Source organism: Roseateles chitinivorans, assembly GCF_050632145.1.
GTDB lineage: Bacteria > Pseudomonadota > Gammaproteobacteria > Burkholderiales > Burkholderiaceae_C > Roseateles > Roseateles chitinivorans_B.
In genome coordinates, this window is sequence record NZ_CP192577.1 from 3,776,806 (window position 1) to 3,832,388 (window position 55,583).

General features: G+C 68.2%; 52 protein-coding genes, 1 tRNA gene and 3 pseudogenes (2 of these 56 only partly in view). 20 read left to right on the forward strand and 36 right to left on the reverse strand.

Annotated features, from left to right (window positions below; translation table 11 throughout):
• From ACQ86G_RS17340 to ACQ86G_RS17370, 7 genes are all read left to right on the forward strand, one after another.
• On the forward strand, positions 1–1,886 hold the 3' portion of the coding sequence (locus ACQ86G_RS17340; protein ID WP_431256490.1) for a TonB-dependent receptor. Its footprint begins 292 nt before the window's first position; 1,886 of the gene's 2,178 nt are visible here — the last part of the coding sequence; its start codon lies beyond the left edge, outside the window; its stop codon occupies positions 1,884–1,886.
• Between the two features lie 47 nt (positions 1,887–1,933).
• The gene (locus ACQ86G_RS17345; protein WP_431256491.1) at positions 1,934–2,698 is read left to right on the forward strand and encodes a DUF4198 domain-containing protein; all 765 of its coding nucleotides are present in this window, start codon (positions 1,934–1,936) and stop codon (positions 2,696–2,698) included.
• A 19-nt stretch (positions 2,699–2,717) separates the two neighbouring features.
• Positions 2,718–3,065, forward strand: coding sequence for a DUF3649 domain-containing protein (locus tag ACQ86G_RS17350; protein ID WP_431256492.1), 348 nt, complete (start codon positions 2,718–2,720; stop codon positions 3,063–3,065).
• Entirely contained in the window at positions 3,062–4,822 is a 1,761-nt protein-coding gene (locus ACQ86G_RS17355; RefSeq protein ID WP_431256493.1) for a PepSY-associated TM helix domain-containing protein, read from the forward strand. Before ACQ86G_RS17350 ends, ACQ86G_RS17355 begins: the two co-directional genes overlap by 4 nt.
• On the forward strand, positions 4,819–5,112 hold the full coding sequence (locus ACQ86G_RS17360; RefSeq protein WP_431256494.1) for a DUF3325 family protein: 294 nt from the start codon (positions 4,819–4,821) through the stop codon (positions 5,110–5,112). The genes ACQ86G_RS17355 and ACQ86G_RS17360 overlap by 4 nt, the downstream gene beginning before the upstream one ends.
• A 220-nt stretch (positions 5,113–5,332) precedes the next feature.
• Entirely contained in the window at positions 5,333–5,710 is a 378-nt protein-coding gene (locus tag ACQ86G_RS17365) for a response regulator (protein ID WP_431256495.1), read from the forward strand.
• An 88-nt stretch (positions 5,711–5,798) separates the two neighbouring features.
• Complete coding sequence (locus ACQ86G_RS17370) at positions 5,799–6,560, forward strand: class I SAM-dependent methyltransferase (protein WP_431256496.1); 762 nt, start codon at positions 5,799–5,801, stop codon at positions 6,558–6,560.
• Here ACQ86G_RS17370 and ACQ86G_RS17375 read toward each other — a convergent pair.
• The 12 genes from ACQ86G_RS17375 to ACQ86G_RS17430 all read right to left on the reverse strand — a co-directional run bounded on the left by ACQ86G_RS17375 (position 6,499) and on the right by ACQ86G_RS17430 (position 16,053).
• A complete protein-coding gene (locus ACQ86G_RS17375) occupies positions 6,499–6,987 on the reverse strand; it encodes a copper chaperone PCu(A)C (RefSeq protein WP_431256497.1) in 489 nt (162 codons plus the stop codon). The genes ACQ86G_RS17370 and ACQ86G_RS17375 overlap by 62 nt on opposite strands.
• Positions 6,988–7,048: 61 nt before the next feature.
• Positions 7,049–7,687, reverse strand: coding sequence for an SCO family protein (locus ACQ86G_RS17380; protein WP_431256498.1), 639 nt, complete (start codon positions 7,685–7,687; stop codon positions 7,049–7,051).
• A 149-nt stretch (positions 7,688–7,836) separates the two neighbouring features.
• A complete protein-coding gene (locus ACQ86G_RS17385; protein WP_431256499.1) occupies positions 7,837–8,190 on the reverse strand; it encodes a DUF2946 domain-containing protein in 354 nt (117 codons plus the stop codon).
• Positions 8,191–8,255: 65 nt separating this feature from the next.
• Positions 8,256–8,963 (reverse strand): hypothetical protein, encoded by a 708-nt coding sequence (locus tag ACQ86G_RS17390; protein ID WP_431256500.1) that lies wholly within the window; start codon positions 8,961–8,963, stop codon positions 8,256–8,258.
• An 8-nt stretch (positions 8,964–8,971) separates the two neighbouring features.
• Positions 8,972–9,643 (reverse strand): hypothetical protein, encoded by a 672-nt coding sequence (locus ACQ86G_RS17395; RefSeq protein ID WP_431256501.1) that lies wholly within the window; start codon positions 9,641–9,643, stop codon positions 8,972–8,974.
• A 210-nt stretch (positions 9,644–9,853) separates the two neighbouring features.
• On the reverse strand, positions 9,854–10,297 hold the full coding sequence (gene cynS, locus ACQ86G_RS17400; protein WP_431256502.1) for a cyanase: 444 nt from the start codon (positions 10,295–10,297) through the stop codon (positions 9,854–9,856).
• The gene (locus tag ACQ86G_RS17405) at positions 10,294–11,118 is read right to left on the reverse strand and encodes an ABC transporter ATP-binding protein (protein WP_431256503.1); all 825 of its coding nucleotides are present in this window, start codon (positions 11,116–11,118) and stop codon (positions 10,294–10,296) included. Before ACQ86G_RS17405 ends, cynS begins: the two co-directional genes overlap by 4 nt.
• A gap of 4 nt (positions 11,119–11,122) precedes the next feature.
• Positions 11,123–12,037 carry a nitrate ABC transporter permease gene (ntrB, locus tag ACQ86G_RS17410; RefSeq protein ID WP_431256504.1) on the reverse strand — a complete coding sequence of 305 codons (915 nt, stop codon included), beginning with the start codon at positions 12,035–12,037 and terminating at the stop codon, positions 11,123–11,125.
• A 13-nt stretch (positions 12,038–12,050) separates the two neighbouring features.
• Positions 12,051–13,463 (reverse strand): CmpA/NrtA family ABC transporter substrate-binding protein, encoded by a 1,413-nt coding sequence (locus tag ACQ86G_RS17415; RefSeq protein ID WP_431256505.1) that lies wholly within the window; start codon positions 13,461–13,463, stop codon positions 12,051–12,053.
• A 110-nt stretch (positions 13,464–13,573) separates the two neighbouring features.
• Positions 13,574–14,239: a response regulator gene (locus ACQ86G_RS17420; protein ID WP_431256506.1), complete on the reverse strand. Its 666-nt coding sequence runs from the start codon at positions 14,237–14,239 to the stop codon at positions 13,574–13,576.
• Positions 14,236–15,444, reverse strand: coding sequence for a PAS domain S-box protein (locus tag ACQ86G_RS17425; RefSeq protein ID WP_431256507.1), 1,209 nt, complete (start codon positions 15,442–15,444; stop codon positions 14,236–14,238). Before ACQ86G_RS17425 ends, ACQ86G_RS17420 begins: the two co-directional genes overlap by 4 nt.
• Positions 15,445–15,501: 57 nt before the next feature.
• The gene (locus ACQ86G_RS17430) at positions 15,502–16,053 is read right to left on the reverse strand and encodes a carboxymuconolactone decarboxylase family protein (RefSeq protein ID WP_431256508.1); all 552 of its coding nucleotides are present in this window, start codon (positions 16,051–16,053) and stop codon (positions 15,502–15,504) included.
• A gap of 145 nt (positions 16,054–16,198) precedes the next feature.
• On the opposite strand from ACQ86G_RS17430, the gene ACQ86G_RS17435 reads away from it, so the two are divergent.
• Entirely contained in the window at positions 16,199–17,176 is a 978-nt protein-coding gene (locus ACQ86G_RS17435) for an AraC family transcriptional regulator (protein ID WP_431256509.1), read from the forward strand.
• An 87-nt stretch (positions 17,177–17,263) separates the two neighbouring features.
• Here ACQ86G_RS17435 and ACQ86G_RS17440 read toward each other — a convergent pair whose 3' ends face one another.
• Together ACQ86G_RS17440 and ACQ86G_RS17445 are read right to left on the reverse strand one after the other, a co-directional pair.
• Complete coding sequence (locus tag ACQ86G_RS17440; protein ID WP_431256510.1) at positions 17,264–17,956, reverse strand: glutathione S-transferase; 693 nt, start codon at positions 17,954–17,956, stop codon at positions 17,264–17,266.
• A gap of 31 nt (positions 17,957–17,987) precedes the next feature.
• A complete protein-coding gene (locus tag ACQ86G_RS17445) occupies positions 17,988–18,470 on the reverse strand; it encodes a GreA/GreB family elongation factor (protein ID WP_431256511.1) in 483 nt (160 codons plus the stop codon).
• Positions 18,471–18,850: 380 nt separating this feature from the next.
• Here ACQ86G_RS17445 and ACQ86G_RS17450 point away from each other — a divergent pair, with 380 nt between their 5' ends.
• From ACQ86G_RS17450 to ACQ86G_RS17465, 4 genes are all read left to right on the forward strand, one after another.
• Entirely contained in the window at positions 18,851–20,230 is a 1,380-nt protein-coding gene (locus ACQ86G_RS17450) for a TAXI family TRAP transporter solute-binding subunit (protein WP_431256512.1), read from the forward strand.
• 32 nt (positions 20,231–20,262) lie between these two features.
• Positions 20,263–20,703: a hypothetical protein gene (locus ACQ86G_RS17455; protein WP_431256513.1), complete on the forward strand. Its 441-nt coding sequence runs from the start codon at positions 20,263–20,265 to the stop codon at positions 20,701–20,703.
• A gap of 2 nt (positions 20,704–20,705) precedes the next feature.
• Positions 20,706–21,629: a hypothetical protein gene (locus ACQ86G_RS17460; RefSeq protein WP_431256514.1), complete on the forward strand. Its 924-nt coding sequence runs from the start codon at positions 20,706–20,708 to the stop codon at positions 21,627–21,629.
• Between the two features lie 105 nt (positions 21,630–21,734).
• Entirely contained in the window at positions 21,735–22,295 is a 561-nt protein-coding gene (locus ACQ86G_RS17465; protein WP_431256515.1) for a hypothetical protein, read from the forward strand.
• A 115-nt stretch (positions 22,296–22,410) separates the two neighbouring features.
• Here the strand turns inward: ACQ86G_RS17465 and ACQ86G_RS17470 are convergent, their stop codons facing one another.
• Entirely contained in the window at positions 22,411–23,082 is a 672-nt protein-coding gene (locus tag ACQ86G_RS17470) for a hypothetical protein (protein WP_431256516.1), read from the reverse strand.
• Between the two features lie 223 nt (positions 23,083–23,305).
• A complete protein-coding gene (locus tag ACQ86G_RS17475) occupies positions 23,306–23,728 on the reverse strand; it encodes a hypothetical protein (protein WP_431256517.1) in 423 nt (140 codons plus the stop codon).
• 119 nt (positions 23,729–23,847) lie between these two features.
• On the opposite strand from ACQ86G_RS17475, the gene ACQ86G_RS17480 reads away from it, so the two are divergent.
• The gene (locus tag ACQ86G_RS17480; RefSeq protein ID WP_431256518.1) at positions 23,848–24,021 is read left to right on the forward strand and encodes a hypothetical protein; all 174 of its coding nucleotides are present in this window, start codon (positions 23,848–23,850) and stop codon (positions 24,019–24,021) included.
• A gap of 59 nt (positions 24,022–24,080) precedes the next feature.
• Here the strand turns inward: ACQ86G_RS17480 and ACQ86G_RS17485 are convergent, their stop codons facing one another.
• Positions 24,081–24,443 carry a hypothetical protein gene (locus ACQ86G_RS17485; protein WP_431256519.1) on the reverse strand — a complete coding sequence of 121 codons (363 nt, stop codon included), beginning with the start codon at positions 24,441–24,443 and terminating at the stop codon, positions 24,081–24,083.
• Between the two features lie 36 nt (positions 24,444–24,479).
• Positions 24,480–25,891 (reverse strand): annotated as a pseudogene (locus tag ACQ86G_RS17490) (PLP-dependent aminotransferase family protein).
• Between the two features lie 178 nt (positions 25,892–26,069).
• On the opposite strand from ACQ86G_RS17490, the gene ACQ86G_RS17495 reads away from it, so the two are divergent.
• Positions 26,070–26,306 (forward strand): hypothetical protein, encoded by a 237-nt coding sequence (locus ACQ86G_RS17495; RefSeq protein ID WP_431256520.1) that lies wholly within the window; start codon positions 26,070–26,072, stop codon positions 26,304–26,306.
• Positions 26,307–26,376: 70 nt separating this feature from the next.
• On the opposite strand, the gene ACQ86G_RS17500 is transcribed toward ACQ86G_RS17495, so the two are convergent.
• The gene (locus ACQ86G_RS17500; RefSeq protein ID WP_431256521.1) at positions 26,377–26,886 is read right to left on the reverse strand and encodes an RrF2 family transcriptional regulator; all 510 of its coding nucleotides are present in this window, start codon (positions 26,884–26,886) and stop codon (positions 26,377–26,379) included.
• Positions 26,887–26,952: 66 nt separating this feature from the next.
• On the opposite strand from ACQ86G_RS17500, the gene ACQ86G_RS17505 reads away from it, so the two are divergent.
• A complete protein-coding gene (locus ACQ86G_RS17505) occupies positions 26,953–27,930 on the forward strand; it encodes an alpha/beta fold hydrolase (RefSeq protein ID WP_431261436.1) in 978 nt (325 codons plus the stop codon).
• Between the two features lie 114 nt (positions 27,931–28,044).
• Here the strand turns inward: ACQ86G_RS17505 and ACQ86G_RS17510 are convergent, their stop codons facing one another.
• The 7 genes and pseudogenes from ACQ86G_RS17510 to ACQ86G_RS17540 form a co-directional block, all read right to left on the reverse strand.
• Positions 28,045–28,509, reverse strand: a complete 465-nt coding sequence (locus ACQ86G_RS17510; protein ID WP_431256522.1) for a hypothetical protein — start codon at positions 28,507–28,509, stop codon at positions 28,045–28,047.
• Between the two features lie 170 nt (positions 28,510–28,679).
• Positions 28,680–30,899, reverse strand: coding sequence for a hybrid sensor histidine kinase/response regulator (locus ACQ86G_RS17515; RefSeq protein WP_431256523.1), 2,220 nt, complete (start codon positions 30,897–30,899; stop codon positions 28,680–28,682).
• Between the two features lie 186 nt (positions 30,900–31,085).
• Positions 31,086–31,376 carry a CHRD domain-containing protein gene (locus ACQ86G_RS17520; RefSeq protein WP_431256524.1) on the reverse strand — a complete coding sequence of 97 codons (291 nt, stop codon included), beginning with the start codon at positions 31,374–31,376 and terminating at the stop codon, positions 31,086–31,088.
• On the reverse strand, positions 31,373–31,705 hold the full coding sequence (locus ACQ86G_RS17525; RefSeq protein ID WP_431256525.1) for a CHRD domain-containing protein: 333 nt from the start codon (positions 31,703–31,705) through the stop codon (positions 31,373–31,375). The genes ACQ86G_RS17520 and ACQ86G_RS17525 overlap by 4 nt, the downstream gene beginning before the upstream one ends.
• A 245-nt stretch (positions 31,706–31,950) precedes the next feature.
• Positions 31,951–33,057: a Glu/Leu/Phe/Val family dehydrogenase gene (locus ACQ86G_RS17530; RefSeq protein ID WP_431256526.1), complete on the reverse strand. Its 1,107-nt coding sequence runs from the start codon at positions 33,055–33,057 to the stop codon at positions 31,951–31,953.
• A gap of 128 nt (positions 33,058–33,185) precedes the next feature.
• Positions 33,186–33,930: pseudogene (locus tag ACQ86G_RS17535) on the reverse strand (2OG-Fe dioxygenase family protein).
• A 106-nt stretch (positions 33,931–34,036) separates the two neighbouring features.
• Positions 34,037–35,074 carry a CDP-6-deoxy-delta-3,4-glucoseen reductase gene (locus tag ACQ86G_RS17540; protein ID WP_431256527.1) on the reverse strand — a complete coding sequence of 346 codons (1,038 nt, stop codon included), beginning with the start codon at positions 35,072–35,074 and terminating at the stop codon, positions 34,037–34,039.
• A gap of 56 nt (positions 35,075–35,130) precedes the next feature.
• Between ACQ86G_RS17540 and ACQ86G_RS17545 the strand changes: the two genes are divergently transcribed.
• Positions 35,131–36,054 carry an SDR family oxidoreductase gene (locus ACQ86G_RS17545; protein ID WP_431256528.1) on the forward strand — a complete coding sequence of 308 codons (924 nt, stop codon included), beginning with the start codon at positions 35,131–35,133 and terminating at the stop codon, positions 36,052–36,054.
• A 55-nt stretch (positions 36,055–36,109) separates the two neighbouring features.
• Here ACQ86G_RS17545 and ACQ86G_RS17550 read toward each other — a convergent pair whose 3' ends face one another.
• The 8 genes and pseudogenes from ACQ86G_RS17550 to ACQ86G_RS17585 form a co-directional block, all read right to left on the reverse strand.
• Positions 36,110–36,697 carry a rhomboid family intramembrane serine protease gene (locus tag ACQ86G_RS17550; RefSeq protein ID WP_431256529.1) on the reverse strand — a complete coding sequence of 196 codons (588 nt, stop codon included), beginning with the start codon at positions 36,695–36,697 and terminating at the stop codon, positions 36,110–36,112.
• Between the two features lie 148 nt (positions 36,698–36,845).
• The gene (locus ACQ86G_RS17555) at positions 36,846–40,814 is read right to left on the reverse strand and encodes a C2 family cysteine protease (protein WP_431256530.1); all 3,969 of its coding nucleotides are present in this window, start codon (positions 40,812–40,814) and stop codon (positions 36,846–36,848) included.
• Between the two features lie 105 nt (positions 40,815–40,919).
• Positions 40,920–42,263, reverse strand: coding sequence for an HlyD family type I secretion periplasmic adaptor subunit (locus tag ACQ86G_RS17560; RefSeq protein ID WP_431256531.1), 1,344 nt, complete (start codon positions 42,261–42,263; stop codon positions 40,920–40,922).
• The gene (locus ACQ86G_RS17565; protein ID WP_431256532.1) at positions 42,260–44,428 is read right to left on the reverse strand and encodes a type I secretion system permease/ATPase; all 2,169 of its coding nucleotides are present in this window, start codon (positions 44,426–44,428) and stop codon (positions 42,260–42,262) included. The genes ACQ86G_RS17560 and ACQ86G_RS17565 overlap by 4 nt, the downstream gene beginning before the upstream one ends.
• A gap of 99 nt (positions 44,429–44,527) precedes the next feature.
• Positions 44,528–45,937, reverse strand: coding sequence for a hypothetical protein (locus ACQ86G_RS17570; protein WP_431256533.1), 1,410 nt, complete (start codon positions 45,935–45,937; stop codon positions 44,528–44,530).
• Between the two features lie 1,024 nt (positions 45,938–46,961).
• Positions 46,962–48,968: pseudogene (locus ACQ86G_RS17575) on the reverse strand (C2 family cysteine protease); the annotation flags it as partial.
• A gap of 87 nt (positions 48,969–49,055) precedes the next feature.
• Positions 49,056–50,450, reverse strand: coding sequence for a TolC family protein (locus ACQ86G_RS17580; protein WP_431256534.1), 1,395 nt, complete (start codon positions 50,448–50,450; stop codon positions 49,056–49,058).
• 531 nt (positions 50,451–50,981) lie between these two features.
• A tRNA-Leu gene (locus tag ACQ86G_RS17585) sits at positions 50,982–51,066 on the reverse strand.
• A 143-nt stretch (positions 51,067–51,209) separates the two neighbouring features.
• Here ACQ86G_RS17585 and cysM point away from each other — a divergent pair.
• From cysM to ACQ86G_RS17600, 3 genes are all read left to right on the forward strand, one after another.
• Complete coding sequence (cysM, locus tag ACQ86G_RS17590; protein ID WP_431256535.1) at positions 51,210–52,139, forward strand: cysteine synthase CysM; 930 nt, start codon at positions 51,210–51,212, stop codon at positions 52,137–52,139.
• Between the two features lie 66 nt (positions 52,140–52,205).
• Positions 52,206–52,733, forward strand: coding sequence for an NUDIX domain-containing protein (locus ACQ86G_RS17595; RefSeq protein WP_431256536.1), 528 nt, complete (start codon positions 52,206–52,208; stop codon positions 52,731–52,733).
• Positions 52,734–52,798: 65 nt separating this feature from the next.
• Positions 52,799–53,026 carry a sulfurtransferase TusA family protein gene (locus ACQ86G_RS17600; RefSeq protein ID WP_088406471.1) on the forward strand — a complete coding sequence of 76 codons (228 nt, stop codon included), beginning with the start codon at positions 52,799–52,801 and terminating at the stop codon, positions 53,024–53,026.
• Positions 53,027–53,127: 101 nt separating this feature from the next.
• Here the strand turns inward: ACQ86G_RS17600 and galU are convergent, their stop codons facing one another.
• Positions 53,128–53,997 (reverse strand): UTP--glucose-1-phosphate uridylyltransferase GalU, encoded by an 870-nt coding sequence (gene galU / locus ACQ86G_RS17605; protein ID WP_067274262.1) that lies wholly within the window; start codon positions 53,995–53,997, stop codon positions 53,128–53,130.
• Positions 53,998–54,081: 84 nt separating this feature from the next.
• Between galU and ACQ86G_RS17610 the strand changes: the two genes are divergently transcribed.
• A complete protein-coding gene (locus ACQ86G_RS17610; protein ID WP_431256537.1) occupies positions 54,082–55,056 on the forward strand; it encodes an NAD(P)-dependent oxidoreductase in 975 nt (324 codons plus the stop codon).
• Here ACQ86G_RS17610 and ACQ86G_RS17615 read toward each other — a convergent pair.
• Positions 54,998–55,583 carry the final stretch of a valine--tRNA ligase gene (locus tag ACQ86G_RS17615; RefSeq protein ID WP_431256538.1) on the reverse strand. The gene runs 2,273 nt beyond the window's last position, so 586 of the gene's 2,859 nt are visible here — the last part of the coding sequence; the start codon falls outside the window, past its right edge — the gene reads right to left on this strand; its stop codon occupies positions 54,998–55,000. The two genes, ACQ86G_RS17610 and ACQ86G_RS17615, sit on opposite strands and share 59 nt — an antisense overlap.

The window sequence follows — 55,583 nt, forward strand, 5'->3', positions numbered from 1 at the left end:
CGCGCACGCTGGCCGACGTGCTTCAGAACGACGCCTCGGTGCGCGTGATGACGGCCGCGCAGGGCTTTGGCGAGGATTTCCAGATCCGCGGCTTCGCCGTGCCCAGCGGCGACGTCGGCTTCAACGGCCTGTACGGCCTGTCCTCCGGCAACCGCATGCCGGCGGAGATCATGGAACGCGTCGAGGTCCTGAAGGGCCCGGCCGCGATGGTCAACGGCATGCCGCCCGGCGGCAGCGTGGGCGGCAGCATCAACGTGATCCCCAAGCGCGCCGGCGACCAGAACCTGACCCGCCTCACGACCAGCTTCGCCAGCGGCGAGCAGCTCGGCTTGGCGATCGACGTCGGCCGCCGCTTTGGCGAGAAGAAGGAGTGGGGTATCCGTGTCAACGGCAGCTACCGCGACGGCGAGGCCAGCATCGACGACGGCAACGCACGCCAGCGCTTCGCCTCGGCCGCACTGGACTTCCGCGGCACGCAGCTGCGCTGGACGACGGACGTGTTCAAGCAGCACGAGAACATCCGCGGTTTCCGGTCGCAGACCGCCTTCCGCAGCGGCATCACGCAGTTGCCCAAGGTGCCCGATCCGCGCAGAAACATCTACGGCAACGCGCAACTGGCGCTGGACGACGAGATGCTCGCCACCCGCCTGGAGTACGACGTCAACGACCGGGTGACTGTCTGGGCCGGCGCCGGCTGGCGCGACAGCTGGTCGATGCAGGACTTCCCGACGGCACCTGCGGCTTTCCGACCGAACACGCAGGGCGAGTTCCGCGTGTTCGGCGCCTGGTACGACGCCTACTTCAACACGACCAGCGTGGACGCGGGCGCCCGCGCGCGCTTCGAGACCGCCGGCATCGGCCACACGATCTCGATCGGCGCAAGCCGCCTGGCCCAGGAGACGGGCAGCTTCTACAAGGCCAACGACGCCGCGACGGCGGTGCCGTCCAGCCTCTACAACCCGGTGCAGATGCCGGCGGTGACCAGTGCGCGCCTGGCCCCGACCAAGACTTCCGAAACGACGCTGTCGGGCATCGCCATCGCCGACACCCTGTCGTTCATGAACGAGCGGCTGCTCGTGACGGTGGGACTGCGCGACCAGACGGCCAAGGTGGTGACCTTCCCCGTCTCGGCGACCAACGGCTACGACAAAAATGCGCTGGGGCGCCTGGGCGGCGTGGTGTTCAAGGCGACCGAGGACCTCACGTTCTATGCGAACTACGCCGAAGGGCTGACGCGCGGCGCCATCGCGCCCACCAACGGCACCGTGTCGAATCCCGGTGAGGTCTTCGCGCCGTACCAGTCCGAACAGGTCGAGGCGGGTGTGAAGATGGACTGGGGCCGCTTCGTCACCTCCGCCAACGTCTACGAGATCAAGAAACCGAACTCCATCAACGTGCCGACGCCCGGCAATGCACTGCCCCGTTTCGCCTTCGACGGCGAGCAGCGCAATCGCGGCGTGGAGGTGTCCGCGCAGGGCGAGATCGTCCGCAGCGTCCGCTGGCTGGCCAGCGCGTCCTTCACCGATGCGAAGCAGGCCCGAACCAACGGTGGCCTGACCGACGGCAAGGACGCCACCGGCGTGGCGGACAAGACGGCCAGCGTCGGCGCCGACTGGGACGTGCCTTATGTGCCGGGCCTGGGGGTCAATGGCCGCGTGATCTACACGTCCTCGGGCTGGCTGGACAACGCCAACACGCTGGCCGTTCCCGCCTGGACGCGCGCCGACATCGGCGCCCGCTACACCACGAAGATCGCCGGCGTGCCGACGGTCCTGCGCGCCAACATCGACAACGTCTTCGACCGCCACTACTGGCTGCTCAGCGGCACGTACGCGACGGTGGCCACGGGCCGCACGGTGGTGCTGTCCGCGTCCTTCGACTTCTGACCCTTCGCTGTCATCCCGTTCATTCTTCGAGTCCTTCAGGAGACCCCATGAACAAGCGCTTCCGTCCGTCCCTGCCATTGTCCTCACGCCTCGCCGTCCTGCCATTGCTGCTGGCCGCCGCCGGCGCCGCGCAGGCGCACCAGATCTGGATCGAGCAGCCCGCCGGCGCCGACGAGCGCGCGGTCGTGCGCTTCGGCGAATTCGGCGAGAACCTGCGCGAGGCCTCGCCGGGCCTGCTGGACAAGTTCGGCCAGGTGCGCGCGATCCGCCTGGACGGCAAGGGCGAGCAGCCGGTCGATGCCGTCAAGGGCAAGGACGGTTACGCGCTGCCGTTCCGCGCCGAGGCCGGCGAGTCGCTGCTCGCCGAGGACGCCGCCTACCCGCTCTACAGCTTCAAGCAGGGCGACAAGCAGGTGACGAACTGGTACCGCCCGGCCGCGCGCCTGGTGACGGGGACCGCCGCGCTGCCGCCCAAGCTCACGCTGGACGTGGTGCCGGCGGGTCAGCCGGGCCAGTTCAAGGTCTTCTTCCGCGGCCAGCCGCTGGCCAAGGCCAAGGTCTCGCTGGTGACGCAGTCGGGCTGGGCCAAGGAAGCCCATGCCGACGAGCAGGGCCTGGTGCGCTTCGACCTGCCGTGGAAGGGCCAGTACGTGGCCGAGGTCGCGCACACCGACAAGACCGCCGGCGAACGCCAGGGCCCCAAGGGTGCCGAGAAGTACGACGGCGTCAACTACGTGACCTCGCTGACCGTGCTGAAGGCCGACGGCGTCGAGCCGATCGCCGCCGGCCCCGCCGCCGCGCCGAACAAGTGACCCCGGGAGCCGCGCCGCGATGAACGCCGTCAGCGCCCCGTCGGGCCGCACCTCGAGGGCCGCCGCCGCGGCGTCCCGCGTCCTGGGCGTGCTGCCCCTGATCTCGCGCATCGTCGCGGCGATCGGCGGCGGCTACGCGTTGGCGGCGCTGTTCAGCGTCGCGGTGCTCGCGCTGCCGGCGAGCACCATCCAGGCCGTCATCGGCGGCATGCTCGGCAGCTTCGCCGTCTACACCGGCGCGGTGATCTGGGTCTTCGCGGTGCGCAGCGCCACGCGGGCCTGGGCCGGACTGATCGTCGCCGCGCTGCTTCTCCTGCCTCTGGCCTGGTCCGTCTGGACCGCCGCCGCACCCGCCGCCTCGCCATGACCGCAGAAGTCCCTGCTGACGCTCGCGTCGACGTCAACGTCAACGACGACGTCGCCTCCACCGCCACCGGCAGGACCGCGCCCCAGCCGCGCGGCATCCGGCAGACGATGTCGGACCTGCACATCTGGACCGGCCTGCTGCTGGGCTGGTTCCTGTTCGCGATGTTCCTCACCGGGACGGTCTCCTACTTCAAGGAGGAGCTGTCGCAGTGGATGCGGCCCGAGATCGCGCACCAGGCCGTGATGCCCGAGCCGGCCGTCGTGGCCGGCCGCATCGCCAAGGAACTCGAGACGCTCGCGCCGGGCACCTCGCAGTGGAGCCTGCGCCTGACCGACGACCGCCACAGCGTGGCCAACGCCTTCTGGCGCGTGCCGTCGAAGGAAGGCGGCCGGCGCGCGTTCAAGGACGCCAACTTCGATCCGCAGACCGGCGAGAAGGTCAGCGCGCGCGAGACGCTGGGCGGCGAGTTCTTCTACCGCTTCCACTTCCAGTTCCACTACATGCCGGTGGTCTGGGGCCGCTGGCTCGCGGGCCTGGCGGCGATGTTCATGCTGGTGGCGATCGTCAGCGGCGTGATCACGCACAAGAAGATCTTCACCGACTTCTTCACCTTCCGCTGGGGCAAGGGCCAGCGCTCGTGGCTGGACGCGCACAACGCGCTGTCGGTGTTCGGGCTGCCCTTCCACCTGATGATCACGTACACCGGCCTGGTGACGCTGATGACGCTGTACATGCCCTGGGGCGAGCAGGCCGGCATCAACTCGCCGGCGATGAAGAAGCAGCTGACCTCGGAGATGAACGCCTTCCTGCAGCCGGCCAAGCCCTCGGGCGAGGCGGCGCCGCTGGCGTCGATCGAGGCGATGGTGCGCGAGGCCGAACGCCGCTGGGGGCCGGGCGGCGTGGCGCGCGTCACCGCGGTGAATCCGGGCGACGCCGTGGCGCGCGTGGCGATCACGCGCGGCGAAGGCGGCCGGGTCTCGATGAGCCCGCAGTACCTGCTGTTCGACGGCGTCTCCGGGCAACTGGTCGAGGAGAAGAACGGCGTCGGCGCGGCCGCCGAGACGCGCGGCGTCATGTACGGGCTGCACCTGGGGCGCTTCGGCGACGGCGCGACCCGCTGGCTGTACTTCCTCGTGAGTCTCGCGGGCACGGCGATGGTCGGCAGCGGACTGGTGATGTGGACGGTCAAGCGCCGCCAGAAGCTGCCCGATCCGGATCGGCCGTACGTCGGCTTCCGCGTGGTGGAGCGGCTCAACATCGCCGCCATCGCGGGCCTGCCGCTGGCGATGAGCGGCATGCTGTGGGCGAACCGGCTGCTGCCGATGGGCCTGGAGAAGCGCGCGGAATGGGAAGTCCACGTGGTCTTCATCGTGTGGGCGGTGACGCTGCTGCACGCGCTGGTCCGGCCGCCGAAGCGGGCGTGGATCGAGCTGCTGTGGCTGGGCGCCGCGTCGCTGGCGCTGCTCCCGGTGGGCAACGCGCTGACGACGGACCGGCCGCTGTGGCACAGCCTCGCGAAGGGCGACTGGATCTTCGCGGGCGTGGAGCTGATGTTCTGGGCGTTCGCGGCGCTGCTGGCCTCCCTGGCGATCCGCACGGCGCGCCATGTGCCCAAGGGCAGGCCGGGCCGGTCGGCGAAGCGTGCGGCGCCGTCCGCGTCCGACCGGTCGCCGGCCAAGGTCTCGCGCATGCCGCCGCCGCCGCCGTCGGGTGAAGCGGGCATGGCGCTGCGTTCGGGCGGGGAGGGCGCGCGATGATGCATTTCCTGAGCCTGTCGATCTGCCTGGCCGCCTTCGCCGCACTGGCGATGGCGACGGACCGCGCGCAATCGGACGTGCTCGGCCGCGAGCTGCCCGCGGCGACGACGCGGGCGCTGCGCACGGCCGGATGGGCGCTGCTGCTGGCGAGCCTGGCGCTCGTCGTGAGCGTGCAGGGCTGGGGCCTGGGCCTGGTGAGCTACAGCGGCCACACCAGCTTCGCGGCGGGCGCCGTGTTCGTCGCCCTGATCGTGCATCAACGGCGCAAGGACCAGCGGCGCGGGCGCTGAGCGGTCCGCTGGCACCTGGGCGTGCAAATGGGCGCACAGGTGGGCGCACACGTGGGCGCGCAGGTGCGATGGCTCTTCCGGGGTGTGGGGGAATCCCATCCGCCTGTAGTCCTTCGCCTGACCCGGTGTCGGCCAGCGTCCCCACCCCGGCTGGGGGCCGGCCAGCCTCGAAAAACTGTCACCCGTGACTCATCATTGAGTCATTCCAGGGAGACAAAAAATGAAGGTTGCACTGATCGAGGACAACGCGCTGCTGCGACGCCTGATGGTCTCGCGCCTGCAGTCCGAGGCGTCCATCACCGTGGTGGGGCAGGCCTCCAGCGAGAACGCCGCCATGAGTACGATCGCGCTGAGCGCGCCGGACGTGGTGCTGGTCGACCTGAGCATCGACGGCGGTTCCGGCCTGGGCGTGATCGAGCGCCTGCGCGCCGCCCGCTTCCGCGGCCGCATCCTGGTGCTGAGCTCGGAGGACCGCTCGGCCTACGAGGCCCGCGTGCTGTCCTGCGGCGCGGACGGCTTCTACGACAAGGCCTGCGACTTCGAACGCCTCGTCGGCGAGCTCTGCACGCTGTCCAACAGCGCGTGGATGGCGGATTGATTCCTGAGGGCGCCATCTCCCAGGCGCCTCATCGATGCCCTTGCGCATCGGGACGGTAGAGTGCAGGTCCTGCATCTGGGCCTTGCACATGTCCCAAGAGTTCCACGACCTCGTCTTCAGTGGCACCGGCCCCGGTGCACAGACCCAGGATGGCTGCTCGGTCGAGCTCTACCGCCGCGCCCGCTACGCCGGCGAGATCGAGCACCTGCGGCCGCGACTGCCGCCGGGCACCACGGTGCTGGAGCTGGGTTGCGGCACGGGATTGCTGACGCACCGGCTGCTCGACTTCGGATGCGAGGTCACCGGCGTCGACAACTCCACCGACATGCTCGCGCACGTCTCCGAACGGGTCCGCAAGGTCCACGCCGACATCGAGCAGCTGGCGCTCGCGGAGCGCTTCGACGTGGTCCTGTTGCCGAGCGGCCTCATCAATCATGCGGATGCCGCGGTGCGGCGCGCCTTCGTCGCCGCGGCGGCCCGTCATGTCGCGCCGGACGGCGTGCTCATCCTCAAGTGCCAGGACGCGCAGTGGCTGCGCAGCGCAGCGATCGGCCACCTGGTCAGGAGCGACGGGACGTCGATCGACCTGGTCCAGGTCGACCGGACGCCTGATGCGCAGGAGCCGCGCGTGCGGATGACGCTGAAGTACGCGATGGGGGACGACGTCTGGACGCATTCATTCGTCGTCGTGCCCATGGACGAGCCGGCCATCGTGCAACTGCTGGACGAGGCCGGCTTCGCCGCGCCGCAAGCGCTCGACGCGAAGCGCGAGTGGTTCCTGGCCGGTCTCAGTGCGCGTGGTCGCCGTGACCTCCGCCCTTGTCCTCCTTCGCCGGCATCGCCGCATTGAGCGCGCGCACCGGCGCCTTCACCTCGACGGTCTGGCGGGCACCGCCGCGATCCTCGAACGTCAGCGTCAGCGGCACCTGGTCGCCGGCCTTCACCTGGGCGGGCAGGTCCAGGAACATCAGGTGATAGCCGCCGGGCTTGAGCTCCACCGTCTTGCCCGCGGGCAGCTCGATCGCCGGAATCTGGCGCATGCGCATCACGTTGTCCTGCATCGCCATCTCATGGACCTCGGCCTTGGGCGTCAGCGGCGTGGTCACGCCGACCAGGCGCGTGTCCTTGGCCGCCGTCAGCTTCATGAATGCGCCGGTCGCCTTCTGCTGCGGGACGGTGGCGCGCACCCAGGCGTCGTCGATCTTCACCTGGGCATGGGCGATGGAAGCGAGCAGCGCGCCCGCGACGAACAGCAGCGTGTGGATCTTGAAGGTCATGTCGATTCTCCGGAAAGGGATCAATGGAAGTTGAGCAGGCGCGCGGCCGGCCTGCGGCGCGTCAGGGGTTGAGCAACTGGCGCACGTCCTCGGCGACGTCGGTGGCGCTCATCTCGTGCTTGATGGCCAGGCGCGCCTTGCCCTGGCGGTCGAAGACGGTGCTCAGGGTCGAGTGGTCCATCGTGTAGCTGCTGCCGGTGGGCACCTTGCCGTAATAGACCTTGAACTCCTTGGCGACGGCGGCGGTGCCCTCGAGATCGCTGTAGAGCCCGAGGAAGCTCGGGTGGAACGCGGCGGTGTAGGCCGCGAGCACCGGCGCGGTGTCGCGCTCCGGATCGATGGTGACGAAGAGGACCTGGAAGTCCTTCGCCTCCTCGCCCAGCATCTGATGCACCGCGGCCGCTCGCGCCAGGGCGGTCGGGCAGACGTCGGGACACTGGGTGAAGCCGAAGAACATCATCACCACCTTGCCGCGGAAGTCGCCCAGACGATGCGGGCGGCCATCCGAGCCCTGGAGCGCGAAGTCGCGCGCATAACTCACCAGCGTGAGATCGATGCCGTGGAAGGTCGGGGAGGGCTTGCAGGCGGCCAACGGCAGCAGGCAGGCGGCGATCGTCAGGGCCCGACGACGCGTGTCGGGGGCGGCGACGGCGTCGCCATGGAGCGCGCGCGTGAAGCGCGCGAGGGAAGGGTGTCGCATGATCGAAAGGGCGTGGACCGACCCTGGCGCGTGAGCACGCCGACGGACGCCTGCAGGCACGCAGGTGCGCGTGCGAGGGCGAACGGGTCAGTCGAAGGAAGCTTCGCGTCCGGAACGGCGCGAAGTGCGCATCTGCCGCGAGGCGGCGATCAGACGACGGCGGGCGGTCCGCGCGCCAGCGAAGGCGCCCAGGCGAAGAGCGGGCGCGGCGCGCTGAAGAACAGGCGCGGACGCTCGAACTTCAAGGCGTCGGGCGGTGTCCATTGCACGGTGGCGGGCGGCAGGTCCGGCGCGCCGTGGTGGATGGCGCAGTACGGACAGTTCATCGACGAATTCATCAGCGATGCGCCGTCGCGGTCCGTGTCGGCGTTGCCGGCAGCGTCGATCACCACGAGTTTGGCGCCGGTCGCGGAGCAGATCTCCGCGAAGGTTGCGCCTTGCTGGACCAGCATCGCATGCGACAGCGACGGCAGCATCGCCGCGAGCAGGATCGTGAGACTCACGAGCCATGCCCAGCGCCTGATCGATGTCCGCGTCGCCTGCATGCGGAGGATTCTATGCGGCTAGCTCAACGCGTCGTGAACCGGTAGACGTTGTCGGTCTCGACGAAGGTGGCTGTCACGGTCTGCTGCAAGGGGATGAACGCACCGCCCTTCAAGGCGAAGGACTCGAACGTCACGCCCTCCGGCGCCGGTGCGCTCTTCGGCCAGCGGTAGCTTGCCCGGTAGAAGCCGATGCCCTTGGCGACGTCCTTGTCGATGCGGGTCAGTCCCAGGCAACTCGCGAAGAGGCTGGGCAGCTCGAACCGCTTCGCGACGGCACCGTAGGGCTGCGTGATCAGCGTCACCCGCACGTGGCGGACGGCGGTGCCGCTGGCACTGCCCGGCACCCCTTCGATGCAGACCGCCTCGTCATTGGCATACACCGTGGCCGATCGTCCCAGCGCGGGCGCCAGGCCTTCGCCGTCGAACCGTTGCGCGCGGGACGCCGGCAGACGGCGGCCGTCGATCACCGCGTCCGGACCGGTGAGCGACAGCACGCGGGCCTTGCCCTGCGCGGTCCATTTCCAGAAGTCGCCGGCAGGCTCTCCCAGCCCGCCGGCACTGCGCTTGCGCGCATCGCCCGCGGTGAACAGCGGATCCGGCAGCGTGGCGTAGAACGCCTCATAGCCGTCGAAGACCTGCGGCGCATCGCCCGCATCGCCCGCATCGGCGAAGGCACCGGCTGCGAGGCCGGCGAACACCATCGCCAGACCGCTTCGAATCTGCCACTTCATCATTCGTCTCACCGATAAGCCTTCCCGCCGGTGGCGGTGACGTAGTCCTGCGGATGCGTCCAGAAAATGGTCGAGCCGTGCGCCGCCGTCGACACCCAGATGGCGGTGTAGCGACCGCGCTCCTTCGTGTTGACCAGCACGCCCTTCTTCATCGCCGTCCACCAGGTGATGACTTCCTCGTTGGTCGTTTCCTTCACGCCGAAGATGTTGTGCGCCGGCGCGCCGAAGCGGAAGCCGTCCTTCACCTTCGGGTGGTTCTTGTAGTTCGTCTTGAAGTCCTTGCCGTCCCACCAGTACCCGCCGTTGGCCGGATCGGTGCCGCGTTGCGCGAGCGCATTCTCCGCGGCCTGCCGGGCGATCTTCATGCCGGCGTCGGCCTCGATGGCCGCTTCGGAGGCCGTCATGAACTGACCATAACGCACGTTGCCGTCCTTCACCGCGTAGGTGTAGTTGGGGTCGGCGATCAGCAGCTGGTCGACGGTCTTGCCGCCCCAGGCCCGGCAACGGTTGGCGACGGCCCACGCGATGCCGCCGATCTCGTCGGCATCATTGGCCGTGGAGGCCTCGCCGTAGGCGATGGCGGCCAGCTTGCGTGCCTGCGCGTCCAGCGGCTTGGCGCGGGTCTGCGCCTCGTTCGTGACGCACACGGACCCGGGCGGCAGCGAGCGCTGCAGGCACATCGTGCCCTTGTCGATCTGGGGGTATTGGTGTCGAGACCGAGAGGTCCAGGGGGCAGGGCGGGCACGGCGGCAGGGTCCAGCTGGGAGGACCCCAGCTTAAGCCGGGGCCGGCCGTGCCTGCGAGTGACTTTGGTCCGGTGGGCGCTCAGTGGGCTGTTGGTGGGCGCTCAGTGGGCTGTTGGTGGGCACTCAATGGCGCTCATTGGGCGGTCAGTAGGTCTTGTACGGCAGGAACTTCCCGCTCATCACGATGCTGACACGATCGCCCTTCGGATCGGGCTCGCGCTGCAGGTCCATGCGGAAGTCGATGGCGCTCATGATGCCGTCGCCGAACTCCTCGTGGATCAGTTCCTTGAACGTGGTGCCGTAGACGCTGATCAGCTCGTAGAAGCGGTAGATCAACGGATCGGTCGGGACCGGGGTCGGCAGGCTGCCCTTGTAGGGCACGACCTTGAGCCACTGCGTCTGCGCCTCGGTGAGGTCGAAGATCGCCCCGAGCGTCGCGGCCTGGGCATCGTCGAAGGTCATCTGACCGAGGCAGCCGGCCGTGACCCACTCCTTGCTGAGGCCGACCTGCTCGGCCACGTCGGACCACTTCAGGCCCTTGGCCACCTTGGTGGCGATGATCTTTTCGGTGACGTCGAGTCGGCTCATGGGATGCTCCTTGGCGGGGTGAGGGGATGGCTGCGCTCCACCAGGAAGTCCATCAGGTGGTTGCGCATCGGGTAGTACTGGGGATCGTGGTGCAGCGTGGCGCGCTGGCGCGAGCGCGGCATCGTGTTCACGACGATCTCCGCGACCCGCGCATGCGGGCCGTTCGACATCAGCATCACGCGGTCGGCGAGCAGCAGGGCTTCGTCGACGTCGTGCGTGATCATGAAGACCGTCTGCCGCGTCGCGGCGCAGATCTTCAGCAGCTCGTCCTGGATGGTGCCGCGCGTGAGCGCGTCCAGCGCGCCGAAGGGCTCGTCGAGCAGCAGCATCCGCGGCTCGATCGCGAAGGCGCGGGCGATGCCGACGCGCTGCTTCATGCCGCCGGAGAGCTGGCTCGGCTTCTTGTCGAGCGCCGGCGTCAGGCTCACCAGGGCGACGTACTTGCGGACCTGCTCGTCGACCTTTGTCTTCGGCCAGTCCGGCCACTTGCTGCGCACCGCGAAGGCGATGTTCTGCCGCACCGTCAGCCAGGGCATCAGCGCATGTCCCTGGAAGACGACGCCGCGGTCAAGACCCGGCCCCACGACCTCGCGGCCGTCGACGATGACGTGGCCGTCGCTCGCCCGCTCCAGGCCGGCGAGGGTGTTCAGGATCGTCGTCTTGCCGCAGCCGCTGTGGCCGACGATGCAGACGAACTCGCCCTGACGCAGCGTGAAGTCCACGTCCTCGAAGATGGTCGTGTCGCCGTAGCGCTTGGCCAGGCCTTCGACACGGACCAGCACGGGCGCGGCATCGACCGCCGCCGCGGCGCCGTGTTCCATCGGATCAATCCGCATAGGTCACCGCCTTCTGCGCGCGGGCGAACAACCCGTCCAGCGCCATGCCCACCAGCCCGATCACGAGGATCGCGAAGACCACGTTGGGCAGGCTGAGGTTGTTCCACTCGTTCCAGACGAAGTAACCGATGCCGGTGCCGCCGACCAGCATCTCCGCCGCGACGATCACCAGCCAGGCGATGCCCATGCTGATGCGCATGCCGGTGAGGATGGTGGGCGCGGCGGCGGGAAGGATGACCTCGACCGCGCGGCGCAACGGGCGGACCTCCAGCGTGCGGGCGACGTTGAGCCACTCCTTGCGCACGCCGGCGACGCCGAAGGCCGTGTTGATCAGCATCGGCCAGACGCTGCAGATGAAGATCACGAAGATGCCGCTCGCCGCCGAGTCCTTGATCGTGTAGAGCGCCAACGGCATCCACGCCAGCGGCGAGATGGGCTTGAGGACCTGGATGAAGGGATCGAGCGCGCGGTGGATGAGCGGGCTCATCCCGATCGCGAAGCCCAGCGGGATCGCGACGAGCGCCGCGAGCAGGTAGCCCAGCGCGACGCGCCCCAGCGAGTACGCCAGCTGCAGGCCGATGCCCTTGTCGTTGGGGCCCTTGTCGTAGAACGGATCGGCGAGGTGGTGGACGACGGTCGAGCCCATCTGCGCGAGCGTCGGAAAGCCGCTCTTGGTTGCCACGGGCGAGGCACCGCTCCCACCAGCGTTCCCACCGGCGTCGGCGGGCACGGGCTTGCCCATCAGCTTCGCGTATTCGATCTGCTCGGGCGTCATCGCTGGCGCTGCGGCAGACGTCGCGGACGCGGCAGGTCCGGTGCTCATCGTTGCGAGGTGCCAGATGCCCAGCAGCAGCCCGAAGATCAGCAGCGAGAGCAGGGCGGCGCGAGCGTTCAGCGAGGTCATCGACGATCTCCGCTCACGCGCGCTTGATCGCGAAGCCGGCGACGTAGGCATCGGGCTGCGCGGGATCGAAGGTCTTGCCCATCACGTTGAACTTCGGATACGCGCCGTCCGGCACGGTCTGGTCGAGCGCCTTCATCTGCTTCTTCGCGTCGGTGAGCAGGAAGACCTTCTCCGCGATCTGCTTGTAATTCACGTCGCCTTTCAGGTAGCCCCAGCGCTTCATCTGCGTGAGCATCCAGACGGCCATGCTCTGCCAGGGGATGGGGTCGAAGTCGGCGCGGTCCGGCACCACGCGCACGTTGCCCAGGCCGTCGGCGAACTTGCCGGTGAGCACCTGCGCGATCACCGTCTCCGGCTGGTTGAGGTAGGCCTGCGGCGCGATGACCTTGGCGATCAGCTCGCGGTTGCGCGCCTCGCGCGCCATCGCGGCGGAGGTCAGCACGGCGCGGTACAGCGCGGCGAAGGTGTTGGGATTCTTCTGGATGAACTCGGTGCTGGTGCCGAAGGCGCAGCAGGGGTGACCGTTCCACAGCTCCTTCGAGAGGATGTGGATGAAGCCGACCTCCTCGAACACGGCGCGTTGGTTGAACGGGTCCGGGCCGAGGAAGCCGTCGATGTTGCCGGCGCGCAGGTTGGCCACCATCTCCGGCGGCGGCACGACGCGGATCTGGATGTCGCGGTCGGGATCGAGGCCCGCTTCCGCCACGTAGTAGCGCAGCAGGAAGTTGTGCATCGAGTACTCGAAGGGCACGGCGAACTTGAAACCCTTCCACGACTTCGGATCGCGCCTGTCCTTGTGCTTCATCGCCAGCGTGATCGCCTGGCCATTGGTGTTCTGGATCGTCGCCACGTTCATCGGCGTGGCCGTCGCGCCCAGGCCCAGGCTGATCGCCAGCGGCATCGGACTGAGGAAGTGCGTGGCGTCGTACTCCTTGTTGATCATCTTGTCGCGGATCAGCGCCCAGCCGGCGGTCTTCACGACTTCGACGTTCAGTCCCTGCCTGGCGTAGAAGCCGAGCGGGTGCGCCATGATCAGCGGCGTCGCGCAGGTGATGGGGATGAAGCCGATCTTGAGATCCTTCTTCTCCAGCGCGCCGCGCTCCTGCGCCATCGCCTGCAGCGGCGCGATCGGCAGCACGCTGCTGATGGCGGCCATCGCGCTGCCGCGACCGACCGCGCGCAGGAAACGACGCCGCAGCGCGTCCTGCGGGAACAGCGCCTTCACCAGCGCGGCTTCGACGAACTGGTTGGACTCCCGCTCGATGTCCGATGTGTCCATCGCACCGGCGCGCTGGCGCAGCGTCGCCGCGGCGCGGTCACGGTCCAGCTCGCGGGCGTGCTCGGCTTCGCTGCCGTGCCGGCCGCAGGCGCAGCGCATCAGCAGCGGTCGATCAGCGTCGTAAGGGTCGTGGCGGAGGTCGCTCATCGCTGCTTTCCAGGTCGGTGGACGGAGGACTCCACTCTAGGAAAGCGCGACGGAACGCGACATCGTGCGCGACGTGGTTCTCGTGTAGGGCCAGCACTACACGACCCACCTCACGGCGCGAGCAACTCCCGCCTCACGGCAAAGAGCGTCAACTCCACGTCGTTGCGCACACCGGTCTTCTCGAGGATGCGGGCGCGGTAGGTCGACACGGTGTTGGAGGACAGGACCAGTTGCTCGGCAATCTCGCCGACGCTGCGTCCGGCCACCAGCATCTGGAAGACCTGGTGCTCGCGGTGCGAGAGCACCTCGTGCAGCGGCACGCCGTCGTCCGCGGCGAACCCGTCGCCGATGGCGGCGGCCAGATGCTCGGCGACGCTGGGCGTGATGAAGCGGCGGCCGCGCGCGACGGTGCGCACGGCGTCGATCATCTGCTCGCTGTCGGCGCTCTTGTTGAGGTAGCCCGCTGCGCCCAGCTTGAGGCTGCGCACCGCGTACTGCCGGTCCGGGTAGGTGGAGAGCATCAGCACCGGCAGTTTCGGGAACTCGCTCCGGAGCGCCTTGAGGATGTCGAGCCCGTCGCGCTGCGGCATCGCGATGTCCAGCAGCACGACGTCCGGACCCGAGCCTGCCGATGCGCCGGCGCGCACCTGCTGGATGGCCTCGGGCCCGTTGGCGGCTTCGCCCATGACGCGCAGGTCGCTGGCCTCGGCGAGGATCTGCTTGATGCCCTCGCGCACGATGCGGTGGTCATCGCAGATCAGCACGCGGATCGTCATGACGACGTCCCTTCCGGTGCCGCGCCTTCGAGCGGCATGACCAGCCGCACCGTCGTGCCGCGCCCTGGCGCGCTGGCGATGCCCAGCCTCCCGCCGAACTGCGCCGCGCGCTCGCGCATGCCGAGCACGCCGTAGCTGCGGGCGTCGTTGAGCGCCTCGTCGCGCGCGCCGATGCCGTCGTCGCTGACCTGGAGATAAAGCACCGGCTGCGGCGGTGCGTCGACGTCGATGCGGATGTCCACGTGCGAGGCCTTCGCGTGGCGCGCGACGTTCGAGAGCACTTCCTGGAAGATCCGGAACACCGCGATCGCGAGGCCGCCTTCGGGCGGGACGACGTCGGCGGCGACGAAGATGCGGAAGCGCACCTCGCGCTCGTCGCTGCCGGCGAGCTGGAACTCCTGCGCCTGCCACTCCAGCGCGGCCCACAGGCCCTGGTGATCGAGGATGCTCGGGCGCAGGTCGGTGATGATGCGGCCGACCGCGTCCACGGCGGTGTCGACGAGTCCGCCCATGCGGTGGCACTTCGCGACCATCGTGTCGCGCTGCGCGATGTCGCCGACGCGGCGCTCCAGCCAGTTGACGTCCATCTTCAGCGCGACCAGCAGCGAGCCCAGTTCATCGTGGATCTCGCGGGCGATGCGCTTGCGCTCGGTCTCGCGCACGGCCTCGAGGTGATGCGCGAGCTCGCGGAGCTGCGAGGTCCGATCCGCGACGCGGCGCTCGAGCTGGTCGTGGCTGGCGCGAAGCAGCTCCTCGGCGTGCTTGCGCTTGGAGATGTCGACGAAGGTGACGACGGCGCCCTGGACCTCGCCGTGCTCGAAGAGCGGGTAGCTGGAGTACTCGGCCGGGAAGGCGCTGCCGTCGGCGCGCCAGAGGACCTCGTCGTCGATGCGGCAGGGGTCGCCGCGGCGGAAGGCGTTGAAGATCGGGCAGTCGCATTCCTGATAGCCGCTGCCGTCGCCATGTGAGTGGTGGATCAGCGCATGCATGTTGCGGCCGAGCACCTCGTCGGTGCGCCAGCCCAGCGTGTCGCAGGCGGCGCGATTCACGAAGGTGCATCGGCCGTCCATGTCGATGCCGAAGATGCCCTCGCCGGTGCTTGCCAGCAGCAGCGCCAGACGGCGCGCGGCCTCGTCGGGCGAGGCCGGGTCGGCGACGGCGTTGGCGGTCGCGGCGGGAGCGGGCAGGGCGGTCGGCGGAAACATGCCCCGCTGGTGTGCAAGGGATGTGCCACGTCGACCGCCGACTGCGCTCAGACGTGCTCAGGCGCGACGCAGCTTGACCGACGGGAAGTCGACCGGCACGGCGAAGGCGACGTTCACGTAGTTGGTGAACAGGTTGAGCGCGACGTGCGCGAGGATCTCGACGATGGCGCCATCGTCGAAGCCGACGTCGCGCAGCGACTGCACGTCGCCGTCGTTGACCTGGGCGCGGTCGTTGACGACCTTCAGCGCGAAGCGCAGCGCCGCGGCGGTCTTCGGATCGGCGGACTCGCCCCTCTGTGCGGCGGCCATCTCGTCGGACGAGGCGCCGGCCTTGCGACCCAGCGCGGTGTGCGCAGCCAGGCAGTACTCGCAGGCGTTGAGATCGGCGATGGCGACGGCGATCTGCTCGCCCAGCCTGGCGGGGATCACGCCGCCGCCCAGGGCGCCGAAGCTGCCCCACAGGCTCTTGATGGCGGCGGGTGAGTTGGCGACGGCGCGGAACATCGCCGGCGTGGCGCCGAAGGCGGCCTGGATCTGGTCGAGCGCGACCTTGGCGTCGCCCTGGGCTTGCTTGGGGTCGACGAGGGCGACGCGGGAAGTGGTGGGCATGATGTTTCCTTTCAGCGGTGGCGTGGATTGAGGTCGTTGGGTGGTGTCAGGCAGCGTCCGGAGGTCGTTCGCTGCTGGACGTCAGTGTGGTCCTCGAAGGAGTACCATTGGCCGCGTTTCATCCATCAAACGCATCCAAACGTCCATGGCTGCCAAGTCCACGTCCACGTCCCCGGCCGCCGCGACCACGACTGCGGGCGGCGCCGCATCGAAGGCATCGAAGGCATCGAAGGCAGCGACTGCGTCGCTCCCGCCGATCGACCGCCTGTCGTCGCTGCTGGAGCATTTCCGCGTGCGCGCGCGGCTGTTCCACGTCGGGCCGTTGTGCGGGGTCAACCCCTTCGACCCGTTGCCGGGGCGGGGCTTCCTGCATGTGATGAAGCGCGGTGAGATGGAGCTGCGTCACCCCGCCGGTGCCGGCCTGCCGCGCAGGCTGCGTGTGGACGAGCCGTCGCTGCTCTTCTATCCGCGTCCCGTGGCGCATGAGTTCCGCAATCCGCCGCGCGAGGGTTCGGACTTCACCTGCGCGGAGCTGGAGTTCGATGGTGGCGCGCTCAATCCGCTCGTGCGGGCGTTGCCGCCGCTGGTGCTGCTGCCGCTGGCGCGGGTGGAGGGGCTGGACCTGTCGCTGCAGCTGCTGTTCTCGGAGACCGAGCGACTGCGCTGCGGCCAGCGCATCCTGGCGGACCGGCTGTTCGAGGTCGTGCTGATCCAGCTGCTGCGCTGGCTGATCGACCATCCGGCGGAGGCGGGCGTTCAGCCTGGACTGGTGACAGGTCTGTCGGACCCGCGCTTGGCGCTCGCGCTGGCGGCGGTCCACGAGGCGCCGGGCGAGGCGTGGTCGCTGGCGCGCATGGCCGAGCGCGCAGGCATGTCGCGCAGCGCGTTCGCGGCGCGCTTCCGCGCGCTGGTGGGGCAGGCGCCGGCGGCGTACCTCGCCGACTGGCGATTGAGCCTGGCACAGGAGCAACTGCGGCTCGGCCGCTCGATCAAGCAGATCGCCGATCAGCTCGGGTATGCGAATGCATCGGCGCTGTCGCGGGTCTTCACGCAGCGGGTGGGGCGGTCGCCGAGGGAGTGGCGGCAAGGGCTGGTGGCGTCGACTGGGCCCCAGGATGCCTGATCGGTCTCGACATGGCCCGGATGCGCTGCCGCCCGTCTGTAGCAGAGGGAGGCGAAAGTCGAGATCCGATCGACAGCCAGACAAGGGTCAGAGCGGCGGAAAGCGATTCACGCCGTCCGCGGGCAGCTTGTGCATGCAGGCAGCGAAGAGCGGGTCGACGAGCCAGCCGTTCAGCCATGACCGTACCGACGGCAAGTCCAGCGTGGCAAACCATTCCCGCTCCACCGAGGCGAACTGACGGACGAAGGGCAGCACCGCCAGGTCGGTGGCGCAGGGCGTGGCGCCACCCAGGCAGGGCGCGCTGCGCAGCCGTGCCTCCAGCGGGCGCAGGAGCACCTCCAGCGCCTGGTCGCGGTGCGCGTCCGTCGCGAGGGTCTCGCTCGCGTAGCGCTGGGGGTACTTCCAGCGGTCCAGGTGATGCTTGAAGTCGCCGTCATTCCGCTGCAGCAGGTCGAGGTTGGCGGGCGACTGCGCCCGCGCCCACCAGCCCTGCGCATCGGGCACAGCCAGCGCCCAGCGCATGATGTCCCAACTCTCCTCGATCACGCGGCCATCGGGCAACTGCAGCACGGGAACCGTCGCCTTGGGAGACAAGGCCAGCAGGCTTGCCGGCTTGTCGCGCAGGCTGACCTCCACCGCCTCGAAGTGCCGCCCGGCCTGCAGCAGCGCCATCCGTGCGCGCATCGCGTAGGGGCAGCGGCGAAAGGTGTAGAGCCGCGGCAACCGTGGGCCAGGAGAAGAGGCAGGTGTGTGCGGTGTCGTCGGTGTCGATGCTTGCATGGCCAAGGTCTTTGCAGCTGTTGCTCGCGGCTCAATGAACCTGCAGCACCTCGAACAGTTGCCGGATGGCGGCGACCTGTATCGACACCTCGTCACCTTCACATCTGCCCAGCATGGCCCTGCCCAACGGGGCCTCGCTGCTGATGACCTGAACGAGCTGAGCGCCGCTCACCAGCTGCATGCTGCCCCCATCCGGGCCGAGAAAGAGATGTTGCTGCTTGCCGTCGGCATCGATCAGGCAGACCAGCGCGCCGAGCTGTATGCCTTTGCTGGCGTCGTAGGCGCGCGGGCGGAACTGGCGCCAGTGGGCCATCGCCTGGCGGATGGCCTCGGCGCGGCGGGCCTGGCCGGTGGCGAGGTAGGCGGCTTCGAGACCCAAGGTGTCGTACTTGTTCTCGGCGATGTTCTCTTCGTGAGTCGCCGTTTCATGCGCCGCGCGGGCGGCCCGTTCGGCTTGCAGCAGGTCTTCGGCGAGCCGTTCCAGCACCTGCTGCTGCAGCAAGAATTTATCCATGATGAAAGGTGGGCAGCTTGCTAGGCCACATTGGGTTGAAGCGCACGGTGAGGGGCCTCGGCATCGACGTGGCGGATGCACGGGACATCGCCGGGCATCGCCCGGCATTGGGCCGCCTGACCCAGGTCTGCGGCGGCGCTGGGCAGCCGCCGCACTGCGTGCGGCCTCAGGCACCTCTGCGGCGAACGCGAGCGTAACAGCCCGGCCGGCACGCCTCGAATACGATGGGCTGGTCCTCCACCGGCAAAGTCCCCGCCCCATGCGACGCCTCGGCATCACGATCACGCTCCCCTTGCGGCCACCGCTCACGCCGAGGCCCAGGCCCGCAGGCCGCCCTGCATCGCGCACGCCTGGGCCTTGCCCGCGCAGGACGGCCGGCAATGACCCCGATCCAGCAATGGCATGCCACCCGCAGCCTGCGCCTGCTGGTGCAGACGGTGCGCGACATGCTGGTCTCGATGGGGCCGCTGCTGCTGCTCGGCGGCGGTCTGCTGGTCGCGGCCTACTGGTGGCTGGATCCGCAGCCGCCGCGCCAGGTGCGGCTGGCCACCGGCCCCGCAGGCAGTGCCTACGCCGGCTTCGGCGAGGGCTACGCGAAGGTGCTGGCGCGCGAACGCATCCAGGTGGCGCTGATCGCCAGCGAAGGCGCGCAGGACGATCTGGCCCATCTGCGCGCGGGCACGGCCGACGTGGGCTTCGTCCGCGGCGGCATGGCCGATCCGGTGGCCGATACCGAGGCCGGCATCGTCTCGCTGGGCAGCCTGTTCTACGAGCCGATCTGGATCTTCTACCGCCGCGATCTCGGCATCGCGCGCCGCCAGCCCGGCGGCGAACTCGAGCGCTTGGCCCAGCTGCGCGGCCTGCGCGTCAATGTGGACCAGGACGGCAGCGGCGTCCCGCAGATCGTCGAGAGGCTGCTGGCGCTGAACCACCTCAAGCCGACCGATCTGCAGCTGTCCAATCTGGCGCCCGACGCCGCCGGCGCGGCGTTGCGCGAGGGCCGGCTGGACGCCGCGGTGCTGATCTCGGCGCCGCAGGCCCGCCTGGTCCGCTCGTTGCTGCGGGACCCGGGCATTGCGCTGATGGCCTTCGAGCAGAACGAGGCCTACTCGCGCCATCTGCCCTTCCTGTCCACCGTGACGCTGCCGCGCGGCGTGGTGGACCTGGCGGCCGATCTGCCGCCGCACGACGTGCCGCTGCTGGCCACCACCACGGCACTGCTGGCGCGCGAGCAGACGCACCCCGCGCTGCGCCAGCTGTTCGCGCAGGCGGCGCTGGGCCAGCACAGCGGGGCCGGCTGGTTCAACGGCGCGCGCGACTTCCCCAACACCCGCACCAGCGAGCTGCCGGTCAGTGCCGAGGGCGACCGCGCGATCAACGGCACGCCGCCGGCCTGGGCGCGCTACCTGCCGTTCTGGGCCGGCAATCTGCTGGAACGCATGTGGCTGGTGGTCGGCGGCCTGCTGGTGCTGATGCTGCCGCTGTCGCGCGTGGTGCCGCCGCTCTACACCTTCCGCGTGCGCTCCCGCGTGTTCCGCTGGTATGCGCGGCTGCGCGAGGTGGAAGCCAAGCTCGAAACCGGCACGGGCGAGCGCGAGGCCTTGCTCGACGAGCTGGACGAGCTGGATCGCGTCACGCACCGCATCGCGGTGCCGCTGTCCTATGCCGAAGAGCTGTACGCGTTGCGCAACAACATCTATGCGGTGCGCAAGCGCCTGATGGCGCAGCGGTCCCGGCCAGCGGACGGGCTGACCGAGTGATCAACGAGTGATTGAGGAATGGGGCTGCATCCATGGCACTGACGAAGAAGGGCGAGTTCTGGTACGGGACCACGTCCGGCGACACCCAAGCAGAACTGCGCAGCTACAGCGTGGCGAATCGCCATGAGGCCACCCGATTTGCCACGTCCAAATGCGATTGCGGATGCAAGACCTTCGCGCTGCAGACGGATGAAGAGGCCGGTGTGGCCATCCGCACCTGCACCGACTGCGGGCTGGAACACCTGATGGGCGACAGCGCGGACTACGTCGACGGAGCCGCGCCTGAGACCCACGAGTGCGTGTGCGAGAACGAGGTCTTCGAGCTGGTATCCGGCGTCTCCGTGTACGAAGGCACCCATGACGTGCGCTGGTACTACATTGCCTGCCACTGCGTGGAATGCAACCTGGTCGGGGTCTTCGCCGACTGGAAGTGCGAAGCAGGTGATGCAGCGGCCTTCCTCGCCAAGGTCTGAGCATGGCGTCATCGATGGCAGATCGTTCGTGGATCGTCGATTCGGTCGGTGAAACGGCCTTCAGTCGACTGGCGGACGGCTTGACAGGCTCTGCGCTTCAATCGCTGCTGCTTGAAGTGATGCATGCGCGAGCCGAAGCGCGATGCGCGAGCGAGCTGGTCGATCAATATGGCCGCGATCCCTTTTGCGCACCGTCGGCGGTTGACCTCCGTGCAATGCTTGCCATCGACGGTCAATTGCTGGAAGCTGCCGAGCGCTTCGAGGCCGTCGAGCTGTCACCGGTGGCCCCGATGGGGGCTTGCTCGGTGGTCGGACCTTCTCATCAGAATCGCGTCCTGACCGCGTTGCGAGCGACCGAAGTCGTATCGGACCCGACGAATGTTCTCGCGTTGGAATGTTCCCTGCGAATGCGGGCACGACCAGGGGCCGACGTTCACTTGGCCACGAGCCAGCGCATCCTTCGTGCCCAACCTGTTCCGAGGCAACCGGGATACGCTCAACACTTTCGTCTCTTTGCCTTGGGGAGCGGGGGCGTTGAGCGCAAGGATCATGCTTTCACGATCGAGACGGTCGTACTGCATGTGCGCACGATGCTCGCGGGTCTACTCCGACTCGAACGGCTTGGCCACTCTCTGGGCCGCGCTCGCGTGGAGGTGCTTGCTTCGGCGGAGAAGCGACAACTCGGGGGCCGGATCGCCGATATCCTGAACGCCGAAGTCCAACCGCTGGAACATCCCTATTACTCGGGCGGACTGCGCTATCGGATCTGGGTTTCAGCGCCCGACGGAGAAGAGCTCCCGCTGGGCGACGGTGGCGCCTTCGACTGGCTGGGTCAACTCTCTTCCAATCGCCGCGCCGTCTTCATTGGAAGCGGGTTGGGTTCTCAGTTGATTGCGCTGCGCTTCGGGCGCCAGTCGCCGCCTTGAATGAAGCCCGTGCGGTGAGGCGGGCCGCGGGTTCGGCGCCGATCAGGCGGGAACAGAACAGACCGTTCAAGGAAGCTACTCGTCCTGCAGAAAGCCTCTCGCACCATGCTCACTGATCGTGAAGCCTGCCAGCTGGTACTCACGCAATTCGTCCATGGCGAACCCTGGGCGGTGCAATCATGTTCGTTGTCGGATCGAAGCGACTACTGGATCATCCGGGCCAACAGTGCGGCTTATGTTCTGCACGGTGATGCTTCGCGATGCTATGTCGGTGTCAACGCGTATTTGGTCGACGTCGATACCGGGCTCATCGAGATCGTCGGTAGTGGGGGCTCCGTGGAGGGTTACCTTCAGGACAAGTACGATCTTCGGGTGGCGAATGGACAGTGCTATGTCCTCACCGCCGGCTTTCCTCGCTCTGACAAGCAAGCGATCCTTCGGCTTCGCCAGGTGCTGGAGTGCTCAATTCATCGGGCGAGCAGCCTTTCTGAGCAAGACTGCCTTTGGCTCACCGGGACGCGACGCGACCTGCAACGGGTGGCGGAACTGTTCCGGGAGCGAGGTGTGGCAACGGCTGTCAGACTGGTTGACCAGCCGCTTGATGCGCGCCACCTGACCGGGTGTGTCTGGTTCTGGGAGCCAGTTCAGGCAGCCTTGAGAGATTGAGTCTGCGGATAAGCCGCTGTGGTCTTGCAGGTCGGACCCCTGCGCGGAGCGCATCGCGACCATGGGGCCGCCTCCAGCCTGGCGTTGACTTCCGCTTCAGGCAGGTGAAGTGTCCTCAAGGTCGCCAGGCCTCGACTTGCCCAGACGACGAAATAGACACCAGAACCAACTGAGCGCGCCAGTCGACGAGGATCAGACCGAATTCCGAGTTGAGCTTCATGAATGCATTGGTCAGTTTCGAGTCATCGGGATTCTTCCCGACGAACGCTCCCAAGATCGGAACTCCATGCGTGTCGCGGTATCCGTATAGCGTCACGTTGCCGCCCAGCGGCAAAGAGAAGCCGTTCTTGACGCTGCCGGACACCGAGCTACCAGAGAACAACACCGGTGCCGCGCCGGCCTTGGCACCGAGAAGACCCTCGAGTTGATGCGTTGCCTCGAATCCTGAGAGCACAGGGATGCGACGAATCTTCCGCACATAGACCTGGCGCCAGCCGTGTTGAACACGATGGGCGCGTTCGAAGGACTTGTACTCCGTCAGCAAGCGCTGCACTTCGCCGAGTTGTGACCGCGGGAAGAATTCGACCTGACTCCATTCATCCTCGTGGAAGACGAAATCGGCATTGCTCGGATTCCGATGCATTGGATCCAGTTGAGCCAGGTCATCTGAGAGAGTCGGCGTCGTGAAGAGGATCGTTTTGGGATCGAGCGACTGCACCTTCGGCTGAGCCTGGGCTGGTCCGGCAACACCAGCCAGCGCAAGCAATGATGCGAGTATTTTCTTCATGGTGCAGAGAAAAGGTGATGCCGTCTCAACGCTATGGATTGGATGTTGGCTAGCGCCGTGCGATCCACCGCCGTCAGCACGTCGCAGCCCGCGTCTCGGATGCATTGGTACAGGGCGATTTGATCCATGCCGAGCTGGCTGCAGTCTACGTTCGGGTGTCCTGAACCTCTCAAAACAGTCTGGGCGCAGTGTGCCAGCGATGTGGCAACAGCGCCGCTACCGATCATCCCCAGAGGTGATCCAGGTCCTCCATTTTTCCGTCGAACTCGATCACGTCGTTCAGGTCATTGAACGCAGACGGCGGTTCGCCCGAAACAATGCTCCGGCGCATGCGCATGAGATGTGCCAAGCACTCGGCACCATAGGAGTTATTCGGCCACAACGACTCTTCCGATCCGTGACGCTGGTATGCCGATTCCAAGGCCCGTGCCGCTGCAGACCAAAACTCAGCACGATGTTCTTCGGTCAGACCTCGCAGATCAAATTCACCATACGGTGCCGTCCGATCCGCCATATCAGCGAGCCAAACGCCAAGCTTGGCATGTGCATCCGAAACCTCACGGGACACCAGCTCGAGCATCACTGAATAGCCGAGATTGGACCGATGCAAGGCACGACCGTCGTCGAGCAAGAGGATGCAGCTCATCATGCAGACTCTATCGGAAGCCTGACACGGCACACGAGAGCGAGCATCACTACCTCAGCGACGGCCCTCGCCGGTTCTACCGTGTGCATTTCGAGCTTCGCAACGGACAGCGCGCGCACATGCGCGGGAGCGCTTCCGCCAAGCGCGGCCCCGCCGTGGGCGAGCTCGTCCCGGTGTTGATCCGCGAGTGCGACGGCGAGGTCAAGGCCATCCTTCCGGGGCCTGATCAGTGGCGCGACATTCTGCTGTTCAGCTCGATCGGGCTCGTGCTGCTGATGCTGGGCAGCTTGTAATGGGTAGAGGTCCGACGGAACCATCCAACCGGATCGGTCCCCATTTCCGTGTGTGAAGCTCAGCCGTTCTTGGGCGCCGTGATCACCCCGGCGTCCTGCAGCGCTTTGATGAGGCTGTCGCCGAACTTCCTGCGCTTCTCCTTCTTGCTCTGTTCCTGCGCCTCTGCGCTGATCCCGTCACCGCCGGACCTCAGCGCGACATGGCCTTTCCAAAGCGTCTGGCCGGTCGCCACTTCCTGGATCTCGGCATTCCAGAAGAACTCGATCGGCATCGACAGGTGGGCTTGGGCCCGCTCCATCTTGACGAACAGGACGTGGCTGGGTCGAAGCGCACCCGGTGTCGCCGGGAACGGTTCGGACATCATCAGGGTACGCCCCGGGATTCCGCGCGCCTCCATGGCCTCCTTGGTGCCCAGGCGCATCTCGCCCAGTTCCAGGTTCTTGTTGAATTGCAAGAATTATGCAGGTCCGACCGCCTTTGCAATCTGCCCCAGAGTCCTCAGCGCCCCCTCGACCTGCGCGTTGTCCGGATGCCCGAAATTGAGCCTCAGGTGGTGCGTGAAGCGGCGATCGGCCGAGAACAGATGCCCCGGCGCGATGCTGATGTCGTGGGACAGGGCGACCCGGTGCAGTTCCAGCGCATCGATCTGCGCGGGCAGCTCGACCCAGACGCAATAGCCGCCCTCCGGCTGCGTGACACGGGTGCCGGGAGGAAAGCACTTGGCGATGGTCCTCAGCACGGCCTGACGGTTCGTGACGAGTGCTTGCCGAAGCTGCCGCAGGTGCCGGTCGTAGCCGCCCCGCCGGAGGTACTCGCTCAAGCCTTCCTGCATCGGCACCGGGGTGGCCAATGAGCTCATGAGCTTGCGACGGCTGACGTCCCGGGCAAACCGGCCCGCGGCCGCCCAGCCGACACGGAATCCGGGCGCCAGCGACTTCGAGAACGAACTGCAGTGCAGCACCAGGCCGGTCTTGTCCCAGCCCTTGGCGGGCCGGGGGCGTGAACCGAAATACAGCTCACCGTAGACGTCGTCCTCGATGAGCGGGATCTCGCGCTCGGCGAGCAGCGCCACCAGCGCCGCCTTGGCCGCATCGGGCATCAAGCTGCCCAGCGGGTTCTGGAAATTCGGCATCAGCCAGCACGCCTTGACCGGATGGCGGTCGAAGACGGCCGCCAGCGCCGCCACGTCGACGCCGGTGCGCGCATGGGTGGCTACCTCGACCGCCTTGAGCCCGCGGCGCTCCAGCGCCTGCAAGGCGCCATAGAAGGTCGGCGACTCGATGGCGACGAGGTCGCCCGGCTTCGTGACCGCCTCCAGGCACAGGTTCAAGGCCTCCATCGCGCCGTTGGTCACGACGACCTCGTCCGCGTCGACCTTGCACCCGGCGCCCAGGTAGCGCAGGCCGATCTGGCGCCGCAGCTCGGCGCTGCCCGGCGACAGGTCCTCGACCGTGCGCCATGGATCCAGCCCGCGCATCGCCTTGCCGAGCGACAGTGCCAGCTTGTCCAGCGGGAACAGGGTCGGGCTCGGAAACGCCGAGCCCAGCGGCACGACGGCCCGGTTGCGCGACAGCTCGAGCACCTGGAACACCAGGTCCGACACCTCGACCTTGCGTTCTTCGGCCAGCGGGTCCGACGCGTGGGGCTCAGGATGCGGGATCGCCGCCTGGCTGACGAAGTAGCCGGATCGTGGCCGCGCCCCGATCAGGCCGCGGGCCTCCAGCAGGTAGTACGCCTCGAAGACGGTGGAGGGACTGACACCGCGGTCCTTGCTCGCTTCGCGGACGGAAGGCAGGCGGTCGCCAGGACGCAGCTGTCCCCCGCGATGGACGCCGCCAGGTCATCGGCAAGGGCTTCGTAGCGCTTCATGAGGTGGGATGCTGATATGGCCCGTCGCGTGGAACGATGCCACTGTATCGGCAACACTCAGCCCACTGCGAATTCCCTCCCGGGAGTCCATCTGATCTGGTGTTTTTCAAAGAATCTGAATCTGTACTTTTGATGTCGCCGGGAGCACAGTGGCAACCCGGAAGGAAGATCGGCAATCATGGAATGGGTCCCCACTGTCTTCATCGTGTTCAAGGCCAGCGTGCTGTGCATTGGCATGTTCTACGCCATCAAGTGGCACTACGACCGGGCGAAGAAGGAGAAGGGGGCGGGGAAGCAGCGCGCGGTGCTTCGCACGAGCGCCATCGTGGCCCTTGTCTTCGTGCTGCTGGTCGTCGGCCTCGTGGTCCTGACCTTCAGCCTTGGCACGAAGCTCGGCCTGGATCTGACTTTCTGATGATGGCATCCGCCGGGAGTCGTCGACCGCTCCGGCTGAGCGGCGATGACGCGCCAGGCCATGTGCGGGATCACGCCGCTCGGCGTTTCGCCTTGCCCGACGCCATCCCCGTCTTGTTGTCCTGATCCGACCCGCGGGCCGGAGTGCGGGAACGCGCCGCGGGTTTCCTGGCAACGATCTCCCGCGCGAGGTCGGCCAGCGTCCGCGCGCCCAGCCGCTCCAGCAGCGCGCGCTCGGCGTCCTGGAGGGCGTCGCCCAGCAACCCGTTCACCGCCGCCTCCACCGGACAGCTGGGGTTGTCCTGGGCCGGGCCGATCGCGAAGGTCGATGCGTGGGCAATGGCGTCGTAGACATCGCGTGCCGTGACGTGATCCAGCTCGCGCGCCAGTACCCACCCGCCGCCGCGTCCGCTCGTGGAACCCACCAGGCCCGCCGCGCGCAGGGAGGCCATCGTCCGTCGCACCACCACCGCATTGGTGTGCAGCATCTGGGCGAGCGTCGCCGAGGTGGTGGTGCCGCCATGCAGGTGCATGTGGATCAGCACATGCAGCAGACGGGCGAGACGGGTGTCCTGGGCCATGGGTCTTTTGTGCAACTCGACGAGTTACGATATTCTCCGGGTTCGACACTATCGCTCATTGCCGCCATGACCGCCGCTCGTGAATACACCCTGGAAGTGAACAGCATCCGCCTGCATCTGAGAGAGCAGGGCGAAGGTCCGCTGGTCCTGCTCTGCCATGGCTTCCCGGAAACCTCGCGGGTATGGCGGCATCAGCTCAAGGCGTTGTCGGAGGCGGGCTTCCGGGCCGTCGCACCGGACCTTCGTGGGTATGGCGGCAGCGACTCGCCGGCGGACGTCGACGCGTTCACGACGCTCGACGTGCTGGGGGACCTGATCGCGCTTCTCGACGCGCTCGGCGAGCGTGAGGCCGTCATCGTCGGTGGGGACTGGGGCGCGACCGTCGCCTGGCAGGCGGCGCAATTGCGGCCGGACCGGTTCCGTGCCGTGGCCGCGCTCGGCGTGCCGCTGATGGCGCGCGCGCCGATGCCGCCGAGCCTGCTGTTTCCCAGGACGGAGACGGCGCTGTTCTACACGCACTACTTCTCCGAGCCCGGCGTGGCCGAGCGGGAGTTCGAACGCGACGTCGGCAAGACGCTTCGCCGGATCTATTTCGCCGCTTCCGGCGAGGCCGGGCCGCGGGACGATGCGCGCACGCCGAATCCCTTCGGCATGGTGAGCCGCGACGACGGCCTGCTGGCCGCACTGCCTGACCCCGACCAGCGGCCCGCGTGGCTGGCGGCTGCCGACCTCGCGGCGATGGTGGCGAGTTTCGAGCGCAGCGGCTTCCGGGGCGGCCTCAACTACTACCGCAACCTCGACCGGAACTGGGAGCTCCAGGCGGCGTTCGATGGACTGAAGGTCGAGGTCCCGGCGCTGCATCTGATCGGCGAGCGGGACGTGGGTCGGGTCATGCCCGGCATGGATCGGATCATCGAGGCCATGCCGGCTTTGGCGCCTCGGTTGACGGCCTCGCAGGTGATCGAGGGCGCCGGTCATTGGCTGCAGCAGGAGGCGCCGGATGCCGTCAACGCAGCGTTGATCGGCTTTCTGCGCGGGTTGTAGATCAGTCGCCGCAGGGCGAAGATCAAGAACGCCGACTTCCCGTTCCGATGCGCGTTGTCAAGGAGGAGCCGAAACTCCTCCTTCTTCATGCGCGGCACTGGTCCCCGGGCAATCTCAGCGCTTCGCCTTGCCCTTCTCGATGTCCATCTTGCTGTCCGGATCCAGCGTGCGGACCAGGTAGCGGGTGCGGGCATCGAAGGCGCCGCGGGCGATGACGACGCCGGGATTCTCGGCGTGATAGACCGCCGCCTCGAGGATCACCGGATCCTTCGACGGCGCGATCAGCCAGCCGCCCGGCTCGACCTTGGGCAGCGGCGAGCACGGGAGCGGCCCGGTGTGTTCCGCGATGCCCTTCTCGGGATACCAGATCACGCACTGGCCCTTCTTGAGCGGCAGCAGTGGCGCCGGGATGCGGTTCTTGGCCGTGACGTTGAAGTAGGAGTTGTCCTGCCCGGGCGCCGCGCGGCCCACGTCACGCTCGGGATCGGAGGCCTTGCCGATGGATTGGGCGGAGGCCCCGATGCCGCTCAGCAGGGCGGCAGTGCCGACGAGGGCGGCAGCAAGGTGGCGAAGGGACATGACGAACTCCTGTTGTGAGGGGGCCTCCTCCTGAGGCCTTCGCCGACAACAGGCAACCGGCATGCCAGCTCCTGCTGCTGCGGCCGGTCTTCGCCGGCGTCCTGCCGCATGTCTTCGCCGCGGCCCTCCTGGGGTTGTCGAACCTCGGGGGCGCTGACGCGTGCGGCTGCTCAGGCAGCGGGGTGCCCGGCGTCGAGCAGTTCCGCCATCAGGTGCTCCAGCTCGTTGAACTCCACCGGCTTCACCAGGTGGGCGTCGAAGCCCGCGGCGGCGGTGGCCTCGCGGTCGGAGCGCTGCCCCCAGCCGGTGATCGCGATCAGCGCGAGCGGCTCGGCGCCCGGTGTGGCCCTCAGCCGCCGCGCGACGTCCGTCCCCGAGAGGCCGGGCAGGCCGATGTCCAGCAGCACCACGCGCGGCTGCATGCGATCGAAGACCGCCAGCGCCTCCTCGCCGCTGAAGGCGACGGTCGCGCGGTAACCGACGCCGCGCAGCACCTCGGCGAGGGTGTTGGCGGCGTCGACGTTGTCGTCGACGACCAGGACCAGCGTCTGGCCCCGGCTCGGCGGCGTGGCCGGACGGATGCCGTCGCCCGCGCCCGCGGACCGGGTCTCGGTGGCGGTGGACCCGTCTTCCACCAGCGGCAGGCTGACCATGAAGCGGCTGCCGTGCCCGAGACCGTCGCTCGCCACGGTGATCGTGCCGTCGTGCAACTGCACCAGCTGCTTCGACACGGCCAGGCCGATACCGAGCCCGGATGGCGCCGGACCGCGCGCATCGATCCGCGTGAACAGCTCGAAGACCCGCGGCTGCATCGCCGGGGCGATGCCGACCCCGCGATCCGTCACCGTGATCTGCGCCCGACCCGAGACGACCGCGACATTCACGTCCACCTCGCCCGGCTCCCGGCTGTACTTGGCCGCGTTGTCCAGCAGGTTGCCCAGCACCTGCTGCAGCCGCGTCGGATCGCCGTCGACCGGCACCGGCGCCGAGGGCAGCGACAGCGTGACGCGATGCTTCATCTCGACGTAGAGCGGCTCGATCGCCTCGAGCGCCTGCTTCACCACCGTGCGCAGGTCGATGACCTGGCGCTTGAGCTCGACCACGTTGCGCGTGATGCGGCTCATGTCCAGCAGGTCGTCGAGCAGCCGCGCCATGTGCGCCGACTGTCGCGCGATGATGTCCGTGGCTTGCGCGCGGGCGTCGTCGGAGGACGACTGCCGCAGCATCGCCACCGCGTAGCGGATCGGTGCCATCGGGTTGCGCAGCTCATGCGCGAGCGTCGCCAGGAACGAGTCCTTGCGCTCGCTCTCGCGCCGCAGCTCCTCCTGCGCCGCCGACAGTTCGGTGACGTCGACCGTCGCGCCGATCACCCGCTGCACCTGCCCGTCGTGCGCCATGATCGGTCGCAGCGAGGTCAGCAGCTGGTAGCTCCGGCCGCCGTGCGCGGTGCGCTGCGCCAGGTTCATCGCCTGGCCCGTGACCACCGCCTCGCGGACGATGCCGGCGAACTCCGGCTCGCCGACCAGGCTGCCGACCTCCGCGCCGATCAGCGCTTCGCGCGTGAATCCCATCGGCGTGTTGAACGCCCAGGTGTAGCGGCCCTGGACGTCGCATTCCCAGGCCATCACCTTGCCGCTCTGCAGCGCGAGGTGGAAACGCTCCTCGGCCGCCTGGCTGGCGCGCAGCGCCTCCTGCTGGGTGGTGACGTCGACCGCGACGCCGTAGGCATGCACCGCGCGGCCCTTCGCGTCCAGGCTCACGTAGCCGTCGAACTGCGTCCAGACGATCTCGCCGTTGTCCGCGCGCGTGATGGGACACGCCAGGCTGAAACGGCCGCCGCTCTGCGTGGCGTAGCGGTAGCGGTCGCGGAAGCGCGCCGCGTCCTCGGGGGACATGCCGGCCAGCATGTCGTCGATGGACTTCCAGTGCTGGCCGAACAGCAGCCTGGCGCCGCCGCCGGTGGTGGCGAAGCCGGTGATCGCGTCCCAGTCCCAGGTGATCATGCGCCCCGCGGCCAGCGCGAGGTTGAGCCGCCGGCGGCTGTTGCGCTCCTTCTGCATCAGGCGGCCGGCCCAGGCCGACACCGACGCGACCAGCGAGCCCGTCAGCAGGAACAGCACGACCAGCGCCGCGTCCGCCAGCGAATTGACCGGGAAGAGCTGCCCGACGGGCTCGATCCAGAAGTACAGGATCGCCAGGCTCGCGGCGACCAGGAAGGCCAGCGAGGGCGCGAGGCCGCAGACCAGGCCCACGATCACCAGCGAGGGGAAGTAGGGCAGCAGCGGCTCGCGGCTGTTGAGCGCCGGCTGGAGGGACAGGTTGAGCCACGTCGCCGCGACGAAGACGAGCACGGCCACGGGCCAGCGCAACCAGAGCCTCTCGATGACCATTCTTGCCTGTCCTCCCTTGCACGCGCGGCCGCTCCGATCGGAGGCCCGTTCTTCGTGCGGGCTCCCCGTGGGCGGCGGAGCCTGGAGCATACCGAGGCAGGAAGGGATCCGACCGCCGCGCGTGTCCCCGACGTGTGTCGGACGATGACAGGGCGCCGCCGGGGGCGGGCGGCGGTCGGGCGGCGTTCAGCCCTGGCGTGTGCGTCGCCGCGCCAGGCCGCCGACCGCCAGCACGCCCGCGATCATCAGCGCGTAGCTCGACGGTTCGGGCACCGCGCTCGCGGTCAGGAAGCCGCGGATCTCGCCGCCCGGCGCGAACGTGGAATGCACGTTCAGATACGCATTGCCGCCGGCCAGCCCCGTCGACAAGGCCGCGAAAGCGCTCGCGATCGTGCCGCCGTTGGCGGTGATGAAGGCCGCGTTCCAGCTGCCGGCCTGCGTCAGGTCGAAGGTCTGGTCGTAGCTGCCCGAGGTCACGCCGAGGGGAAGTTCGGGAAGGTCGGCGTCGTCGTCGCCACCCCGGCGTTGCCGGCGCCCGCCGCCGCCGTGCAGCAATGGATGTGGGAGGCCGTCGTGATGCCGGTCAGCCCGGCGAAGGTGACCTGCACGCGCATCGTGAAGTCATCGTCGTTGAAGGTCACCGTCGCCAGGCCGGTGCCGGCGGAGGCGTTCGGCGGGAACTCCGCCCCGCCGCTCAGCGGCGCGGTGTACACGATGTCGTGCGCGACGGCAGGCAGGGCGAAGCTCGCGGCTGCCAGCACCGCGGCCGCCAGCGGCAGCAGATTCAAGGGTTTCATGGACGTCATGGAGGACTCCTGGGTTCGGCTCCGCAACGGGTTGCGCGGAACTCAGGCGGCGGTATACGTCGATGGCATCGGGCGTGTGCGCGTCCGGCAGCACGCCGTGGGGGATGAAGTCCCTGGCGGGGACGGGAGGCAACCGGATCGAGGAATTCCGGCACAGGGTCCGTTGTAACGGGGTGTGGACGTAAAAACGGCGCCGTGAAGGCGCCGTTGTCATCGCGGAGCGGGGCTCTCGCTCAGGTCCGGCTTCAGGCCGGCTTGACCAGCAGCGAACGCGCCCAGGCGTCCGCCTCGCGGGCCGGCGTTTGGCCGCTGACCTGGATGCGGTCCAGCAGCTCGGCGACGCGGCCGCGGATCTGGCCGACTTCCGCCATCACGGCGTTCTCTTCGCCTTCGTTGCGGAACTCGCGCGCGACGCTGATGATGCCGCCGGCGTTCACCAGGTAGTCCGGCAGGTAGGTGATGCCGCGGGCCTGCAGCGCGTCGCCGTCGGCGGCGGTGGCCAGCTGGTTGTTGGCGGCGCCGGCGATCAGCGCGGCCTGCAGCAGCGGGATGGACTGCGCGTTCAGCGTCGCGCCCAGCGCGCACGGCGCGACGACGTCGACGTCGGCCGACAGGATCTCGTTGATGCCGACGGCCTTCGCGCCGAGCTCGGTCTGCGCGCGCGCGACCTTCTCGGCGTTCACGTCGGCGACGACCAGCTTCGCGCCGGCCCGGTGCAGGTATTCCGCCAGATGCCAGCCCACCGCGCCCAGGCCCTGCAGCGCGACGCGCACGCCCTCGAGCGACTCGCGGCGCAGCACGCGCTTGACGCCTTCGTCGATGGACACGAACACGCCGTAGGCGGTCTTGGGGCTCGGATCGCCGCCGAAGGCGCCGTCGCGCGGGATGCCCGAGACGTACTGCGTCTGGGCCATCATGCCCTTCATGTCGGCCGTGGTGGTGCCGACGTCCTCGGCGGTGATGTAGGCGCCCTGCAGCGACTGCACCGCGCGACCGAAGGCCGCGAACAGCGCGGCGCGGTCGAAGTCGCCCTGCGGCTTGATGATCACGGCCTTGCCGCCGCCGAAGGGCAGGTTGGCCAGCGCGTTCTTCAGGCTCATGCCCTGCGACAGGCGCAGCGCGTCGTTCAGCGCGGCCAGCTCGTTGTCGTAGCTCCAGAAGCGGCAGCCGCCGAAGGCCGGGCCGCGCGCGGTGCTGTGCACCGCCAGGATCGCCTTGAGGCCGGTCACCGGATCGGCCGCCAGCAGCACGCGTTCGTGCGGGGCCTGGTCGGGCAGACCGAAGAGCGAGGAGGGGATGGCGTCGGTTGAGCCGGCGGCGAGCGCGCGGGCGAGGTCGGTGATGGCGTTCATGGGAACCTGCACTTGTGATGCTTGAAGAGGACCGGACCGTGGCGATCCGGCGGGGCCCGCCTCGCTTGTGGCGCGCGGGTCCCGAAGTTTAGCGTCTTGTGCTGGAGGCCGACGCTGCAGGTCGGCGCTCAGCGCCCCATGAAGGCGTCCGCGCGCAGCGTCACGACCAGCGTGTCGCGGTGACCGGCATGCGCCGGATCGATCGGCTGGATCGGCGTGGTCTCGTGGATCACGCGCTCGTCGTCCAGCAGCAGCAGTGTCCACGGCTCCATCATCGTGAAGCGCTGGCCGCGCGGGCCGTCGGCTTCGAAGACGCGGGATTCGCCCCCTTGATGCCGTGGCGCGCCAGCATGAACACCGCCACCAGGTCCACGCCGTCGCGGTGCGCGCCCTCGGGCGTCGGACGGCCGATGCCGCCGGCGGTGTCGATGCGGAACTGGTGCGCCTCGACGAACCAGGGCCGCGCGCCCTTGAGCCGGTCCGCCACCGAGGCCAGGCCCAGCAGCAGCCGCGGCCAGATCGGCAGGTCGACCGCGGCGGGAGCCATCGGCTCGAACCAGCGCTCGATGCCGCCGTGCAGCGCGTTGTAGTCCACCGGCTGCCAGTGGGCACGATGCGGCGCCAGCCGCACCGACGGATCGGCCTGAGAGTCCACGACGAAGCTGGCGTGCCGCCGGAAGCGGTAACGGCCGCCGTCGCGCAGGTAGGCGTCGGGGGCAGGTCGTTCCAGTGGGTCTGCAGCCCGCGCAGCTCACCGGCCTGGCAGTGCAGCCAGTGCGTCAGGCTCTCGGGCGCGATGACGGTGTGGCCGAGGTCCTGCAGTTGCTGTTCGAACTGCGCGGCGCTGGAGTAGGGCGGCGGGAAATGCTTCATGTCCGAAAGTATGGAACGTCGCGCCCGGGATGGCACACGTCACGCCGGGAACAAGGCCTTGCGCGGGCGTTCCGTGGATGGACGGCCCACCGCTTGTGGCTCCGGCTCAGCCGGTGTGCTTGTCGGCTTCGGAAGTGAACGCGTCGGCGTAGAACTCCTCGGCGGGCAGGCCGCAGGCCGCGACGAAGTCGCGCTGCGCGGACTCCACCATCACCGGTGCGCCGCAGGCGTAGACCTGATGCGCCGACAGGTCGGGCAGGTCCGCCATCAGGACCTGGTGGACGAAGCCGGTGCGGCCGGTCCAGCCGTCCTCGGCCTTGGGTTCGGACAGCACCGGCACGTAGCTGAACGAGGGCATCGCCGCCGCGGTGGCTTCCGCCCAGTCGTGCAGGTAGAGGTCGGCCTTGGACCGGCAGCCCCAGTACAGCGTCACCGGGCGGGTGATGCCCTGGTCCTGGATGCGCTCCAGGATCGCCTTGATCGGCGCGAAGCCCGTGCCCGAGGCGAGCAGCACGATCGGCTTGTCGCTGTCCTCGCGCAGGAAGAAGCTGCCGAACGGGCCTTCCATGCGCAGGATGTCCTTTTCCTTCAGCGCGCCGAAGACGTGGTCGGTGAACTTGCCGCCGGGCATGTGGCGGATGTGCAGCTCGATCGCCGGCGGCGTGCCGAGGCGGCTCGGCGCGTTGGCCATCGAGTAGCTGCGCCGCGCGCCGTCGCGCAGGATGAATTCGACGTACTGGCCGGCGCGGTACTGCAGGTTCTGGTTGGCCGGCAATTGCAGCTTGATCACGGCGACGTCGCCGGCCGGCTTCTCGACGGTGATCACGCGGCTGGGCAGCTTGAGCACCGGGTACTCGCCGGCACCGGGCACGGTGCGGGCCTCGACGGTGCAATCCGTCTGCGGCTTCGCGCAGCAGGTGAGGATGAAGCCGGCCGCTTCATCCTCGGGAGGCAGCGCCTTGGTCTGATGCTCGCCGTGCACGACCTGACCCTCCATCAGCTTGCTCTTGCAGGAACCGCAAGCGCCGTCCTTGCAGCCGTAAGGCAAGCCGATGCCCTGGCGGATGGCGGCGGCCAGCACGGTTTCGTCGTCGTCGACGGTGAAGTTGCGGCCGGCGGGCAGGACGGTGACCTGGAAGCTCATGGTGGGGAGGTGACTAAACTAACCCGCCATTTTGCCCCAGCCTCGCTCAGTCCCCCATGCCCGGTGCCAATCCTGCCTCGCCTTCCGTCAACCGCCGTCGCCGTCGCGGTCGTCTGCTGATCGTCGGCTGCGGCGATGTGGGCATGCGCGTGCTGCGGCAGCTGGCCGGGCGGTGGACGGTCTTCGCCCTGACCAGCAGCGCGGCACGTGTCGATGAACTGCGGGCGGCCGGGGCGATCCCGCTGATCGGGAACCTGGACGACGCCGGGACGCTCGGGCGCTTGGCGGGACTCGCGGACCGCGTGCTGCACCTGGCGCCGCCGGCGGCGCAGGGACGCTCCGACGAACGCACCCGCCGCCTGCTGCAGGCGCTGTCGCGCTCGGCGGTACCGGCGCAGCTGGTCTATGCGAGCACCAGCGGCGTCTACGGCGACTGCGGCGGCGTGCGCATCGACGAGACGCGGGCGACGAACCCGTCCAACGACCGCGCCTGGCGGCGGGTCGACGCCGAGGATCAACTGCGCCAGTGGGGTCGCGTGACCGGCGCACGGGTGACGATCCTGCGCGTGCCCGGCATCTACGCGTTCGACCGCGAGGGCGGACATCCGCGCGAACGGCTGGGCAAGGGGCTGCCGGTGCTGACGCGCGAGGATGACGTCTACACGAACCACATCCAGGCCGACGATCTGGCCCGGGCTTGCCTGCTGGCGCTGACGCGCGGACCGACGCAGCGGATCCTGCATGCCAGCGACGACAGCGAACTGCTGATGGGCGACTACTTCGAGCTGGCCGCGTCCCTGTGCGGCCTGCCGCCGCCGGCGCGCGTCGCGCGGTCCGAGGCGCCCGGCGTGTTCTCGCCGATGCAGATGAGTTTCATGAACGAATCGCGCCGGATGGACAACCGGCGCCTCAAGCGGGAGCTGCGGCTGCGGCTGCGCTACCCGACGCCGCGCGAGGGGTTGCTCGCCGTCGAGGGCTGATGCAGAGGGCCGGATCGGACGGCTGAAGGGCTGGGGCGCTGGAGCGCGGGCCCGATCAGCGCCGGCGGCTGCCGCGCCAGTAGTTGATCATCAGCCAGGCGCCGAGCATGCCGCCCAGGTGGGCGAAGTGGGCGATGCCGCTGCCGCCGCTGATGCCCAGGAACAGCTCGATCGCGCCGAAGATGGCGACGAAGTACTTGGCCTTCATCGGGATCGGCGGGAACAGCGGCATGATGATCCGGTCCGGGAAGCGCAGCCCGTAGGACAGCAGCAGTCCGAACAGTGCCCCGGAGGCGCCGACGGTGGGCGCGAACGACCCCATCAGCAGCGTGAACACCAGTTGTGCCGCCGCGGCGGTCAGCGCGCTGGCCACCAGCAGTAGCGCGTAGCGCTTGCCGCCCCAGATGGTCTCCAGCTCGGAGCCGAACATCCAGAGCCCGAACATGTTGAAGAACAGGTGCGCGAAGCTGCCATGCAGGAAGGCGTAGCTGATCGGCTGCCAGAACTCGAATCTGCCGGAGTTCAACGGCCATAGCGCCATCAGGAAGTTCATCTCGCCGAAGGGCGCGTAGACGAACGGGAGACAGAACAGGCCCACGCAGATCAGCATGAAGGCCTTGGTCACCGGAGGAATGAAGGGCATGAGTCGGGCGTCTTCAGAAGGCGCCGCGGGCGGCGCGTTGGGAAGGCGCAATGGACCTGGTGGTCAAGCCAATGCGTCCGGACGAGTGTAGCCGTGCCGTGCGCGGGCCCCGGATCGGCCCGCGCACGGCGTCGCATCGGCTTTTGCGTCAGTGCGCCTTGGCCAGCGTGAACGTCGAGTTGGCGTTCGGATTGCCGTGGGCCGCCGTCAACACCGCGGCGGGGGCGTTGAAGCTCGCCATCGCCTGCACCAGCGGCGCCGCGCTGCTCGTCGACGGGGTGGTCGGCGTGAGATACCCGGCGTGTTTCGCATTGGCACGCGTCAGCGCGAGGTCGTGGTGCGCCGCATCGAGGCCCTGGAGCGCCGCCTTCTTCATCTGGTTGATGCCGGCGGCCGGGATGGCGGCGAAGGCCGCGGCGGGCAGGGCGTTGAGCTGATCGGCCGACATCCAGCGCCAGGAGATGGCGATGGCGGACACCTGCGAGGCGGTCATGCCGGAGAAGGCTTTTGCGGACAACCAGTCCGGGTGGTCCATCGCCGCGATCTGCCGGGGCGTCATCGCGTGGATCGTTGCGGCGGAGAGGCCCTTTTCGGCCGTCGACCGCTCGATGTCCTTGATGGCCTGGTCAGGCAGTGCGGAGATGGCCTGCGGCGTCATCGCGTTGATCTGGTCGGCGGACATCCATCCCCAGGAAATGGAGACGGCCGACACCTGCGAGGCGGTCATGCCGGAGAAGGCCTTTGTGGACAGCCAGTCCGGATGATCCATGGCGGCGATCTGCTGCGGCGTCACCGCGGCGATGGCGGAGGCGGAGAGGCCCTTTTCAGCGGCCGACCATTCGATGTCCTGGATGGCCTGGACCGGCAGTGCGGCAATGGCTTGAGGCGTCATCGCGTTGATCTGGTCGGCCGACATCGCGCCCCACGAGCCGGCGATGGCGGGGACCTGCGCCGCGTTCAGCGCGCCGAAGGCGGCGACGGACAGTTGCTCCGGATACGGGATCGCCGCGATCTGCCGAGGGCTGAGCGCGGCCACGGTGGCGGCGCTCAGGCCCTGGATCGTCGAGGCGGGGAGCTTCTGCAGATCCGCCGGCGCCACGGCGGCCAGGGCCTTCGGCGACAGCGCATTGACGTCCGACGCGGTGATCGTGCTCCAGTCCATCATCGGCTTGACGGGCGTCGGATCGAGGATCGCCGCATGCGCGGCGTCGGCAAGCTTCAGGGCCAGGTCGTGATGGGCCTTGTCCAGCCCCTGGAGCGCCTCCTTCGACATCTGGTTGATGCCCGCGGCGGTGATGGCGCCGAAGGCGTCCGGCGTCATGGCGTTGAGTTGACCGGCCGACATCTGTCCCCAGGCGGCGGTGATGGCGGGTACCTGCGCGGCGGTCAGCGCGCCGAAGGCGGCGACGGACAGTTGCTCGGGATGCGGGAGCGCGGCGATCTGCTGCGGGCTGAACGCGGCCACGGTGGCGGCGCTCAGCCCCTGGATCGTCGACGCGGGGAGCTTCTGCAGGTCGGCCGGGGCGATGGCGGCCAGCGCCTGCGCCGACAGCGCGTTCATGCCGGCCGCGGTGACCGTCGTCCAGTCGGTCGCGATGGCGGGGGCCGTCCTGATGTAGCCGGCATGCGTGGCGTCGGCGGATCGCAGCGCGATGTCGCGATGGATCGCATCCAGCCCCTGGAGGGAGGCTTTGGTCATCTGGTTGATGCCCGCAGCGGGAATGGCGCCGAACGCTTCCGGAGACAGGGCGTTGAGTTGCGCAGCCGACATCCAGTACCACGAGACGGCGATGGACGGAACCTGCGCCGCCGTCAGTCCGCCGAACGCGGCGACGGACAGCTTGTCTGGGTGGGCGAACGCGGCCACCAGCTGCGGCGTCATCGCGTGGATGGTCGAGGCGGAGAGACCCTGGAAGGCGGCCGAGGACATGTTCTGCACGGCCTTCACCGGCAGGGCGGCGACCGCCTGCGGCGACAGCGCGTTGAACCAGTCGGCGGACTGGTAGCTCCAGGACGTAGTCAGGACGGGGATCTGGGCGGCCGTGAGGCCGGCCGCGCCGGCCGGGCTCAGCCAGTCCGGATGCGCGATCGCGGCGATCTGCTGCGTCGTCATCGCACCGACCGCGGCGGCGCCGAGTCCCTGGAGGACGGCCTGCGGCAGGGTCCCGATGCTCGCGACGGGCAGGGCGGCGATGGCCGCGGCCGACAGGCCGTTGTACCAGTCCGCGCTGAGGACCTTCGTCTGCGCGGTGAGCAGTCCGGCGACCGCGGACGCGGACAACTGCTCGAGATGTGGCAGCGCCAGCAGCTGCTGCGAGCTCATGATCTGCAGGGTCGCCGCGCTCAGACCGTTGACGGTCGAGCCGCACAGTTGCTTCAACGCCGTCGGCGAGATGGCCGCGATCATGGCCGCCGACTGGCTGTTGATCCAGTCCGCACCCACCGTGGACCAGTCGGTGGCGGCGAAGTGCGCGGCGGCGCTGCCGTATTCGATCGGCGATTCCATCACGACGAACTCACCGTTGCCGCTGATGGCGTCGAGTTCTTCCGGCGAGATCTCGAAGACGTAGTTCGATCCCCAGGGGTTCCGGAAGATGTACTTGTGATTGACCTCGTCGATGCCGGTGATCGCGAAGGCGTGTCCGCTCACCATCTGCGTCGAGCCGTCCGCACCCTTGGAAGATTTGCCGTAGGACGCATAGGTCACGATGCCCGAACCGTCCTCGAGCGCGGCCTTGACCGCATCCCATCCCGACGTGCCGGAGGAGAAGCTCCTGCTGCTGCCGCCGGTCAGCGTCTTCATGGCCCAGGCCGAGATGCCGCCGTCGAGCTGCCCGATGTCGTTGTTCCAGTTCTTGTAGCCGTCGCCCTGCAGCAGCCCGCTGGCGCTGGCTTCCACGAACGCGTCCTCGATCAGCCGCGCCCAGCCGCCGGCGGCCGTGCTCGCGCCGTAGTTGGCCACCTTGCCGTCGACGGTGACGAAGACCGGCTTGTCGGCGCTGCCGTCGTAGAACTTGACGGCATAGGTGCCGTTGCCATTCGAACTGATCAGGCCGTTGAGCCGCTCCGGTGCGGTGGCGGCCAGGGCCTCCAGCGAGGAGATCAGCCAGCAGTCGCCGAGCTGGCCCTGCGCCACGCCGACCGCGGCCTGCTGGACGGAGCCGTTGAACAGCGGACTGTCGGTCACATCCGCGTATCCCTTGGCGGTCGGGTTGTTGGTGCCCAGGAACCACTTGCAGACGGCCTGGTTGAAGGCGTCCGCGCTCATGTTCACCTGCACGCCCATGTTGCCCATCAGGGACGACACATAGGTCTGATTGCCCGCGGCGCCCTTGGCCGAGGCGAGCGTGTTGTTGAAGGCGTCGAACTGGGCGGCGCTCAGACCGTCGGAGCCGATGTTCGAGCACATCAGCTGCAGGTTCGCCAGCACGCTGTCGTAGTTGACCGACGCGTCCTTGGAGGCCATGTCGATGTAGCCGGCGTGCATTTCATCCGCGCCCCTGAGCGCGATGGCCCGTCGCGTGGCGTCCAGGCCTTGCAGCGCGGCCAGGGACATCTGGTTGATGCCCGCGGCGGGGATCGCGGCGAAGGCCTCGGGCGACAGCGCGTTGAGCCATCGGGCGCTGGTGGAATCCCAATCGGTGGTCGTCTGCACCTGGTCCGGACGCAGCTTGGCGACCGCCGACAGCGGGATCCAGTCGTTGTCCGCGATGGCGGCGAACTGGGCCGCCGTCAGGGCCTGGAAGTCCGCGTCGGACAGGCCGCGGATGACCGATGCGCCGAGCGATCCGATCGCTGCGGCGGGCACGGCGGAGAACGCGCTGGTCGACAAGCCGTTCATCCAGGCCGACGACATCTTGCTCCACGCCGCCGGAGCGATCGCGGACACCTGCTGCGCGGTGAGTCCGCCGACTGCGGCAGGGGTCAGCCATTCCGGATGCTTCAGGGACGTGATCTGCGCCGCGGACATCGCGGCGATCTGGCCGCTCGTCAGGTATTGATAGTGCGTCTGGTCGAGCGACGCGAGCGACGTGGTCGGCATCTGCTGGATCTGCTCGGCGGTCAATGCGGCGAAGTCGGCTTGACTCAGGGCGTTGGGCTTCGTGAGGTTGGTCATGGTGGATGGCGTAGGGGAGGAAGTCGTTCCAGGCGGAACGCGTCAGGAGCGTGGCCTCGGAGCTCCGGCCACTTGGAGAGGGGGATAGGAAGTCCCGCGGGCCGGTCAGCGCTCCCGCAGGCTCTCGCGCTGGTGCTGGATCAGCGGCGACAGCAGGTAGTCGATGACGCGTCGCGTGCCGGTGCGGATGTCCACCGTCCCGGACATGCCGGGGCCGATCGGCATGCGTCGGCCTTCGACGTCGAGGGCGGTCTGATCGAGCGTCACCGTCACGGCGTAGATCGGCCCGCGTTTCTCGTCCTGCACGGCGTCGCGCGAGACATGGTCGACGCGACCGCGGACCGTGCCGTAGCGGGTGTAGTCGAAGGCGTCGATCTTCACGGCGACTTCCTGGCCTTCGCGCACGAAGCCGACATCGCGGTTCTCGATGAAGGCCTCGAACTGCACCCGGCTGTTCAGGGGCACGATCTGCATCAGCGGCTGCGCCGCCGGAATCGCCGCGCCGACCGTATGCGTCGTCAACTGCTGGACGGTGCCGTCCACCGGCGAGCGCAGCTGCAGCAGCGATTGACGCGCCGCGGCCTTGACCACGTCCTGGCGCGACGCCTGCGCGACGCGGGCGGCTTCGGCCAGGCGGTCGTCCGCCTGCTTGCGGGTGGTGGCGGTCAGCTCGCGCAGCTGGCTGCGGGCCTGGGAGAGCTGGCCTTCCAGTTCGATGCGGGTCATCTTCCGCTGCAGGAAGGCGTCCTGCGCCACGTCCCGCGTCCGCGCCAGTTCCGCGTATTCGCGTTCCCGGTCGATCGCGATCGGCAGTGCGCCCGTGAACCGCGCAATGTCCGTCGTCAGGTGATCGCGGCGGGCGGCGTAGTCGTTCCACGCGCTGGACAGGGACTGTTCGGCTTCCTGCCGGCGTTGCGCGGACAACTCGGCCAGCACGGGCAGGCGCGGGGCGCGGCCCGTGTTCAGCGCGTCGATCAGCACGGTCTGGACGGCCACCTGCACGGCCGCGGCCTGGCGCTCGCCTTCGGCCTTGTCCAGCTCGCTGTCGACCTCCCGGTTGTCCAGCTCGATCAGCAGCTGTCCGGCGCGCACCTGCTGGTGCTCCGTCACGTGCAGCACCCGCACGCTGGCGACCTGCGTGGAGGAGATCGTCTTGCTCTCGCCGTTGACGGTGACCTTGCCCTGGCCGACGGTCACGATGTCGACGCGGCTGAGGAAGGACCACGCCAGCGCCGACACGACGATCAGCATCAGGATGCGGGCCACCCAGCGCCCGGCCGGCGACACCGGGCTGGCCTGCAATGCGAGTGCGGCGGGCAGGAACTCGGCCTCGCGGGCCGTCCGGCGCGGGGTCTTGTCGGCGGCCTCGTGGCGCCACGCTTCCCGGACGACGGTGACGTAGCGGCCGATCAGGTCGGCGGCGGCCTCGAGTCGATGGAGCGCGCTCATGCCGTCACCTCGCGGGCGCCGTGCTGCAGCGCATTCAGATGGGTGTAGATGCCCTTCGGGTCCGCCAGCAGTTCCTGGTGGGTGCCGAACTCGGCGATCTCGCCGCGCTCCATGACCACGATGCGGTCGGCGTCCCGGACCGCCGAGAGGCGGTGGGCAATGATCAGGACGGTGCGGCCCTCGCAGATGGCGCGCATGTTGTCCTGGATGATCTTCTCGGACTCGTAGTCCAGCGCGCTGGTGGCCTCGTCGAAGATCAGCACGCGCGGATTGCCGATGAGCGCGCGGGCGATCGCGATGCGTTGACGCTGTCCGCCGGACAGGCCGGTGCCGTGCTCGCCGACCATCGTGTCGTAGCCGTCGGACAGCGCGCAGATGAAATCGTGGGCGCCCGCCAGCTTCGCGGCGCGGATGACCGCCTCGATGGGCAGCGTGGGATCGATCAGGGCGATGTTCTCGCGGATCGACCGGTTGAAGAGCACGTTGTCCTGCAGCACGACGCCGACCTGACGTCGCAGCGAGGCGGTGTCGACGACGGAGATGTCCTGGCCGTCGATCAGCACGCGGCCGCGGTTGGGCACGTACAGCCGTTGGACCAGCCGGGTCAGGGTGCTCTTGCCCGAGCCGGAACGACCGACGATGCCGATCACCTGGCCCGGCTCGACCTTGAGGCTGACGCCGCGCAGCACGTCCGCCGCGTCGGGCTTGTAGCGGAAGGCGACGCTGTCGAACTCGATGGCGCCCTGCAACCGAGGGAGGCGGGTCTTGGCGCCGGCGATCTCCGGCTGTGCGTTCAGCACGTCGCCCAGGCGGGCCACCGAGATGCCGACCTGCTGGAAATCGTTCCAGAGCTGGGCCAGCCGCAGGATCGGGCTGGAGACCTGGCCCGCGAGCATGTTGAAGGCGACCAGTTCGCCCACGCTCAGCTTGCGGTCGATGACCAGCATCGCGCCAGCCCACATGATGGCCGCGCTCACCAGCTTGCTGATCAGCGTGACGCCGCTGCTGGCGATCGTGGCGACGTTGTTGACGGACTGTCCCGCGGTGACGTAGCCGGCCAGCTGCTGTTCCCACTTCTGGATCCAGCGCGGCTCCACGGCCATGGCCTTCACCGTGTCGATGCCGCTGATCGTCTCGACCAGGAAGGACTGGTTCTCCGAGCCCTTGTTGAACTTGACGTCCAGCCGCGCGCGCATCACCGGCGTGACGGCCACGGACAGGACGAGGTACAGCGGGATCGACAGCGCGACGATCAGTGTCAGGGTCGGGCTGTACCACAGCATCACGCCGAAGAAGATCACCGAGAACAGCAGGTCCAGCACCAGGGTCAGCGCGTTGCCGGTGAGGAAGGAGCGGATGTTCTCCAGCTCCCGGATGCGGGCCACCGAGTCCCCCACGCGCCGAGCCTGGAAGTAGGCCAGCGGCAGCGCGACGAGGTGACGGAACAGTCGCGCGCCCAGTTCGACGTCGAGCTTGTTGCTGGTGTGCGAGAAGACCCAGGACCGGATGCCGGTGAGCACCACCTCGAAGACCGTGGCGGCGATCAGGCCGACGGCCACGACGTCCAGCGTGCGCATCGCGTGGTTGACCAGGACCTTGTCCATGACGACCTGGAAGAACATCGGCGTGATCAGGCCGATGAGCTGGATCACCAGCGAGATCGCCAGGATCTCGGTCAGGATGCGGCGGTAGCGGACGATGGCCGGGATGAACCAGGTGAAGTCGAACTTCGCCATGTCGCCCGCGAAGCTCGCCTTGCTGGCGAAATAGATCAGCGTGCCGGTCCAGCGGGCGAGGAATTCCTCGACCGAGAGGATCCTCGGCGCCTGGCCGGGATACTGGATCAGCAGTTGCGGCGGCTGCCCTTCCTGCTGGCGGTATTGCGCGACGACCAGGTAATCGCCGGTGCGCTTGTCCTTGGCGATCGCGGGCAGCGGTGCCTGCTGCAGGCGTTCCGGGGCCTGGCGCACCGCCTTGGCCTTCAGGCCCAGCGACTGGGCGGCCAGGAGCAGCGTCTGGCGGTTGAACGGGTCGTTCCCGAATCGATGGCGCAACTGGGCCTCGTCGGCCGCGACGCCGTGCAGCGAGGCGATCGCCAGCAGACAGTGAAGGCCGGTGTCGGGCTTGGGAACGTCGGGAGCGATGTCCGTGATCGTCGTGTCCATGGGGGTCTCGTGGCAGCCGATCGTCGTGACGACCGGTCGGGAGTGAGGGGCGCCGCGGGCCGGATCGGTCCCCGCGGCGAAATGCGGCGAAAGGCGGCGTCAGTGCGCCTTGACGAGCGTGAACGGCGAGTTGGCGCTGGAGGTGGCGTGGGCCGTGGTCGCGACCGCCGGCGGCACGTTGAAACTCGCCATGGCCTGGACCAGCGGCGCGGCGCTGCTCGTCACGGCCGGCGCCGGTGTGAGGTACCCCGCGTGCGTCGCGTCGGCACGTTTCAGCGCGAGGTCGTGGTGCGCCGCATCGAGCCCCTGGAGAGACGCCTTCGTCATCTGGTTGATGCCGGCGGCGGGGATGGCGGCGAAGGCGGCGGCGGACAGGGCATTGAGCTGATCGGCCGACATCCAGCGCCACGAGATGGCGATGGCCGGCGTCTGCGCGGCGGAGAGCGCGCCGAAGGCGGCCGGAGCGAGCCAATCGGGGTGGGCCATGGCCGCGACCTGTTGCGTCGTCATGGCCCGGACGACCGAGGCCGAGAGGCCGGCGTAGGCCGCCTTGGACATCTGCTTGATGCCCTGGAGCGGCACCGCGGCGAGCGCGTCGGCGGGCAGGGCGTTGAACTGCGCGGCGGACATCCAGCCCCACGAGATGGCGATGGCGGGCACCTGCGCCGCGGTCAACCCGCCGAATGCGTCGGCGGACAGCCAGTCGGGGTGCTCCATGGCGGCGATCTGCTGCGTCGTCATGGCGTGCAGGGTCGAGGCGGACAGGCCCTTTTCAGCCGCCGACCATTCGATGTCCTTGATCCCCTGAGCCGGCAGCGCGGCGATGGCCTGGGGCGACATCGCGTTGATCTGCGCGGCCGACATCTGGGACCACGACACGGAGATGGCCGGGACTTGCGCCACGGTCAGACCGCCGAAGGCGGCGACGGACAAATGCTCCGGGTGCGGTAGCGCCGCGACCTGCTGCGGGGTCAGCGCGGCCACGGTGGCGGCGCTCAGGCCTTGGATCGTCGATGCTGACAGTTTCTGCAAGTCGGCCGGAGCGATGGCGGCCAGCGCCTGCGGCGACAGCGCGTTCATGCCGGCCGCGGTGACCGTGGTCCATTCCGTGGTCGCGGGGAGGGCGGGCGGATTGAGGATGGCCGCGTGTGCGGCATCGGCGAGCTTCAGGGCCAGGTCGTGATGCGCCTGGTCCAGGCCCAGCAAGGCGTCCTTGGTCATCTGGTTGATGCCGGAGGCCGCGATGGCGGCGAAGGCCTGGGGAGACAGGGCGTTGAGCTGGTCAGCCGACATCAGCGCCCACGATGCGGCGATGGACGGGACCTGCGCGGAGGTCAGCGCGCCGAAGGCTGCGACGGAGAGTTGCTCGGGATGCGGCAGCGCGGCGATCTGTTGCGGACTGAGCGCGGCCACGGTGGCGGCGCTCAAGCCCTGGACCGTCGTCGTGGAGAGCTTCTGCAGGTCGGCCGCGGCGATGGCGGCCAACGCCTGCGTGGACAGTGCGTTCATACCTGCGGCGGTGACCTGGGTCCAGTCCGTCGCCGCGGCTGGCGCCGTCTTGATGTAGCCCGCGTGCGTGTCGTCGGCGGACCGCAGGGCGATGTCGCGATGGATCGCATCCAGCCCCTGCAAAGAGGCCTTGGTCATCTGGTTGATGCCGGCCGCGGGGATGGCCGCGAACGCTTCTGGCGACAGGGCGTTGAGTTCGGCCGCCGACATCCAGTACCACGAGACGGCGATGGACGGCACCTGCGCCGCGGTCAGCGCTCCGAAGGCGGAGACGGACAGTTGGTCGGGATTGCTCAGGCCGCCGACCTGCTGCGGGGTCATGGCGTGGATGGCCGAGGCTGAGAGGCCTCGCATCGAACTCAAGGGCATCTGCGAGATGGCGGCGACCGGCAAGGCGGCCATCGCCTGCGGCGACAGCGCGTTGAACCAGTCGGCGGACAGATAGCCCCAGACCGGCTTCAGGGACGGGATTTGCGTGGCGGTGAGACCGCTGGCGCCTGCGGGGCCCAGCCAGTCGGGGTGCGCCATCGCGGCGATCTGCTGAGGCGTCATCGCGCCCACCGTGGCCGCGCTGAGTGCCTGGTAGTCGGCCTTGGAGAGAGAGCCGATCCATGCCACCGGGAGGGCCGCAATGGCTGGCGCCGAGAGTGCGTTGATCCAATCGGTTCCCAATGCCGACAATTGATCCGTCGACAGACCCGCGATCGCTGACGCGGACAATTGATCGAGGTGCGACAGCGACTGCAGTTGCTGCGTGCTCCAGAGTTGCAGGGTCGATGCGTTCAAGCCCTGGACTGCGGCAGCGAGACAATTGGCTCAGCGCCTGCGGCGTGATGGCGGCGATCATGGCCGGCGTCTGGGCGTTGATCCAGGCGGCGCTCACGGTGGACCAGTCGGTGCCGGAGAAATGAGCCGCCGCGCTGCCGTACTCCGCCGGGGAAGCCATGACGCAGAAGTCGCCGGAGCCGGCGATCGAATCCAGCTCTTCCGGAGAAATTTCGAAGACGTACTTAGAGTCCCAGGGGTTCCGGAAGATGAACTTGTGATTCACTTCGTCGATGCCGATGACTGCGAACGCGTGGGATCCCACGAGGTTTGCCTTGCCATCGTCGCCTGTCGACGTTTTGTCGACGGATTCATAAGTGACGACGCCGGAACCGTTCGCCAGCGCCGACTTGACCGCGTCCCACGCCTGCGCGCCGGTGTCGAAATTCTTGTAGCTGCTGCCGCCAATCAGCGTTTGCAGGGCCAGCGAGACGACACCGCCGTTGAGCTTCGTCATGTCGTTTGCCCAACCGCGGTAGAAGTCGGCCTTCAGCAATCCGCTCGAGCAGGCCTCGACGTAGGCGTCTTCGACGAGGCGCGCCCAGGCGCCGGCGTTCGTGCTGGCACCGTAGTCGGCGACCTTGCCGTCGACAGTGATAAAGACGGGATCGGCAGTACTGCCGTTGTAGAACTTGACGGCGTAGGTGCCGTTGCCGTTCGAACTGATCAGACCGTTCAGCCGCTCGGGTGAGGTGACTGCGAGTTCCTCGAGCGATGAGATCAGCCAGCAATCGCCAAGACCGCCCTGCGACAGGCCCACTGCGGCCTGCTGGATGGAACCGTTGAAGAGGGCCTTGTCGGAGACGTCGGTGTAGCCGGTCGCGGTCGGATTTTTGCTACCCAGGAACCACTTGCAGACGGCCTGGTTGAAGGCGTCGGCGCTCATATTCACCTGCACACCCTCGCGAAGCATGCTGCCCATCAACGATGACACGTAGCTCGCGTCGCCAGTGGCGCTTTTCGCCGAGGCGAGCGTGTTGTTGAACGCGTCGAACTGAGCGGCCGTCAGACCGCCGGCGCCGATGTTCGAGCACATCGACTGCAGGTCCGCCAGCACGTTGTCGTAGTTGACGGAGGCGTCCTGGGACGCCATGGCGATGTAGCCCGCGTGCAGTTCATCCGCGCTCTTCAGCGCGATGGCGCGGCGCGTGGCGTCCAGTCCTTGCAGCGCGGCCAGCGACATCTGGTTGATGCCGGCGGCCGGGATGGCGGCGAAGGCTTCGGGCGTCAGGGCATTGAGCCAGCGCGCGCTGGCGGAGTCCCAGTCCGTGGCGAGACGGAGCTGCTCCGGACGCAACTTGCCGACGGCCGACAGGGGCACCCAGTCCGTGTCGGCGATGGCCGCGAACTGGGCGGCGGTCATGGATTGGAAATTCGCGTCCGGGAGGCTGCGGATGGCCGCGGCATTCAGGTTGGCGATCGCCGAGGGCGGGATGGCGCAGAAGGCGGCGGGCGTCAGCGCGTTCAGCCACTCCGGCGACACCTTGCTCCAGGCCTCAGGCGCGATCGCGGCAATCGCGGCCGGGGAGAACGCCGCGGCGGCGTCCGGCGACAGCAGCTCGGGATGGGCGATCGCGCCTGCTTGCTGCGCCGTCATGGCACCGACAGCTGCTGCATCGAGTCCCGCCACCGCGGTGTTCGACAACTGCGCGATGCCGGTGGGCGGGATGCCGGCGAATGCGGCGGGGGAGAGTGCATTGAGCCAGTCCGCCGACATCCAGCCCCACGAGATGCCGATCGCTGCCACCTGCTGGGCCGTGAAGCCGCTCACCACTGCGGGAGAAAGCTGGTCGGGGTTCGGGATGGCCGCGACCTGCTGGACGGTCATGGCGTGGATCGTCGATGCGGACAGTCCCTGTCTCGTGGTCGACGACATCTCCTGGATGGCGCTCACCGGCAGCGCTGCGACGGCCTGTGGCGTCAGGGCGTTGAACCATGCGGGCGAACAGAACCACCAGGCATCCTTGAGTTGAGGAACCTGGATGGCGGTGAGGCCGCTGACAGCGGCCGGCGTCAACCAGTCTGGATGTGCCAGGGCAGCAATCTGCTGCGGCGTCATCGCGGCGACCTGGGCCCCTGTCAGCCATTGGCAGTGCGCCTTGTCGAGGCCGGTGAGCGCGGACGTCGGCATCTGCTGGATCTGAGCCGCGGTCAGCGCGCTGAAGGTGGCTTGATCGAGGGAGTTGGGTCTGGTGAGGTCGGTCATGGTGGATGGCTGCTGGAATGGAGGGAGGTCCGGATCGGTTGGCGCCAGACGGCGAGGAACCGAGTCGACGGTTGTCGTGAGAGCGGGTCAGCGGAACGGGAATGCGGCAGTGACGACGGATACGGAATCCGTGCCGCCGCGCCATTGCCCGATATCGGCCAGGAGCTTCAAGCGCGCGGCATGCCACAGGGATTCGCATTGCGCCTGGGATTCCAGGGCATCGCCGAGGGCGTTCTGGGCGTTGATCAATTCAAGGATGTCGCCGACGCCGCGCTGATAGCGGTTGGCCGCTGATTCCAGGGCGGTCGTGGCGGTATCCAGCAACTGCTTCGACGAATCCAGTGACGCCCGAGAGGAATGGACATCTGAAACAGCGGTGACGAGTTCGCTCAATACCTGCTGTTCGGCGTCGACGACCTGGGCTTCGGAAACTTCAGCCTGTGCGCGGGCGCGCTGGACCTGGTATTTGTTGGAATACCCATCGAATATCGGAATATTCACGATGAATCCAGCGGAGATCGTGCTCGAGCGTCCGGTGGAGGGGGTCTGATTGGCTGATCCGTTCCGCTGATGGGACAGGCTGACATCGACAGTGGGCCGACCCTGGGACAGGGTGGCGGACACCTTGCGGGCGTCGGCATCTCGTTGCGCCCGGGCGGCCAGGATGGCCGGGTGATGCATGCGGGCGTCGTCCATCAGCGCGGCGAGGTCGGGCATCGGCGTGCTGTCGTCGGTCTGCACTCGAGCCGGCAGGGTCAGCGTCGTGCCGACGGGCGTGCCGATCACGTAGCCGAGCGATGAGAAGGCTTTGTCGACATCCGCCTGGGCGCGTTGGCGGGACAGCCGAGCGCGGGCCAGGGCGGTCTCCGCCTGCAGCGTGTCGTTGCGGCCGGCGACGCCTCGTTCCTCCCGCCGTTCAGCCGCGGCCAAGGTGCGGGCCGCCTGGCGCGCAGCCTGTTGTCGGGCTTCCAGCGTGGCTCGCGCCTGGAGGGCGGCGTAGTAGGCCTGTACGGTCTCGGCCACCGTCTTGCGCACGGCATCGTCACGACTGGCGACCGCCGCTTCCAGCAGCCTGTCGGCCGTGGATTGGTTGGCCGCGCGCTCACCGAAGTCGAACAGGCGCCAGTTCACGCCGACGGACCCACCCAGCCCGCGCGTGCGGCTGGTGGGATCCGTGGCACCGGGTGCGCGGGTGATGCTGTTCTGGGCCTGGAGACTGGCGTTGACGGTCGGCAACGAGGCGGCTCGGGCGATGCCGACCTCGGCCGTCCGCGCCTGGAGGGAGTGCCAGGCGGTCGACGTCTTGACGTTGCGGCAGAGCGCGGCGTCGACGGCGGCGGTCAGCGTCAGCGGCGCGGCCGCGTCGCCTGGGAGATCGCATCCGGGAAGTTCCGCACCCCGGGCGGAAAGTGCGAGCAGGAGCCAGGCGATCGTGGTGATGCCGGTCGAGCGTCGCCAGTGCCGGATGAATCGTGCGTCCATGTCTCAGTTCCTCCGCGCCGTGGCGCGAATGTGTCGGACATCGGAGGACGTCCGGATTGCTGGAACGGTTGAACGCTGCGTCCGCGGCGATCAACCATGGGACGCATTAGATTCATGTCAGGGCACCAGATAAATAGGTTGGCCGAGTTCGCTTGAGGAAACTTTGAACGCTTGTGGAAATTCTCCGGATTTGATTTACGTGAGCGACCGATCGGCCGATTTGTCAGCGTTTGCTATTGTTGGGTGGGAGGCCGATGTCGGCATTTGTTGCCCACGCACGCACTTCAATGGGCGTGTCCTCGCTTGGGCTGGTCATAATTAACTTGCTACCAGCCTATATTGACTGATGACATAGTTAATTTGAGCTAGCAAATATCCTTGGATATTTCGCCGGAGTACGACGAAAACAGGGCTGCGCGGCACTTGCAGCTGCAGTAGACCTGACGGAAGGAGGGGGATGCGTGGGGCGTCGCTCGGAGGAGAAGCGAAGCGATTTGAAGATCAGTTGCCAAGACCTGACCACTTGAAGAGTGGTGCCCGGAGCCGGACTCGAACCGGCACACCTTGCGGCGGGGGATTTTGAGTCCCCTGCGTCTACCGATTTCGCCATCCGGGCGGCACGGTCTTGCTGATCGCGAGGCCACTGGGCGTGACCTGCGTTGCGGCGCTGAAGCGTTGCCGCGAAGGCAACGGAGAGCCGCGAAATGAGAAAGACATTATGCCACGCAAGACCTGGCCTCCGCTGAGAGAATCGTGGGCATGAGTGATGCAAGCGCCTTCGATCCCACGAACTACCCGACCCTGGAAGATGTCATCGGCAACACGCCGCTGGTTCGGCTGCAACGGGTGCTCGGTCCCGAGCTCGCCGCGCGCGGCAACGTGCTGCTGGCGAAGCTGGAAGGGAACAACCCGGCGGGCTCGGTGAAGGACCGCCCGGCCATCAGCATGATCCGGCGTGCCGAGGAGCGCGGCGAGATCAAGCCGGGCGACACGCTGATCGAGGCGACGTCCGGCAACACGGGCATCGCGCTGGCGATGGCCGCCGCGATCCGCGGCTACCGCATGGTGCTGATCATGCCGGAGGACCTGTCCATCGAACGCGCCCAGACAATGAAGGCGTTCGGCGCCGAACTGATCCTGACGCCGCGTTCCGGCGGCATGGAGTACGCCCGTGATCTGGCCGAGCAGATGCAGCGGGACGGCAAGGGCCGGGTGCTGGACCAGTTCGCCAACAGCGACAACCCGCGGATCCATTACGAGACCACCGGGCCGGAGATCTGGCGCGACACCGGCGGGCGCATCACGCACTTCGTCAGCGCGATGGGCACGACCGGCACCATCACCGGTGTCTCGCGTTTCCTGAAGGAGAAGGATCCCGACGTGCGCATCGTCGGCGCGCAGCCGGCAGAGGGCTCACGCATCCCGGGCATCCGCAAATGGCCGGCGGCCTACCTGCCCAAGATCTACCGCCCCGAGACCGTGGACGAGCTCGTGCTGGTCGGCCAGTCGGATGCCGAGGACATGGCCCGCCGCCTGGCGCGCGAGGAGGGGCTGTTCGGCGGCATCTCGGCGGCCGGTGCCTGCTGGGTCGCGATGCAGATCGCGCGCCAGGTGTCGAACGCGACGATCGTGTTCGTCGTCTGCGATCGCGGCGACCGTTATCTGTCGACTGGCGTCTTTCCGGCCTGACGCCGCAAGGCCAATCGGGGATGATGGCCGCTCCACGACACGCAGGCGCTCCGGCGCCCACGCCTCATGAGCTTCCGTTTCTGCCCGCAATGCGCCAGTGAGCTGGCATGGATCGAGCTGCCGGAAGACGGCGGTCCGAAGACCCGGCTGCGTTGCCCGAACTGCGACTTCACCCACTGGAACAACCCGACCCCGGTGCTGGCCGCCGTCGTCGAGTGCGTCGACCGCGAGGGTCAGGTCTTGCTCGCGCGCAACGCGGCGTGGCCGGGGCCGTTCTTCGGCCTGATCACCGGCTTCATGGAGGCGGGTGAATCGCCGGAAGAGGGCATCCGGCGCGAAGTGCTGGAAGAGACCTCGTTGGAGGCGCTCGGCGCGACGCTGATCGGCGTCTACGACTTCCAGAAGAAGAACCAGATCATCATCGCCTATCACGTGCCCGCGCGTGGCGAAGTCACGCTGTCGCCGGAGCTGGTCGAGTACACGCTGACGCCGCCGGATCAACTGGCATGCTGGCCGGCCGGTACGGGCCAGGCCCTGGCGGATTGGTTGCGCGGGCGTGGCATCGAGCCGAAGTGGATGGCGCCTCGCAGCTGAAGCGCCAGCACGCGCTGACTAGAATCGCTTCATCGGCCCCGGTCATCGGCGGCAAGGACGCTCTCATGGACATTCACAAGGAACTCGACACCCGCGGACTGAACTGCCCGCTGCCCATCCTCAAGGCCAAGAAGGCCCTGGCGGAGATGGAAAGCGGCCAGTTGCTGAAGGTCGTCGCGACGGATCCCGGCTCGACACGCGACTTCCAGGCCTTCGCGCGGCAGACCGGCAATGAGCTGGTCGAGCAGACCGCGGCAGGCGACGAATTCATCCACGTGCTCAAGCGACGCTGAATCGAGCGTTCCCTGAAATGAAGAAGGCCACGCAGAGCGTGGCCTTCGTGCTTCATGACCGGGCAGTGACGGGAAGTCCTGCCGTCAGAAGTTCAGCGCGGTCAGATTTCCAGCGCCTTGAGGTACTCGCGGAAGCTGGCGCCGAGTTCCGGATGAGCCAGCGCCAGTTCGACGTTGGCTTGCAGGAAACCTTCCTTGCTGCCGCAGTCGTAGCGCTTGCCTTCATAACGGAAGGCGAAGACCTTCTCGCGGCGCATCAGCGCGGCGATGCCGTCGGTCAGCTGGATCTCGCCGCCGACGCCGCGCGGCTGCGTGGCGATCTCGCGGAACACGCCCGGCGTCAGGATGTAGCGGCCGGCCACGCCCAGGCGCGACGGGGCATCTTCGGGAGCGGGCTTCTCGACCATGTGGGTCAGGTCCATCAGCCGGTCGCTGATCGGCGCGCCGGCCACGATGCCGTAGCGCTTGGTGTGCTCGGCCGGCACTTCCTGGACCGCCAGGATGGAGGCCTGCCACTCGGAGAACTGGTCCACCATCTGCTTGAGCACCGGCGGCTTGCCGACCATCAGGTCGTCGGCCAGCAGCACCGCGAAGGGCTCGTTGACGACCACGCATTGCGCGCACAGCACCGCATGGCCCAGGCCGAGGGCCTTGGGCTGGCGGATGTAGATGCACTCCATGTCGTCCGGCTTGATGGAATGCACCATCGCCAGCAGTTCCTTCTTGCCGGCGGCTTCGAGTTCGGTCTCGAGTTCGAAGGCGGTGTCGAAATGATCCGGGATGGCACGCTTGTTACGGCCGTTCACGAAGATCATCTGACGGATGCCCGCCGCGTAGGCTTCTTCCACCGCGTACTGGATCAGCGGCTTGTCGACCACGGGCAGCATCTCCTTGGGCTGCGCCTTGGTGGCGGGCAGAAAGCGTGTGCCGAGTCCAGCAACCGGGAAGATTGCCTTGTTGATGAGGGCCATTTACGTACACTCCGACGGTAATTGCGCCGGCATTCTTGCACGGCACAGCTGAAAGAAAATCAAACAAACCTCTCCAAACCACTCATGGCAGTGCTAGTCCTGGAACCGCTGGAGGCTGACGTCCTGGAATGGCTGGCGGAGCGCCACGTCATCCAGGCCGCACCCGATCTGGCGGAGGCGCCGCACGCCTTGAGAGAGCATGTTGCGCAGGCCCAGGCAATTTTCTTGCCCGCCTCGATCGCGCTCGATGCGGAGATGATCCGCCGTGCCCCCCGCCTGCGTGCCGTGGGCCGCATCGGCGCAGGCGCGGAGAACATCGATCTCGAAGCCTGCCGTGCCGCCAACATCGAGGTGGTGCGCGCGCCGACCGCTGCGGCGTCGGCAGAGGCGGAGTTCGTCATCGGCGCGTTGCTGGCGCTGCTGCGTCGCGTGCCGGTGCAAGGGGCGGACGGCCACTGGGTCGGACGAGAGCTCGGCTGCGCGACCGTCGGCCTGGTCGGCCTCACCCCGTCGGCGCGCCAGTTGGCGACGCTGCTGCCGGCCTTTGGTGCGCGCGTGATCGGTTATGACCCGAGCCTGCACCATGCCGACCCGCTCTGGGGCCAGTGGGGCATCGAGCCTTACGGCCTGCGCGAACTGATGCAGGCGGCCGACGCGGTCAGCGTGCAACTGGCCTATTTCCCGCGTTATCGCGGCCTGATCGGGGAGCGGGTGCTGAACTTCTGCAAGCCGTCCCAGGTCCTGGTGTCGACCTCGCACTCGGCGCTGTTCGATGAACAGGCGTTGGCCGACGCGCTGCAAGGCGGTCGGCTGCTCGCCGCGTGGCTGGACCTGATGGAGCCGGGCCTGATGGAGACCGGCCGTCCGTTGCACGGCGTGCCCGGATTGCAGGTCACGCCGCGGATCGCGGCGACGACGCGCGAGTCACGGATGCGCGCCGCGTGGAGCGTGGCGCGGCGGATCTCCGAGATCCTGGCCACGCCCGCCGTTCAGCCTGAATTCAGACCGACCCACCCAGGCGCGCTGTCTGATCTTTTAGCCGAGCCACGGTGGCGCTGAAGTCGGCGATGCGCTGACGCTCCTGTTCCACGACGGCAGCCGGCGCGCGCGCCACGAAGCCTTCGTTGTCGAGCTTGGCCTTGGCCTTGGCGACCTCGCCCTCCAGACGCGCGATTTCCTTGGCGATGCGGGCGCGCTCGGCCTCGACGTCGATCTCCACCTTCAGCGCCAGACGCGCCGCGCCGTGCACCAGCACCGGCGACATCGCGCTCTGCGCATTGAACGCGGCTTCGTCCTCGATCAGCTCGACGCTCTGCAGCTTGGCCAGCACCTTCAGCGCGGGCGCCGCCTCGCGCAGGAAGGACAGGTCGCCGCCGGCCAGCAGCGGCACGCGGTCGGACGGGCTCAGGCCCATCTCGCCGCGCAGGCTGCGGCAGGTGCCGACCACCGACTTCAGCTGCTCGACCCAGGCGACGGCCTGCGGATCGATGCGTTCAGGCTGGGCGACCGGATAGGCCGCTGTCACCAGATAGTCGGTGGACTTGCGGCCCGCGATCGGGGCGACGGTCTGCCAGAGTTCCTCGGTG

Coding starts and splice junctions, on each gene's coding strand:
- ACQ86G_RS17415 (WP_431256505.1), bottom strand. CDS start 13,463: ATGAGCGACCTCCGCCACGACCCTTACGACGCTGATCGACCGCTGCTG.
- ACQ86G_RS17545 (WP_431256528.1), top strand. CDS start 35,131: ATGCCCGGTGCCAATCCTGCCTCGCCTTCCGTCAACCGCCGTCGCCGT.
- ACQ86G_RS17480 (WP_431256518.1), top strand. CDS start 23,848: ATGCGCGGGAGCGCTTCCGCCAAGCGCGGCCCCGCCGTGGGCGAGCTC.
- ACQ86G_RS17600 (WP_088406471.1), top strand. CDS start 52,799: ATGGACATTCACAAGGAACTCGACACCCGCGGACTGAACTGCCCGCTG.
- ACQ86G_RS17420 (WP_431256506.1), bottom strand. CDS start 14,239: ATGACGATCCGCGTGCTGATCTGCGATGACCACCGCATCGTGCGCGAG.
- ACQ86G_RS17440 (WP_431256510.1), bottom strand. CDS start 17,956: ATGCAAGCATCGACACCGACGACACCGCACACACCTGCCTCTTCTCCT.
- ACQ86G_RS17485 (WP_431256519.1), bottom strand. CDS start 24,443: ATGCGCCTGGGCACCAAGGAGGCCATGGAGGCGCGCGGAATCCCGGGG.
- ACQ86G_RS17500 (WP_431256521.1), bottom strand. CDS start 26,886: ATGGCCCAGGACACCCGTCTCGCCCGTCTGCTGCATGTGCTGATCCAC.
- ACQ86G_RS17530 (WP_431256526.1), bottom strand. CDS start 33,057: ATGAACGCCATCACCGACCTCGCCCGCGCGCTCGCCGCCGGCTCAACC.
- ACQ86G_RS17610 (WP_431256537.1), top strand. CDS start 54,082: ATGGCAGTGCTAGTCCTGGAACCGCTGGAGGCTGACGTCCTGGAATGG.
- ACQ86G_RS17370 (WP_431256496.1), top strand. CDS start 5,799: ATGTCCCAAGAGTTCCACGACCTCGTCTTCAGTGGCACCGGCCCCGGT.
- ACQ86G_RS17555 (WP_431256530.1), bottom strand. CDS start 40,814: ATGACCAACCTCACGAAGCCCAACGCCCTGAGTCAAGCCGACTTCGCC.
- ACQ86G_RS17460 (WP_431256514.1), top strand. CDS start 20,706: ATGGCGTCATCGATGGCAGATCGTTCGTGGATCGTCGATTCGGTCGGT.
- ACQ86G_RS17560 (WP_431256531.1), bottom strand. CDS start 42,263: ATGAGCGCGCTCCATCGACTCGAGGCCGCCGCCGACCTGATCGGCCGC.
- ACQ86G_RS17375 (WP_431256497.1), bottom strand. CDS start 6,987: ATGACCTTCAAGATCCACACGCTGCTGTTCGTCGCGGGCGCGCTGCTC.
- ACQ86G_RS17390 (WP_431256500.1), bottom strand. CDS start 8,963: ATGAAGTGGCAGATTCGAAGCGGTCTGGCGATGGTGTTCGCCGGCCTC.
- ACQ86G_RS17380 (WP_431256498.1), bottom strand. CDS start 7,687: ATGCGACACCCTTCCCTCGCGCGCTTCACGCGCGCGCTCCATGGCGAC.
- ACQ86G_RS17595 (WP_431256536.1), top strand. CDS start 52,206: ATGAGCTTCCGTTTCTGCCCGCAATGCGCCAGTGAGCTGGCATGGATC.
- ACQ86G_RS17525 (WP_431256525.1), bottom strand. CDS start 31,705: ATGACGTCCATGAAACCCTTGAATCTGCTGCCGCTGGCGGCCGCGGTG.
- ACQ86G_RS17465 (WP_431256515.1), top strand. CDS start 21,735: ATGCTCACTGATCGTGAAGCCTGCCAGCTGGTACTCACGCAATTCGTC.
- ACQ86G_RS17405 (WP_431256503.1), bottom strand. CDS start 11,118: ATGGAACACGGCGCCGCGGCGGCGGTCGATGCCGCGCCCGTGCTGGTC.
- ACQ86G_RS17425 (WP_431256507.1), bottom strand. CDS start 15,444: ATGTTTCCGCCGACCGCCCTGCCCGCTCCCGCCGCGACCGCCAACGCC.
- ACQ86G_RS17470 (WP_431256516.1), bottom strand. CDS start 23,082: ATGAAGAAAATACTCGCATCATTGCTTGCGCTGGCTGGTGTTGCCGGA.
- ACQ86G_RS17580 (WP_431256534.1), bottom strand. CDS start 50,450: ATGGACGCACGATTCATCCGGCACTGGCGACGCTCGACCGGCATCACC.
- ACQ86G_RS17540 (WP_431256527.1), bottom strand. CDS start 35,074: ATGAGCTTCCAGGTCACCGTCCTGCCCGCCGGCCGCAACTTCACCGTC.
- ACQ86G_RS17515 (WP_431256523.1), bottom strand. CDS start 30,899: ATGGTCATCGAGAGGCTCTGGTTGCGCTGGCCCGTGGCCGTGCTCGTC.
- ACQ86G_RS17430 (WP_431256508.1), bottom strand. CDS start 16,053: ATGCCCACCACTTCCCGCGTCGCCCTCGTCGACCCCAAGCAAGCCCAG.
- galU (WP_067274262.1), bottom strand. CDS start 53,997: ATGGCCCTCATCAACAAGGCAATCTTCCCGGTTGCTGGACTCGGCACA.
- cynS (WP_431256502.1), bottom strand. CDS start 10,297: ATGAGCCGACTCGACGTCACCGAAAAGATCATCGCCACCAAGGTGGCC.
- ACQ86G_RS17455 (WP_431256513.1), top strand. CDS start 20,263: ATGGCACTGACGAAGAAGGGCGAGTTCTGGTACGGGACCACGTCCGGC.
- ACQ86G_RS17505 (WP_431261436.1), top strand. CDS start 26,953: ATGACCGCCGCTCGTGAATACACCCTGGAAGTGAACAGCATCCGCCTG.
- ACQ86G_RS17435 (WP_431256509.1), top strand. CDS start 16,199: ATGGCTGCCAAGTCCACGTCCACGTCCCCGGCCGCCGCGACCACGACT.
- ACQ86G_RS17510 (WP_431256522.1), bottom strand. CDS start 28,509: ATGTCCCTTCGCCACCTTGCTGCCGCCCTCGTCGGCACTGCCGCCCTG.
- ACQ86G_RS17395 (WP_431256501.1), bottom strand. CDS start 9,643: ATGTGCCTGCAGCGCTCGCTGCCGCCCGGGTCCGTGTGCGTCACGAAC.
- ACQ86G_RS17365 (WP_431256495.1), top strand. CDS start 5,333: ATGAAGGTTGCACTGATCGAGGACAACGCGCTGCTGCGACGCCTGATG.
- ACQ86G_RS17450 (WP_431256512.1), top strand. CDS start 18,851: ATGACCCCGATCCAGCAATGGCATGCCACCCGCAGCCTGCGCCTGCTG.
- ACQ86G_RS17445 (WP_431256511.1), bottom strand. CDS start 18,470: ATGGATAAATTCTTGCTGCAGCAGCAGGTGCTGGAACGGCTCGCCGAA.
- ACQ86G_RS17360 (WP_431256494.1), top strand. CDS start 4,819: ATGATGCATTTCCTGAGCCTGTCGATCTGCCTGGCCGCCTTCGCCGCA.
- ACQ86G_RS17550 (WP_431256529.1), bottom strand. CDS start 36,697: ATGCCCTTCATTCCTCCGGTGACCAAGGCCTTCATGCTGATCTGCGTG.
- ACQ86G_RS17475 (WP_431256517.1), bottom strand. CDS start 23,728: ATGAGCTGCATCCTCTTGCTCGACGACGGTCGTGCCTTGCATCGGTCC.
- cysM (WP_431256535.1), top strand. CDS start 51,210: ATGAGTGATGCAAGCGCCTTCGATCCCACGAACTACCCGACCCTGGAA.
- ACQ86G_RS17570 (WP_431256533.1), bottom strand. CDS start 45,937: ATGAACGCACTGTCCACGCAGGCGTTGGCCGCCATCGCCGCGGCCGAC.
- ACQ86G_RS17495 (WP_431256520.1), top strand. CDS start 26,070: ATGGAATGGGTCCCCACTGTCTTCATCGTGTTCAAGGCCAGCGTGCTG.
- ACQ86G_RS17355 (WP_431256493.1), top strand. CDS start 3,062: ATGACCGCAGAAGTCCCTGCTGACGCTCGCGTCGACGTCAACGTCAAC.
- ACQ86G_RS17345 (WP_431256491.1), top strand. CDS start 1,934: ATGAACAAGCGCTTCCGTCCGTCCCTGCCATTGTCCTCACGCCTCGCC.
- ACQ86G_RS17350 (WP_431256492.1), top strand. CDS start 2,718: ATGAACGCCGTCAGCGCCCCGTCGGGCCGCACCTCGAGGGCCGCCGCC.
- ntrB (WP_431256504.1), bottom strand. CDS start 12,037: ATGACCTCGCTGAACGCTCGCGCCGCCCTGCTCTCGCTGCTGATCTTC.
- ACQ86G_RS17565 (WP_431256532.1), bottom strand. CDS start 44,428: ATGGACACGACGATCACGGACATCGCTCCCGACGTTCCCAAGCCCGAC.